Source organism: Veillonella parvula, from assembly GCF_032577575.1.
Lineage (GTDB): Bacteria > Bacillota > Negativicutes > Veillonellales > Veillonellaceae > Veillonella.
Genome location: NZ_JAWFVO010000003.1, coordinates 173,015 through 230,685, shown reverse-complemented (window position 1 = coordinate 230,685; position 57,671 = coordinate 173,015). Strand labels below are relative to the sequence as shown.

The window sequence follows — 57,671 nt, the reverse complement described above, 5'->3', positions numbered from 1 at the left end:
CCAGTCAACAATTTTACCTTTCCCCTCGTCACCCCATTGAGTGCCGATAACCATACTTGTTGCCATATCTATATCCTCCATGTAACAGTCGAAACAATTCATTTTTATTATACAACAATGTTCGGACTCTGTGAAAGTATTTATACAAATTCAATCTTTAGTTTCTTCCCAAAAGCACGGGCTATTTTCTGCAATGTTTTCAAAGATGGATTTCCATTTCCATTTTCAATCTTGCTAATATCGGATTGTGTAATACCGGTTAATTCAGATAATTGCATTTGCGTCATATGTGCTACTAATCGCGCCTCAACTATATTCTGAATAATTTGATACTCATCATCTAACGCATCCCACTCTTTTTTAAACTTCGGATTTTTTAATTGTTTCTCTAAATATTGATTTAACGTTTCCATATTATGTATACCTCTCAATATAGTCATTTTTATATTTAACAGCTAATTCAATTGCACTTTTAGGCGTTTTCATAGACTTCTTTACAAAACCATTAGTTAATACAATTCGTCTACCTACAAAAAAGAAATATAATATCCGAGAAATATTCGATCCTTGCTTTGTTCGTAACTCATAAACACCATCTTCTAAATATTTAGACTGAGGTTCCCTCAAACGATTGCCATATAATTCAAGTATCTTTAGATCTCGTATTGTTTTAGCTCGCTGCTTATCTGAAAGTTCATTTAAGAATACTTTTGCTGGTTTATCTCCACTTAGAGTTTCATAAAAAACAATAGAAAACGTACCCATGTTATTCCTCCTACTGCTAGAAGAAATCTTTACTTAATTATATGTTAAAACATATATCAAGTAAAGATATTGAGATATAGAAAGTCAAAATCTTACTATAATCAATATAAATAACCGGTTTATTAAAGTAAACACATGGGAGGTGACCATTGGTCACCTCCCATGTATTGACATTTTAACGAGTCAAAATATTCTATTTTAGTTCTTTCATACAATTTAGCTACTTACCTACCATTACATCTTTAATATGATTTATTGCAGCGATATTATTTTGGTTCTTTTAGCCAAAAGCTCATCAGTAGCCCCATCAATCCTACAGGCACCAGGGTCATCAATGCTGTTTGTACATCGTAAATATCTGCTAAGTGCCCAATATAAGGTGCCACAAGGCCACCAAGAGTTATCCCTAATCCCAAAGTAACACCCGACGCAAAGCCTGCGTTTTTAGCCAAGTATTTTTGCCCTAAAACGGTAATGGGACCGTATTGTGAGAATACGCCAAAGGCCATCGGTATCATGGCACCGAAGAAGCCCCATATATTTGGTACAAAGATAAATACTAAAACAGATGGCAAAAAGATAAGATTCCCTAATCGCACTGTTTTAAGGAAGCCGAGCTTGTCCGATAGAGCTCCGCCCATATAGGTAAGGACGGCGCCCATAGCAAAATACAGCGTAAGCGCTAAGCTCGATGTACTGGCTTCGCCGTTAATAACGGTAATATACAAGATTGGAATAAAGATTGACAAGACGGAAAATAGAATCGATCGAGAAGCGATGACAAAGAAAAGTTTACCGAAACTCACCCAATCATTCATTCCAGTGGCACTCGATTTAACAGAGCGTTTACTTTCACCAGCATTACTCGTATCAGTTTGACCCGCAAAGGCATACCAATATAGCAACACTCCCAGCAAGGCTATAGCCGTAAAAACCCATAAAAATTGCCCGCCGTAAACGTAAACACCACCAGCGATGAGAGGACCCAAAGCAAAGCCCGCACTGCCGCCGACTGCGAAACGCCCCATAGCATTCCCGATTTCATGGGATTGCGTGCGATTCACAAGAAGAGCCGCCTCAGGATGGAATAATGCTGCCCCTACCCCCGCCAAAAGCGACAGAGCAAGAATCATTTCATAACTCGTAGCCATTGCCATGGCGCTAATGGACACGAGAGTCACCGTAAAGCCAACGGGAATAAACCAGGGCACGCGCCACCGATCCGCCACATAACCCAATATGGGCTGTGCGATGGAGGCCACCACGGTGTTACAGAAGATAATGGTCGCCGATTGATAGTAATTAAGGCCAAAGTTAGCGATAAAAAACGGAATGAGCGCCGCTAAGGAACCTTGGCCAAAATCATTGATGCAATGAAAAATAGGCGGTCCGTACTTTCGTATCATACGTTTCATATAACCTCCTAAAACAAATAGATAATTTCTAATGTAAGACGAGTATATTAAAGCCTGCTAGGAAGCTAATTTATAATTATCTGTTAAAATAATATACTTCTATCTAAAATGGCATATTGCTTTCAAAACAAAAAAGGTAGATATAGCCAACACCTACTGCATGTACCATAGGCTTGTTGGTCTATACCTACCCTAGTCTTTCATATGTTATGTGGGAAGTACCCTACAATTATAGGCCAAAGCGAGCCATGATTGTATCTACATGTCTTAGCAATTTATACGGATCAAAGCATGCATCGATTTCCTCATCAGTCATGTACTTCTTAATGTTTTCATCAGCTTTTAAACCTGTTGCGAAATCTTTGCCTTCAAGCCAGCGTTCCATAGCATGTTTTTGAACCCAACGATATGCTTCGTCACGTACCGCACCTTTGTCTACAAGGTGTGTCAAAATTGTTTGGCTAAATACGAGGCCCCCTGTAAGGTTAAGATTTTTAAGCATAGTTTCAGGGTATACCAACAATTTATCAATGGTTCGGATTGTTAGGTGCAACATATAATTTAACGAGATTGTCGCATCCGGCAAGATAACTCGTTCTACAGAGCTATGAGAAATATCGCGTTCATGCCACAATGCTTGATCTTCGTAAGCAGATTGTGCATAGCCACGAAGTAAGCGAGCCATACCGCAAATTCTTTCACATGTGATAGGGTTGCGTTTATGAGGCATCGCAGAGGAACCCTTTTGTTTAGGGCTAAAATATTCTTCTGCTTCGCGCACCTCTGTACGTTGTAAGTGACGGATTTCTAAAGCGATTTTATCCAATGTGCCGCCTACAACAGCAATAGTGGACAACAATTCAGCGTGACGGTCACGTTGCACCACTTGTGTAGCAATTTTAACAGGTTCAAGACCTAATTTTTCACACACATATTGTTCTACGAATGGATCGATATTGGAGTATGTACCAACAGCGCCAGACAATTTACCAACGGCAACGCTTTTACGCGCATGTTCCATGCGTTCAATATCACGTTCTACCTCTGCCATCCACAACGCCAATTTCAAGCCGAATGTAGTTGGTTCGCCGTGGATACCGTGGGTACGGCCAATCATAGGTGTGTATTTGAACTCAGCTGCACGACGACGCAATACTTCGTGCAAACGCTTTAAATCATCAATTAAGATATCACAGGCTTGTTTCATCATATACCCAAACGCCGTATCTTTCACATCTGTAGAGGTAAGACCAAGATGGATGTATTTAGCCGCTTCAGGACCTACGTATTCGCCCACTGCTGTTACGAAGGAAATGATATCATGATTCGTTTCCTTTTCGATCTCATGAATGCGCTCAACGTCGAAATTGCCCTTTTCCCGAATTGTTTTCGCCGCTTCTTTAGGAATAACGCCCAACTCAGCTTGTGCCTCAGATGCGAGGGTCTCCACCAATAACATTGTGTCGAATTCGTTGCGTTCGCTCCAAATATGGCCCATTTCTTCTCGTGTATAACGTGGTATCATGATATCTCCTTTGCATGATAAAAGCTAGATTTATAGGATTATTGTACCATATGTGAAAGCTCCATTCAACGAACGGAACTAAATTTTCCGAATGATAATTATATTAATTTTACTTATTGTTCGTATTTATTAAATTAATTATCACTTTAACGATTTTCTTTAAGACTTTGCTTGAGATTATATACCTCTATCCCTTCATTGATACGTTGTATTCGCTTAATCATTTTTGGATGAGTAATAAACAAGCGACTGAAAAATCCTGTACTTTCACAATCATATAATTCACCATTCTCTAGAATACCAATTTGTTCAGTAGCAAGTCCTAATGAAACTAGACCATCACGCAGCTCCCGCCCCAAACCAATCGAAACGGCATAGGCATCAGCAGCATACTCTCGACGACGGCTATCAAAATAATAGGTAATCCACTTCGGTAATAGAAGTACATATTTCACGATTGCAATCATAACGATAAGAATTAATTGAATAATACGTACTACGATATTAACAATTGGTATAATAGCCAGTATATTTAAAGCAAAATTTAGATATATTACAAGATTTAAAATTAATTGCCCTAGTCGATCCATAGCATAGGTAATGGTTAAATAGATAGTATCACGATGTCGTAAATGGCCTAATTCATGGGCAAGAACACCTAATAAATGCCGTTTATCTAACGAATACAAGGCTCCTGTATAAATCGTAATGTGATTTAATCCAGATGCAAAGGCATTAATTTCCTCATCTGTACGCATGCGCAATATCAGTGAGTTACGTGCTACACCGCTAAATGCACATAATTCCTCAAACAGCGGTTCAATATATTCAGATTCTTCTGCATTTGGTTTTCTTTCACCTTGCAATACATGGACAATCCAACTAAAAGGTGGCAAAAATAATCCGATGGCCACAATAATAGGCAACGCAAAGGATATAATAATATATACATCGAGCTTATCCACTAAATGTAGCGGTTTTATAAGCCAGTCCCATGAAAACGGATACACATATTGAACTACAGATTCTAAAATAGGAAAAAATACAAATACAATAATAACATTAACAATATAGGTAAGAATAACTTGAATCATAATCTCTCACTTTGATTTCTCATATAGTTATATAGTAATAAATTAATTTATAATATATCATAGCTATACATTGTGATATATAATAAACATACAGACTAAATGTACTGCGAATAATTGCTCAATCTATACACGAGCTTTATACTAATAGTAACAAACATTTCTACTATGGGGGAGGCTTTCATGGCAACTTTAAATCGTAAGGAACGCCGCGCACAGCGCAACGAATCTAATACTATAGGTATTCTATTACGTCTATTCTTTGGGCTCAGCTTTATCGGCTTGGCGGTAGTCCTTTTTGGCGAGTTTGATTATAACTTTATCTTCTCCATCTTTACGGCAGACATCGTAGTATCTTTAATTTACGTAATGACGAATAAATCGCGTATTACTACATCCTTAGCAGTAAACACAAATGTACGCGTTATCATCGCATTTCTCATCATGTTGATTACCATGTTCTTCTATGCTTTTGCATTGTGGCGAGCTGATCAATTCAGCACTCCTATGCAAGTCACATTATTCATCGGCGGCGCCATCGTATATCTAGCCGTCTTCAACTCCACGAAAACAATACTTACCAATCAAAATTAATACAATACATATAATTAATCCTTGAAATATAACTCAACATGACTCAGATAGAACAAGTATTTCATAGTAATACATAGTATCAATCAATACAATCATTTTTTACAACCATAACAAAGAGGCATATCCCATACTAATGTATGTAAGATATGCCTCTTTATTGTCCTAATACAACAGGAACTGCTAGATATACAGGTTCCCCTCTTCGATTGATAATAGAACCACTGCTTTTAACGATGCGCATTGCTTCCTCTTTGACTGGTTGCGGTACATCCTCTGCGATGAGCGGTGTATGTTCTCCTACGATGACATGTCCATTAACGTCAAAGTTAACGCGCACTACAACCTTACCTGTTACAATTGACCCCTTCCCCTGTTCTTGTACAGTTCGTAAATATTCTTGGGGGTTGATATCCGACTTTTGTAAAAGCGCTTGTTGCCCTGGTGTTAGGAGCCCCCACGCAAGATCAGATAGGAAGGATAAATCACTAGCTTCGGCAAAGCCGTTTCCATTCGCATTCGGATCAGATGTTATATCCTTACCTATAGGAGCATTGTCAGGCTTAGAGGATTTCCCGTCTTTGGAATCATTTCCACCCGTAACTACAGCTTGTTCATTATTAGTCGTTTCCGATTCTATGGCCTTGGGAACGGCCCATTCACGACGAGCATTAGATGTAGTCTTATTGGCATTTAAATTGTGAGCACTTTCATCACCTGTATTTTCCGTTACAAGAGGATCTGCCTTAGGCGCAGGCCCTTCTGGAGTCGGAGGTTCAACCGGTGGCTTATCCTTAGGTATAGGCTCAATAGCGGTAGTTTTCGCATCACTTTCACTATCCTCAGGCAGATGAAAGCTAACCTCTGCGGCATCATAAGCCACACCGGTTCCAACGATACCACGCAAGGAAAGCCCCATGCCAGAGATAAGCATGATGGTAATGCCTAAAGATATAATAAAAGGTTTCAGATAATGTGATTCAAACATGGAATCACTTCCGTTCCGTAGCGACGCTAATATATTTAGCACCGTTCACCTTGAGCATGTCCAAAAGCTCGATAACATCGTTATAATATACATCTTTTGAAGCACGAATCACAAAGGCTTGTTGAGGTGCTTGTGTAACGATAGATTTGACCTCTTGCGCCAAGCGATCCGAAGAGATTTCCTGATTATCGATATACAGCGTGTGCGTTGTGGTCAAGGTAATGGTGATAGGTTCGATAGATTTCGCTGTAGACGTCGATGCAGATGGTAAATTAAGCGGAATTTGTTGCTCTGTATTCATGTACAGCGTGCCTACCATGAAAAATACTAATAAAAAGAATACGATATCAATCATGGGAATAATCATGATGGTAGGCTCTTTTTTAACCCCTAACGTGCGTCGTCTCATATATCATGTTCCTCGTTGTACGCATCAAGAATGTTGCCGCACTCATGTTCTAATGTCGCCACAGAATCATTGACCTTTGCCGCACAGTAACTGTGAAAGCCAAGGGCAATAATGGCCACGGTCAAACCTGTAGCCGTTGCCACTAAGGCTTCAGAAACACCACCTGTAATAATGGTCGGAGCCCCAATGTCGCCACCTACCACAGCAAACGCACGAATCATACCGAGGACCGTCCCTAGCAACCCCAATAACGGAGCCATTGTTACAATCATGCTGAGCCAACTAAGGCCGCGTTTTAAACGTTCATCAGCGTACGACACTACATCTTGAAGGCGGTTTTCCAAGCCATTATAATTCTTTGCATTGCGGATAGCACGGGCAAATAAAGAACCAAGTTCCTCTGTATCCCGTTCCAAAACACTTGGTAACATAATCCAAGATTGATTCTTCTCTAAGACCTTATTAAAACGGCGCAAATCCTTTGTAAACTTGCGATATAGAAAGATACGTTCAATGCCAATCATCAAGGTAAACAGTAAAAAAATCACCAGCGGATACATAACAAATCCACCAGCTACAAATAAATGCGCTATACTACTCATACTAACCTCCAAAAGCCACATACTTTTAGGCTCTATCCGGGTTAATTATACCACGTTTTATCCCACCGAAAACAGATATAGAGCGTAAAACCACAACATAAATAGATATAGGATGACTTGCAAGATAAATATAGACTAATTCGCTAGATAGACATAAGCTAGCTAAAGTCCACAGGATAAAATTAGGGTTATAGGGCAAAACCAACACGTTTTGTCCTATAACCCTAAAATTAAAATACAAAAAGGCTGCACTAGAAATGATATACATTCTAGTACAGCCTTTGATACGTTCCTAAATAGATTAGTCTTTTTTAATAAAGCCTACAATGAAGCCACCTACTGACAGTGCAATGCCTAAACCGCTACAGAACATACCAATAGAATACCACAATGTGTAAGATTGGTTATTCTCAGAAATCGCCTTTGCTGCCGCTTGAGCATTTGTAGCATTTCTCGCAATTTCCAAATTAGCCGCCCCTGGATCTGGATTTAATAATAGAATCGCAATACCAATAATTAGAACGACTACACCTACAGGTAATAATAATTTTTTGTTCATTTGAATGCCCCTCTCGTAACATTAAACGATTAATAAATAATATAACTTAATTATACACTGATTTTTGCATTTTAAAAAGATGAACTTATATATTAATCATCTTTTATTAGACAATTAATAGCAAATAATTAGTCGCAATTAGTTATTATGACATAGAAAAAGGCATAGTATGCAACTACTATTGGTCCAAATCCAACAGTGAACATTGATACTATGCCTTTTACAAATACATCTGTAGTTATATCGAAATGCATACGATTGCTAGTGGAGTGCGTATTAAGATAAGTTATGCCGGCTTATCTAATATATATTTAGCAATACGATTATATTTAATAATACAATATGTATTTACCGATCTACTTATTGTAAAGACTTATCGAAAACGCCAATAAGTTCTTCAACGGCTTGAGATTCGCTCATTTCACCGTCTAAGACAGCGGCTTCGACTTCGCCCATGCGACCTTGAATGACTACATTGTTAAAGAATAGGTTGTGCAAGTGTTCGTCAATCATATCGCGTACCCAACGGAGGGATTGTTCTTGACGACGTTTTAAGAAGACCCCATTTTCTTTGCCTTGTTCAGTAAACTCTTGGATAACATCCCACAATTCATCGAGGCCATCCTTTGTAACAGCTGAACATGTATAGGCTTGAGTCTTCCATTTTTCCGTAGCTGGACGGATATAATGTAACATCCGATCGTAATCACTACGAGCAATGAGTGCTCGTTTGAGATTATCTCCATCAGCCTTGTTGACCACAATAGCATCAGCAAGTTCCATAACGCCTTTTTTGATGCCTTGCAATTCATCGCCTGCCCCCGTTAAAACGATGAGCATAAAGAAGTCTACCATGGAACGCACGGTAACTTCGCTTTGCCCAACCCCAACGGTTTCAACGAGAATAATATCGTACCCAGCAGCCTCACAAAGTAGCATAGTTTCTCTACTTTTACGAGCCACACCGCCTAGTGTACCACCAGCTGGCGATGGACGAATATAAGCCTCTGGGTGTTTCGTCAACGTTTCCATCCGCGTTTTATCACCCAAGATACTGCCTTTTGTGACTTGGCTCGTAGGGTCTACAGCCAGTACGGCAACCTTGTAACCCGCTTCAATGAGCATGTTACCGAAGGCTTCAATAAACGTACTTTTACCAGCCCCAGGCACACCAGTAATACCGATGCGCAATGCCTTGCCCGTGCGAGGCAATACGGCTTGCAACACCTGTTGAGCTAGTTTGAAATGGTCCTTATTATTACTTTCTACTAATGTGATAGCCCGTGAAAGTATAACGCGGTCCCCCTGCTCGATACCGCGTACATAATCAGCGACAGTCAATTTCTTTCGCCGCTGTACGGGACGTACCGCTGGAGCCAGATGAGCTGAACTAGATAAGAGGCCGTCATGCATTTCCTTGACGCCTTTCATTACGTGACACGCGTAAGTATCATCTTTCTTCGCTTCTTCTGGCACCCAGTCGGGACGATAGGTACTACCCTCGGTGCTTGCGTTTTTTACACCTAATTCAGGGGCTTTGCCTTCACCAGTGGTGAAAGTTGCGTCCTGTGTATTGCGCAATTCATCCGGAGTAGGCCGTTTGTTATCAGTCATGAGACTCGTCTTGAACGTGACTAGTCAATGTTTCTAGTAATTTTTTCGCCGCTACTGGCAAAACTGTACCAGGGCCAAAGATAGCCACTGCGCCATGTTCGCGTAGGAATTCATAGTCCTGAGCAGGGATTACGCCGCCGATGGCAACTAAAATATCTCCACGGCCCCGCTTGTTGAGTTCCTCTACAAGTTGAGGCAATAATGTCTTATGCCCCGCCGCAAGAGAACTAAATCCGACAATATGAACGTCATTATCCACCGCATCTTGTGCTGTTTCTTCTGGAGTTTGGAACAAAGGTCCGATATCCACGTCAAAGCCCATATCCGCGAAGGATGTAGCGATAACTTTGGCACCACGGTCATGACCGTCTTGGCCCATCTTCGCAATCATGATACGAGGGCGACGACCTTCGAGTTCTTCAAAGTTATCTGCCATTTGGCGTACTTCTTTGATTACATCGTCATCTTCAAATTCGCTGGAGTATACACCGGAAATAGAGCGAATAACCGCTTTATGACGACCGCATACCTTTTCAACAGCAAAGGAAATCTCACCCAAGGATGCACGAGCACGAGCCGCTTCAAGTGCAAGGGCAAGCAAGTTACCTTCACCCGATTCTGTAGCCTTTGTGATCGCTTCAAGACATGATTGAACCTTTTCTTCATCCCGGTTAGCACGCAATTGTTCGAGACGACGAATTTGCGCTTCCCGTACAGCTGTGTTATCTACGTCGAGGATATCCAATGGATCTTCTTTATCTAGACGATATTTATTGATACCGATGATTGCTTCACGACCAGAGTCGATACGAGCTTGGCGACGTGCGGCAGCTTCTTCGATACGCATCTTAGGAAGCCCTGTGTCGATAGCTTTCGCCATACCGCCAAGGGATTCGATTTCTTGGATATGACCCCAAGCGCGACGAATCAATTCATCAGTCAACGCTTCTACATAGTAGGAACCGCCCCATGGGTCGATAACCTTACATACCTTAGTTTCATCTTGGATGTAAAGCTGAGTGTTACGCGCAATACGTGCAGAGAAGTCCGTAGGCAACGCAATGGCTTCGTCAAGCGCATTTGTATGTAGAGATTGCGTATGACCTAACGCGGCACCCATCGCTTCCATACATGTACGAGCCACGTTGTTGAACGGATCTTGTTCTGTAAGAGACCAACCAGATGTTTGGCTATGTGTACGAAGTGCCATGGATTTAGGATTTTCAGAGCCGAAGCTATTGATAATCTTAGCCCACAACATACGAGCCGCACGCATTTTTGCCACTTCCATGAAGTAGTTTTTACCAATTGCCCAGAAGAAGGACAACCGTGGTGCGAACTGGTCAACATGAAGGCCTGCATTAACACCGGTACGGATATATTCGAGACCATCGGCCAATGTGTAACCTAATTCGATATCTGCAGTAGCGCCCGCTTCTTGCATATGGTAGCCAGAAATGGAAATACTGTTGAACTTAGGCATGTACTGGGATGTATACGCAAAGATATCACCGATAATACGCATAGATGTAGCTGGAGGGTAAATATAGGTATTACGTACCATGAACTCTTTCAAAATATCATTTTGAATTGTACCAGCCATAACCTTTTTATCTACGCCTTGTTCTTCACCAGCCAAGATGTAGAACGCCATTACTGGCAATACGGCGCCGTTCATTGTCATGGATACGGACATTTGATCAAGAGGGATACCAGAGAATAGAATTTCCATGTCGAGGATGGAGTCTACCGCAACACCCGCTTTACCAACGTCACCTACTACACGAGGATGATCGGAATCATAACCACGGTGAGTAGCAAGGTCAAAGGCGATAGACAAACCTTTTTGGCCCGCTGCCAAGTTACGACGATAGAACGCATTGGATTCTTCCGCTGTGGAGAAACCAGCGTACTGACGTACTGTCCAAGGACGAGTAACATACATTGTGGAATAAGGTCCACGCAAGAATGGAGGTACACCAGCCATATAGTCAAGGTGTGTCATTCCTTCATAATCCATCTCTGTATAGAGAGGCTTTAGTTGGATTTGCTCCATTGTTGTATTATATAAATCTTCAAAGCTTTTTCCTGTTTCTTTTTGAAGTTCAGCAAGCCATGCATCGCGAGATGTTGCTGTCTGAGATCCCAAGCCAAGAGAGGAGAAGTCTGGATTTTTAAACATGAGCTCACATCCCTTTCTTATCTTGTAACGTATTCAAGATTTCGTAACAATTTGCACGAACAGAAATGAAGTCGTCCACGCCAGCTTCACGGTATACAGGTTCTAAGTCCTTAGGAGGTGCCCCTGCTAAAATAACCGTTACATGTGGCATAGTTTCTTTCAATTCCTTAGCGAGTGGTGGTACCAATTCTGGATAGGTATCATCTGTAGAACAGATAACAACAACATCAGCACCACTTTCACGAGCAGCTTTCGCCGCATCAGCCGTTGTTTCATGACCATCATTTTTGATAACTTCAAAAGCCCCTACTTCGAAGAAGCCTGTGGAGAAGTCCGCACGAGGTTTATGTTGAGGGATTGGCCCCATATTGGCCAAGAATACCTTCACATTATCTTTCGTACGTTGTTTATAATTCTCAGTGCGCATGCGAAGTGCTTCAAACTGTTCAGTCCAGCGATGGGCTGCAATGGATTCAATCGTTTCGGATGCAATATCGCCAGCATCTAAAGCCTTGCGGATTTGACGTATTGTTAATTTTTGTAATGCACCGAGTTCAATAAGGCCAATCAAAGCGCCTGGCTCTGTCGTACCTGCTTCTAGGGTAGCCTGTGCTTTCACAACAGCATCTGGCTCCGCACTCGCCAAGTACTCTTCGATTTGAGCAACCCGTTTTTGACGCAATGTTTCTTGATTTTCTGGTTTTGGATCAAGCAATTCTTCAGTCATATTCGCATACATGTTGTTACCTACAGCCACATCTTTGCGGAATGCAAGGTTTTTGAAGCGTTCATCAAGAACTGCTTTAACTTGAGCTTGTGGATAGCCTTCTTTCAAGGCTGCTATGATACCACCTTTAGACTCAATAGTTTGGAACTCGGCCCAAATTTTTTCGCATAATTCAGCTGCCAATGTTTCCACATACCAAGAACCACCTACAGGGTCCACTGGTTGACGTAACTCGAACTCAGTTTGTAACATCACTTGAATATTACGGGCAATACGGCGAGAGAAATCGTCAGCTTTGCGAATTGGTTGGTCGAATGGGGACACTTCAAGGCTATTCAAACCGCCTACAACGCCAGAGAATGATTGTGTTGTATTGCGCAACAAGTTTACATATGGGTCGTATACAGTTTTTGTGAAAGCCGATGTTCTGCCGTGTACATGAACAGCACGGTCAGCTTCTTCGGCACCGAACGCTTCCATGATGCGCGCCCAAAGCACACGTAATGCACGTAATTTAGCAATTTCCATGAAGAAGTTTGCACCCAAGGAGAATGTAAACATCATGCTGTTAGCAATAGTGTGAATATCGATGTTACGTTGTGCCAATTGACGTACGTAGCAAACCGCTGTCGCCAATGCATACGCAACCTCTTGCACATCGTTCGCGCCACCATTAGCGTATACATCACCAGATACGAGTACAGTTTTAAGCTCTGGAGCTTGCTCTTTAGCCCATACAACAGTATGTGCCATTTCATCAAAGGCTGTATCTAAAGACATATGCAATGTACCATCTTTAGCCCAAACACCAATAGGGTCTGCACCAACGAGACCTTTCAAGTCAGAGGTCTGTTTTTTAGAGCCTTTCACCGTAGCGGCTAACATACCGAGCAAGATAGCTGCAGAAGCACCTGTTTCAATGTATAAAGGGTTTTCCTTCAAATTAAAACGCTCAATCAATTGGCTACAATCATCCATAGTAGACAGAGATGTACCGCCGATACCAACAGCTGCGCCTACTTGCACATCTTGATCATGGCGTGTTGCTTCATCAAGACGAATATTGTGAATGGTGCCACCTTTTACAATTTCGTATAAACTTGCATGGTTAGCATCCTTAGGAAAAGATTCGTCTACATATTGGGATACGCCCCAAGAGTCTTTAATATAACCACTTGCCTTTGTGCCACGTAGGAACTCACCTGCCCCAGGGTATACACCCTTTGGAATTTTTTCTCCATGCAATGCAGGCGTATAAATTGGTTGTAACGTAATTCCCTCATAGGTTTTAGTGAACATCTTCTTATGGAAGTCGCCACCTTTTAACGCTTTTTCAACCTCGGCCTGCCATTGTTCATACGTAGGTTTCTTAAACTCATCAAAGGATACAGGTGCTAATAAATCACGTTCAGCATCCTTTGAAGTCTTTTTGTCAGACATATATGTGCCTCCTTTTCAACTCGAAACCATACCGAGAAACAGCGCACCGTACCTGCGAATTGTTAGATATATGAATCACTCGAGCTTTATCTTATTGGACCACATCAACCTCAAAATGTGTCCATCTGTTTAATATCTATAAAACCTGATTCCTATACTCAACATCCACTCTAAGGGCAATAAAAAACGTGCCACCTAAAGTGACACGTAAGGTTTCTTATTGAAAGGTACACTAAAAAATACTGTAGCCAGCATACCCCAATCCCCTTCCTATCGCTCGTAGGTACATAACGGTGATTATCAAATAGGCAGTTCTCCTGGCTCGGGATCATCACCTCGCTTTCGCCTTCCCAGATTACTCCAGTGACATGTATGAAAGCAGACTCATCCTTACAGTGGCGGGACCGCATCGGCTTATACCGATTTCTCTATTAAGTCTTGCGACACCTATTCTCTATATTCGTTGTTCTAAGTCCAATATAGTGTAACAATATGCACAAAGTCAATGAACATAACATTTAATCATAAGTGCCAAAATCAAAGTTATAACTGAAAATCATATGCAATAACTAAAACGCATGACTTGAGTATTAGTGATATAATAAGTACTATCACGAGGAGGCATTATGGAGCATACAAGTAGAAAAGGGTTAATCACAGCCCTTAGTTGTTATATAATTTGGGGCTTACTCCCTCTATATTGGGCATTATTAAACCATGTTTCACCGTATAATATACTGGCACAGCGTATTATCTGGTCAGGTGTTTGCATGGCTATCGTTGTATTTGGCCTACACTTTAAACAATTCAAAAAGGACTTTCAATTACTAAAAGAACAACGTTCACAACTATTCCTACTTTTAGTTGCGGCAGTCATCATCAGTGTAAACTGGTTCACCTACATTTGGGCCATCGCCAATAATCAAGTTATGAACACGAGCCTTGGCTATTACATCAACCCACTCTTCAATGTAGTATTAGGTGTCATCCTATTTAAAGAGGTTCTATCTATACCGAAAAAGCTGAGTGTCCTTATCGCTACCATCGGCATCGCCTTACTCACCTATCAAGTGGGATCCTTGCCATTAGTATCGATGATCCTCGCCGTTTCCTTCGGTCTCTATGGGGCCGTAAAAAAGAAACTGCTCATCTCTCCCTTTACGAGCATCGCCTTTGAGGCCTGGCTATTAACACCGCTAGCCTTACTATATACGACCATGGTCGATAATACCGTGTGGTCCTATTTCGGCACAGACTGGTATACGACCATGTTGCTCATAGCCTGCGGTCTAACTACATCTGTCCCATTGGTGCTATTCTCCTATGGTGCGCAGCTATTGCCGCTCAACCTACTAGGCTTCTTGCAATATGTATCCCCTACCATTGCCTTGTTGCTAGCCATCTTCTACTTTGGTGAAAGCTTTGGCACACCACAGATAATCGCCTTCGGTTGTATCTGGATAGCCTTAGTATTATTCTCGTTATCAAGCCAAATTACAACGCGCATTAGCCTAAAAAAGTAAGGTATATCCTATATATCAACTAAAAAGCTGTATCAAATGATATTCTCATTTGATACAGCTTTCTTTTATATAGACGTATTAATCTAACTTATTTTAATCTAATTTATTTTAATCTAACTCATTCATATTGGTCGTATTCAGATTAGAAATGTAATGGTTATAGGCCTCAATCATACGATTATAGTCATTATCTTGTTTTGATCCCATATAGGTACGGATTGCACCAATCGTAGAGTTTACAGAGGTCTTAACAGAATCATATTTAGGACTAGTAATACCATTTGATACATCACCAATAGATTGCAACTCTTGATTGATAGCATTTACGTCTAGTTGTTTTTCACTATCGATCTTTTCTAGGACCGCAGTAAATCGCAAATGAACCTCTTGTGCTGCAGCGGCATTTTTCTTGCCTGCATCACGCAATTGTTGCAACCGTTGTTGCAAGCGGTCTGTATTAATTTTATGCATAACATTATCAAAATCAGCATAAATAGGAACAAATTGCTCATACAATTGAACATATTTAGGGCCTAATTGTTGCTCCTTAGCATAATTATCTGTGGTATACCCTTTAGATTTATAATATGCATCGAGCTCTTCCGCTACCGGTGTAATTTCGTTCAATTTTGAAAGTAGCTTATCTAAAGGCTCCTTCATTTCATCATACGGAATACCTGCTTGCTTAGCCTCTTCTAATTCTTTTTGTAGCTGCTTAAAGTTCGGTGCATTAAATACAGTTAAATGCTGCCCCGCTTTTAACTCATTAAGAGTTGGCGTATTCGCATAATCAAACATTACCGCCATGCGATTGTATCGACTTACAGCTTTCACATATTGATTAAATAACTGCACCTGATCCTGCTCAGACCGCTGCGCAATTTCCTTGCGGCTCTGTTCAGTACCCTGCCATAGTTCTGACATACTACAACCGCTCAAAAAAAATGGGGCTGTCAATGTCGCCGCACACAACACAGCCATTGCTACCCTTTTACCAAATGATTTCATGATGAATCCTCTCCTTCCATCAATACACAACCTAATTTATATATATTAATTATATACTAATATGATTTTTATGAATAGGATTAATATATAAAGGTCATTTATCAATTTTGTCAAGTGACTAATAGAATCAGGGGTGACCAATGATCACCCCTATTTTCCTTTATATACTGCTAGACTATAAATAAGAATGTATAACTCCTAATAATTGTTTTGTACGTATACACGTGTTATCATGAAAGGAGAGAATATGAAGGATAAGGATTTACTATTAGGAGGACCTATGAAGTTTATATACCCTGCTATAATCCATGATGATGCCGATGGTTTCTGGGCCGAATTTCCAGATCTCGAATACACTAGTAGCACCGGCTCAACACTAACAGAATTAATAACCAATGCACAAGAGGCTATGGAACTCTATATATTAGGCGCTTTAGAAGATGGACAAACTCTACCTACCCCCACATCTATTCGCAGCTTACCATGTACCGATACAACATATCCTACATTAGTGCAAACAGATATTGATTTAGCTAAAAATAGTAAGTCCGTAAAGAAAACCCTAACGATTCCTGCCTGGTTAAACGATAGAGCATTAGCTAAAGGAATTAACTTTTCTCAACTTTTACAAGAAGCATTAGTAGAGAAAACAATGTAATTTACATCATCAATTGCTCAGCAAAAATAGAGCTTTCACATTAGGATTTAGCTTCTTCCAGTACAGCATAATATACGGCGTTACAAAACAACCTATAAACACCAAATATGTAAGGAATAGGGGTGTTTCTATATTATGTTGGGACATAAACCCTGACCAGGCTACGACCATTAGACCGCCAAGGTATAGAAAAATAAGCCAATATATAAATCCTATCACCTTTATAATAAGGCGAATCATCTGTTTCACATCCATGTCTATAATTCTACCAACGTTTTAAATCGTCCGTTATTGTGAAAGCGTTCAAAATGGTCTTGTTCGGCTGCAACGGATTTTACAGAGGGATCAATTTTTATAGCCTTTTCTAACCAATCAAGGGCCTTAGTATCTTCCCCTTGGTCTGCATAAATGGTAGCAATACCATACACAGACCAGGTGTTACTAGGGTCCTTTTCCAATACCTTTTCAAACCATTGTTTAGAATCGTTTAACTGCCCTTGCAACTTATAGACCATGGCCATGTTATAGTAATTAGCCACATTGTTAGGGTCTAAATCATAAGCCTTTTTAGTATCTATCAAACCTTTAGCCGCATCACCGTTTAATGCTGTTGCAAAGCCACGTACAGAATAGGCTTCTGCATTATTAGCATTATTCTTAATGGACGCTGTAGCTTCCTCTATGGCTTTCGCATACTCACCAGCGGATAAGGCTTGCTTTGCTGTAATTAGATGTCCATCTTGCTTAGTAGTCGCTTGGCTGTTTCCCGCAGCAGATGTAGAGGAACCAGTAGCAGAACTAGTTGCATTTGATTCTGTTTTATTACTATTCGTATTTTGATTCAACCCACATCCCGTAAGGGCTATTATTAAAAGAAAGAAAAGCACAACCTTCTTCATTAGAAATTCTCCAATCATTTATTATATACAAGACTCCATAGCATGATGATATAATATAAAATACCTCCCGAAAGGAGGTGGTATATTGCAGGAGCTGTTTTATGCACTCTGGGGCACCTTGCTTGCCCCTATTATTGTTGCCTTAGTTGTAACTACCTACAGCTACTGGCTTAACAATAAAAACAAAAAATAAGCAAGAAAAAGGACGAGCTGCCACTCGTCCTTTTTTTTTTGGTTATATTGCAGGTAATTTCATACACTCTACTACCTACGTTTAGTATACCACATTTCTTAGAAAAATAAAGAATTAGCAATAAATCTCATAAAACTCCTAAAAACTATTAGTAGTTTTAACATAATTTACGAGCAATATTAAAGCAACATTAACATAAACTACCAGTTACTTTAACCCAACCTACTAGTAACCTTAGTGTAAACTACTAGCAACGTTAACGTAAATAGCAATAGATATACAAGACTTATTTCTTAGCCTTAGAGCAACGGTCCAATAGGAATGCAACACCAATGAATGGGATGCCGCCGTTTTCGCCAAGGCCGATTTCACAGGTAGAGCTGGAGCTTACGCCTAGTGTTGCACCGTATTCAGCGATTTCAGCTGCAAGGTCTTTGGTAGCACATTTGTTGAGTTCTGGTGTGAAGAACCCTTTTTGACCAGCAAAGCCATCACATGCAAAGGATTTAATGTTGAATACATGGTCTGTGCATAGACGAGCTAAATCCTCGATATACTGAGACTTATTCAAGGATTTAATCTTACATTGTTTATGTACGATGACCCGTTCATCGCATTTTTCAATGTCGAGATGAGGCACAACGTATTTGCACAAGAATTCAGAAATATCGTTGATTTCTAAGTCTGGCATATGTTTGAAAGCATGATTAAAGCATGCACTATGGTCAATCACGATTGGGTATTTACCATTTTGAGATGCTTTCATCAACGCATCGTGTAAGTCTTTCACAGCACGCTCATGAACGTCATCGTAGTTTTCAAAGCTCAAGCCACAGCAGAGGTTTTCGATATGTTCAGGGTAGATAATATCGATATGGGCCTTATTACATAAGCTTTCCACTACTTGTTGCAAGCTACGTTCATCGTCATAACCTTGATTAGGTTTGAACGCACGGTTCGCACAGGTACTAAAGTATACAACCTTTTCAAAATTAGTCGGTTTAATGCGGCTTCTCAATCTGTAACGGTTGGCCTTAGGCGTAGTCTTAGGAATGTACGGAGTAATACCAGTTACACCATGTAAGCCTTCTGTAATCTTGGAAATCGCTTTTTGCGTAACGATAGAACCGGCAATACCTTCGAGACTTACGCCGGCACGAGCCATTTGAAGTGTAGTAGGGAAATTATCGTAAATCTTCTTAGCCAATTCTGGTGCTGGAGGATCGATGCGACGCATGGATAATGCAATTTGAGCCGTATCGATGCTGAGTGGGCAAAGACCTTTACACATGGAGCACGCAGCACAGGTATCTACACCAAAGTATTCATAGCCTTTTTTAAGCTCCACAGCCAATGTGAAATTGCCTTCGTTTTCAAGGCGTTTTGTTTCACGCAACAATGCAATACGTTGACGAGGAGTCAATGTTAAATTGCGGCTTGGACAATGTTTTTCACAGAAACCACATTCCATACAGATTGTAAAAGCATCATCGATAACGCATTGAGCTTTAAGATTTTTCTTATACACATCTGGGTCATCAGTAATGATAACATCAGGATTCAAGATACGTTCAGGGTCAAAGATAGCTTTAATACGACGGTTGATCTCGTACGCTTTACGCCCCCATTCCATTTCAATAAACGGTGCCACCATACGGCCTGTACCATGTTCAGCTTTTAAAGAACCACCGAAGCCAGAGACGCGTTCAGACATTTCTTTTACCAAGTCACCGAAGTTCTTAGTATCTTTAGGATCGCTGAAGTCAGGTGTAATGTTAAAGTGAACATTACCAGACAACGCATGGCCAAAGATCACGCCACCGTCTACGAAATCGTATTTATGGAATAATTCGGTAAGCATTTCGATGCCCTTAGTGAAGTCTTCGATTTGGAAACATACGTCTTCTGTAATAACAGTGGTGCCTTTTCTACGTTGACCACCAACGATTGGCAAGATACCTTTACGGATAGCCCACCAAGAATCGTATTCTTTAGGATCTTGGGAGTAAAGACTTGGAATAGCTGTTGGAATATCTTTCAATTTATCTTTAATAAAAGCTAAGTTTGCATCGACAGTTTCTTTGGAGTAGCTTTCAGTTTGGAACAAAATAGCACTTGTACCTTCAGGAACTTCGCGAACGAAGTCAGGCACATTGTCTAGCGCTTGAACGGCCTTAAGGGATTGATAGTCCATCATTTCCGCAGCAACAACCTTGTCACGACCCATATTAGCCAAGGCTACAACAGCAAGAGATGCATCGTTCAATGTTTTAAAGAACATGAGACCGCAGCCTTTATACGGTACGTCCTCAACAGTGTTATATACGATTTCAGACACGAAACCTAATGTACCTTCAGAACCGATGAACAAGTGGTTGATGATATCGATAATATCTTCAAAATCAACAAGGGAGTTCAAGCCGTAACCTGTGGTATTTTTGATTTTGTACTTATGGTGAATCAAGTGTGTCAATTCTTCATCGGCCAAAATATCCTTACGCAATTGTAAGATATCCTCTACCATTTGAGGTTTTTCTTTAAGGAATTGATCAATACTCTTTTGGTCAGACGTATCAAGGATGGAGCCATCTAATAACACAACGCGAATGGACCGAATTGTTTTATAAGAGTTTTGCGCCGTACCACAGCACATACCAGAGGAGTTATTATTCAAGATACCACCTACTAATGCTGTGGCAAGCGTTGCAGGATCTGGACCAATTTTACGATTGTACGGCTTCAATAAATCATTCGCATCGGAACCGATAACACCGCACTCACATTTCAAGGCTTTCCCATCATCAATAACTTCCATTTTCTTGAAGCCATCATTACATACGATGAGCACATCTTCACTGGAGCATTGACCAGACAAGGAGGAGCCGGCCGCACGGAATGTAAATGGTGTCCCACATTGTTGACACAAACGAATAAGCCGTCTTACTTCTCGTTCATCTTCAGCTTTAACAACTACCTTTGGTAAATAGCTATAGCAAGACGCATCAACGCCATATGCATAACGACGTAAATGATCGGTGTATACGCGACCTTTACAAATCTCATTTGCCTCCTTGGCAAAACGTTCATAATCTCTAATAAGTGTACTCACTTCTATTTCCTCCTATCCTTTCTTAAGGAATCTATTACTTTTAGTATACGCCGTTCTCATTCTCCTCACTATAATTATGCATAATTTATATCTCTTCTAATAAAAATCGATATGCATTCCCCTTTTATTCCCTCAGTTGAAAGTACATCTCATTAGCATTATCATGTACCCATTTTTCCTCATATACAATCAAGAATCCTTATTTATTAAGCATGTATAGATATAGTCAGTAATAATATACTAAAACTTCTCTAAATAACGATTCGTACTACCCATAATTCTATAGTAAATACATTACTAACATTATGCATAAAAATAGTATGATTTATATATTTTAAATTTTTCATTCTCATTTATAGTTCTCTATGACTTTTAGTTATACCCTTTTATAAAATGCTGAAAATACAGAAAGCCCTCTAATGGTAACATGCTTACGAATCACCATTAGAGGGCTTGTATTAAGTTATATCATCCCAAGATACCAGATTTAAGAATGAGGCGTACCGCCAATGCAAAGACAGCTATGCTCATGAGGGCGAGGATAGCTTTTGCTTTGAGACGTTTTGCAATACGGGCCCCCGCTTGAGCTCCAAAGATAGCGCCAATACTAGTAGGGATAGCAATGCTAAATACGATGTGACTTTCAATTAAATGTGTAATAACCCCCACCGTTGTTGATACGGCGAGAATAGATTGACTTGTAGCTGTTGCCATATGTGTAGGAAATCCCATGAGATAAATCAAAGCCGGCACATGAATAAGTCCTCCACCGATACCAAAGATACTGGAGATGAAACCTACAAAGAAACTAATGCTAATACCGATAGGTTTGCTATAGCTCAACTGCTCAAGAGTAAGGCTTTCTTCCTTTCTTTCCCCTTTTCTAAAATTTTTAAAACTAATCAATACGGATGCACACAGCATAAAGCATCCAAAGGCAAACATAAAGCCTTTACCAGAGAACCATCCAGACATTTGGGCACCTAAAATAGCCCCCGGAAAGGTAGCAAGACTAAAGATGATAGCAGCGTTAATGTATACCTTTTTTTGCTTAAGATACGCTATAGATCCAGAAATGGCGTTACACATAACAGAAAAAAGCGATGTTCCTACGACCATGGACGGAGACCACTCTGGGAACCAGTACATAAAGAGAGGCACAAAGACAAGTCCTCCACCGGCACCGATGATGGTACCAATCATAGCAGCTAAAAAGCCAACTATGGTAAAAAATATATAGAATACCACTATATTATCAAGCACATTAACCCCTCCCATGCCGTTTGAATTATTGTTTCTCCATATATACAAAAGATAATCCCGTTTCATCCTGTATTTCTCTAACGGCTTTATACCCCATTTTTGTATATAACTTTATATTGATCCAGCTTTTCGTACATGTATATAATACACGCCGGTCTTGACTGCATTGTTCATCTACGAAAACTAATAACTTCCGAGCCAACCCTTGTTGCCGATGGTTTTGATGCACCATCAAGCGACCGACCTCTACCACGCCATCGTCATATTGATAGCGAATACCTCCGATGATTCTTCCCCCATCATCTACTAGTTTATAGGTATGCCATTGGGTGAAAGTAGCTTTAAACTCCTCTTCCGACTCCATCAATGCAGGAACCATTCGACTTCCAATCATCTCCGCTTCGCTTTCAAATGTAAGCAATTGCAAACGGTACAGATCCAATACATCTGACTCAGTAGCTTTCACAATTTTCATAAACTACTCCTAATATATACCACGAATCAACGATTAGCTTTAGATATAATGACTAATTTGATTGGAAAAATTCCTTAGCCGCCTTCAATCGGCCACGTTCACAGGAGACTTGTAATTCATCGCCTGGCTCGAGTTTTACATCGCCTAATGGCACAATGTAGGTACCATTACGGCGAATACTTACGATCAATGTACCATCTGGTAATGCCAAGTCTTGTAGCTGTACATCCGTATAATTTGCCACCACAGGCACCTTCGTTTGAAAGAAGGTTTGCACCGATTCTAGATTGCTTTGACCACTCATGGCTTGCAACAAGGAATCGTAAATCGGCGGTTCTTTTAAAAGCTCCGCCACAAGATAGGCCACGAGCGTAACGATACCGATAGCATAAATATTAGAGAAACTATCCGTCATTTCAAGAACGAGCAAAATCGCCAAAATTGGGGTCCGCATAGCGGCCGCTAACATACCTCCCATGGCACAGATAACGAACTGTGGTACAAAATCAGGAGAAATAAGTCCTAAGGTTGAAAGTAAGCTTTCACAAAAAGCACCTGTTGCAGCACCAATTACGAGCATGGGCAAAAATATGCCCCCTTGAGCACCACTGCCATAGCAGAAGGTGGTAAGTAAAATCTTGCCTAATACGATGCCACCTAAGAGCAATACGCCATGAGATTGAAAGGCAAGCTGACCCACAAGGTCATTGCCCCCACCCAAGAGGAGCTGCGAATCAAAGCCAATGGCTGCCACTGCCACAAAGGTAAGGGCTAATTTCAAGAATCGAGAACATTTGAGCCAGTCAAAGAACCTCTTGAAAGCAAAAATCATACGGCAAAATAACACGCCACATAGCCCCATGATAACACCAACCATGAGCAGTATCGGGAAATATTCAAGAGGAACCCCTGAGGTCACCGTAAAGCCCAACGCTGGTGTAAGTCCAAAGATACTAACTGTAATATAGTTAGAAATCAAAGTTGCCACGAAGGTTGGTACAACGAGATACGGATAAAAGCTTTTATGTACCTCTTCAAAGACGAACATCGCTCCCGATACGGGCGCACTAAAGGCAGCTGTTAAGCCTGCCCCAGCACCTGCGGATGTCAAAATACGCTGTTCTCGTAGCCCCGAATTCATCCAGTAAGACACGATTTTGCCGGCAGAACCACCAATCTGTACGGCTGGCCCTTCACGACCTACGGAAAATCCTGCAAAGCCGGTCAGTACGCCACCAATCATTTTAGATACTAGTGTCCGATAGGGCTTCATATCAAAGAGTCCAAGCATTTCCCCTTCAATTTGCGGGATACCAGAACCACCAGACAATGGGGCCCATGCGAGCAATCGATCTACAATAAACGCAAAAATGACCATTACCACAAGCCAACCTATGGCCCATTCCATAGTAATATCATCCATCAAATGCCACCTGATATGCTCCGATTCAAGTATCAAATAGCGGTATGATGCCCCCAAAAAACCTGCAATCACCCCAACAAGAGCACCCTTTGCAATGAGCTCCGTTAAGAGCACTCGATTCATGGACATATCTGCCAAGGTAGAACTACGCTTATTAAATTTCCATAATTTCATAACATCCTCCTTAGCAGTGACCAAAACCAACCGTTCCTCTGCCGACATAGGTCTACACGAACTATGCATTCATATCCTTAGTATACTTATGTAAACCACCATTTTCAAGAAAGGATTACGTATAAAAATAGCTTTCTCACGGAACACGAGATCAAAGGTCCGAATCACAAAACAATAGATAGCGCTTTAAACACAAAGCTAGCCACCTCTAAAAAGAGATGGCTAGTTTTGTTAAGCAAGTGTGTAAATGTATTTTCTTTACACATTCGGAGGTATTTGAAATATGTAAAGACGCTAATTAGAATATGGATTCATAGATGCCGATTATTTCTTCTAAAGAGGCATCCCGTGGGTTACCAGGTGTACATGCATCGTTGAAAGCAGATTCAGCGAGGAATGGAATATCTTCCCGTTTTACGCCTGCTTCGCTAAGAGATTTAGGAATACCTACGTCATCAGCTAATTTCTGAATTACGTCGATAGCCGCTTGACGATAGGTTGCTTCATCCATAGCATCTACATTAGGAACGCCCATAACGCGAGCGATTTCACGATATTTTTCACCTGTAGCAGGGGCATTGAATTTCAATACTGCTGTTAACAGCATCGCACAAGCCTTACCATGAGGGATATCGTACACAGCACTCAATGGATGAGCCATGGAGTGAACAATGCCGAGACCTACGTTGGAGAAGCCCATACCCGCAATGTATTGACCTAAAGACATAGCTTCACGGCCTGCATAATCGCCAGCCACAGCGCTACGCAAGGAACGACCAATGATTTCGATAGCTTTCAAATGGAGCATATCAGTTAGCTCCCACGCACCTTTTGTGATATAACCTTCTACGGCGTGTACGAGGGCATCCATACCTGTGGCCGCGCAAAGACCTGTCGGCATAGACGCGGACATATCAGGATCTACGATGGCAACGATCGGGATGTCATGCGGGTCAACGCAAACAAATTTGCGGTTCTTTTCAACGTCTGTAATAACGTAGTTGATAGTAACCTCTGTAGCCGTACCAGATGTTGTTGTAACAGCGATGATTGGCAAGCATGGATTTTTAGTAGGCGCTAAACCTTCAAGGCTGCGTACATCGGCGAACTCAGGGTTCGTAATAATAGTAGCAATCGCCTTGCTTGTATCGATCGGGCTACCGCCACCAACAGCAACGATAACATCGGCGCCAGCCGCTTTACAAGCCTCAACACCAGCCGTTACGTTTTCGATGGTAGGATTTGGTTTGATACCGTCGTAGACTTCATAAGCAATACCTGCCGCATCAAGCAAATCCGTAACCTTTGTAGCCACTTTAAATTCAAATAAATCTGGCGTAGATGTAACGAGGGCTTTTTTGAAATGGCGATTCTTAATTTCGTTCACAATCTCCTGAATCGCGCCTTGCCCAAAATAAGACGTGCCGTTCAACATTATTCTGCGAGCCATATACTTCACTCCTAACAAAACAAACTATACAATAAAAAAATAAACCGACAGAGAATCACTTTACTTATTAATTCTCTATCGGTTTAATAAAATCCTTGATAGCACGTTATGTATACACTATATATTTTTCTATTGTAACGATTCTAAAGTTTGTCTCCATTAAGTGTCAACTCAGATTCGCCGTCCATGAATAGTATTTCCACTGTCTATATTCGTGATATACTCTTAAAATTCCTTCCTTAAAATAAGAAATTCTAAGAAATTTTATTCATTTTCATGAGCAAGATTCGTTTCACCGATTCGTCGAGTCGTTCTTTCGAGATACGACCGTCTTTCACGGCTTTCATAAGGCCGTTATACGCCTCTTGCATGTGTTCGTATTCGTGACACACGAGCAAGATATCACTGCCGGCGAGGATGGATTGCACCGCCATATCGCCAAAAGTATAGTGATTTGCAAGGGCCCCCATGTCCATATCGTCCGTTACCACAACGCCATTATAGCCTATGTTCTTGCGCAACCAATCGGTAATAATTGCTTTCGATAAACTAGCAGGATGATCTGGATCGATTTGTGGGTACATCGCATGAGACACCATGATTGTATAGGTATTCGGTTTGGACTGTTTGATGAGGTCTACGAATACCTTTGTATCCTCTGAAAGCAATGTTTCTTTAGAGACAGGAACGATACTTGTGTCAGCGTGCAAGTCTACATCGGTCTTACCAATGCCCGGAAAGTGCTTATAGGAATACCACAAGCCCGCTTCATCGTAAGCCTTGCCAACGGCGCCTGCATAGCGAACGGCCTCATCAGGGCTCGTACTATAAGAGCGACCATAGGTTAATCCTAAGTCCGCCACAGGAGCAAAGTTAATGTTAAAGCCCAAGTCTTTCAACTCAATGCCTACCTCTTTTGCCAAGGATGAAGCTTGCTCAACGGGCATTTTGCCTACCTCCTCAGCGGGAGGAACCTTGATGAGCTTATCATCCATGCGCGCTACTGCACCGCCCTCTTGGTCGATGCCGAGGAACAGTGGCGTTAAACCGGCGCTTTTACCAGCCTTATTAATATCTGCAATGAGCGTTTTAACTTGATCCTTGGACTCCATATTTCGATCAAACAAAATGATGCCTCCCACGCGGTACTCGTTGAGCATGAATTTAGCATCATCATTCAACGTCTTGCCGTGAATGCCAATCATCAACAATTGCCCCACCTTGTCTGCATCGGACATATTAGCCACTAACTTGTCCACCTTTTGCTCTGGTGAAAGCTCGCTTTGTGCCACGGACTCATAGGTCACAGGCTCTGCCTTTGAAGTAAATGGATTATGTAAACCGCAGCCCGTTGTGAGTGCTAATGCACCAATCATAGTGGCTGCTACGAAACGTCGAAACATGCATACCTCCCTTAAATCTCAAAAAAGTATTATGTATAGTATATCAAAAAATATAAACGAGCCCAACATAATCAATACACGACAAGCAGCAGTATAGTACATGCATCTTACAAAACAAAAAGATTGTTACTCGAAAACCCAACGGGTATATCCATTGAGAGAATCAAATAACAATCTTTATATGTTTCATTTTTGTTGTATAAACATTATAGTTTACATTTTGGAGTGTAAACTATGTATCTTACATTTTAGATGTATAAAATGTGTATATTACATTTCGCAAATCAGATTTTGCCTTGCTCTTTCATTTCCGCTAAGAGCTTTACGATACGAGGCCCACAGCCTTTGCCACCGCAAGCGCCCGTGCCAGCACGAGTTGCTTCTTTTACTTGTGGAAATGTATGAGCACCATCTAAAATGGCTTCCTTAATCGTTTTGCGCGTAATACTACGGCATGTGCACACCTTTGTAAGCTTGTCCAGAATCGCCTCTGGCACTTGATTTTCTTCAAAATTCATATGTAATTCCTCTTGTATTCACTTGAATATCTATATACTGTATCGATTTAATATATCGATTTACGTGTCAATTTAGTGTATTGATTTACATATCGATGTAGCAGATCAATTTACTCTATCGATAGTATCTAATAATACACTGTAATATTAATATATCGAAAATTTACGATTTCTGTATTTATTATAACACAATTGAGGAACTACATCGATAGTTTTTAATATAAAATCCAAAGAACAGTCAAAAGTAAAATTGTTACTATAAAAACGGAAAAAATTTACAAATACATTATATGTAAAGATAAGCTAAATCTATCTATAAACTATAAAAAACTACCATAAAGATATTATCTTTATGGTAGAAACTTTCACAAAATATAATTATAGTATGAGCCCAATAATGACAAAGTAGATTTTAAATATCGTTTGTTGTAATGGACGAATAACCATGGAAATAATGGGTGTATTAATAAGGATGATAAAGAATAATAAATTAAGCATCCCTAATTGGTAATATCTCATCTGCCACTCTGTAGGCAACCACGGTAAGATAATATTAAAACCAGGCAATGGTGGGAACGGAATCAAACAGAAGATTGATAAGCCAATACTATATAAAATAATATATTGCATAACCATGGCAAGACCTTGGGACTCCATGAGGCCTAATTTTCCAAGAAGCATATATATAAAGGTGAATATGAAGCCTGCTATAAGACCTGCCACAGGACCTGCAAAAGCAAGCAAGCTTATATCACGTCGTGGATCTTTAAAGTAAGATGGATTAATTGACATAGGTTTTGCCCAACCGAAGCCAACAAGAATAATACAGATGGTACCAATTAGATCAAGGTGCGCCATTGGTGACAATGTGAGGCGTCCCGCCAGACGCGGCGTTGGATCACCAAACCAAGTTGCTACCTTCGCCTCTGCATATCCAAAGATAGAAAAAACGATCATAATAGCAGGAATACTTGCTAATATCTGAACTGGATTTAAATCAAACATAGAACTCCTTTATTGTTTAGCTTCCCATGCGGTGTAACCTTCTTGAATGCAACGAAGGGCATTCAAGGTACGAGGATAGCCGATATACGGCACGCATTGGGATGCGATGTTAATCAAATATTGTTTGCTGTTCCCTACGTTCAAATTACCCTCTACATGAGCCTTGAGTTGAGCTTCACAGCCACCTTGAGCCGCAAGGAAGCAGAAAGTAATCATTTCACGATGAGCCACGCTAAGGCCTTTACGCGTATAGTAATCGCCGAACATATTGGCAAGCCATTTGTTGATGTGACGAATATCTTCTGGCCCTTCTTGGTAAGAATTACGCATAGGCTCGCCAAAGATTTCCACTTGCTTTTCTACGCCTTTTTCAAGACGAGACTCGCCAGTAATCGTGCTACGAGATGGATCAACAATAGCTTCTCCTCGATAGTCAAAAATCTTATTGGTCACCTTAAAGAATGGGCGCACACGTCCGATGCCAAGATAGGGTACCGCTTGATAAATGAGCTCTACCACTTCATCAGGAATAAGACCAAAGTTTAATGCTGCCGGTAGCATTAATGCATATTCATCAACAGCAGAGGCGCCTACTAATGTTGCAAGAATGGCTAAGAAGCGATCTTTTGCCGGTACATTACGGCCTTCTTCGGTGATGACTTCATCAAAGGCAAAATTATCAAACAATACTTCAAACTCTGGATCAATATAACCTGCTGGGGCTGCAATATCAGGGAACATACGCTCAGTGTAGGCTTGAGCAAATTCAGATTTAGACATAAAAAACCTCCATAAACAACACTGGTGAAAGCCCAAAAGGAGCTTTCACCAGCAATAGTTATGTAATTATTACGATACGGGCCATCAAATTATAACGCTGGGAATTCGAAAGTTGTGCCGTATACTTCTTTCCAAGCAGCCATGAACATATTGAACTCATTTGTTCCAGGTTGAATTTGGTAAACTTGACCATCTGGAGCGTAACGATATACAGTATGTAAGCTTGGATTAACAAGATATTTGAACAATGTAGCTTCCCCGTATTGGTTATTATGCATGTTAATTACATTAACACCAAATACGTTGTTACGGCTGCTATCGATACCTTTAAACTCAGATGCTTTATCAAAGAAATACGTTTCTGTACCATTTGCACTATTTGGAACCTCTGGGTAGTTAGCTAACCCATTCCAGTTTGCTGCGTTTGCAACACCACCTACTAATAATGTACCGGCTAATACAAATGCACCTAATAAATTTTTATTCATAATGATCTCCTTTGTGCCACGAGGGCAAATCATGAATCAGTCATACTCTCACATGACTTGAATACAATACGCTATATGTATAGTATATCACATTTTTAATAAAATTTTTAGATTTCCAAGGTTACAGAATATATGCATATGAGGTTGTATCAAATTAGCCCTTCATGTTCTCTGCTGTTTTTGCGTTTGCATTATCGATTGCTTCTAGTAATTTATTGAGCAACATACGCAATTGACGTGTCTCTTCTACATCAAAAATTGGACCTGACGCTTCAGCCAAGCGGCGTGGTATATGAACAGCTACATCACGTAATTCTTTGCCCGTATCAGTAAGGGTTACCATAACTACGCGTTCATCTTGACGACTGCGTTTGCGTTTCAAGAATGCTTTAGCTTCTAATTTCTTTAAAAGCGGTGTTAATGTACCGGAATCTAGGCGCAATACTTGGCCCAATTCCTTAACAGATAAATCACCATATTGCCACAATGCCATCATTACGATGTATTGAGTATATGTCAAATTTAAAGGATCTAAGTGATTACGATATGCATTAACAATTTCCTTCGCCACTACATAAAGTGGGAAGCTCAATTGGTTTTCCAATCTTAAATATTCTGAATCAGGAACATCTTCTTTATGTTTGTACCCTTCAAGTACACCAATTTCTGCCATATTCTACCTCCATATGCACACAATTATCTACTAATTAATTGTACACAATTTTACGGTAAACAGTCAACGCAAAAAGCCTACTTTGAACAGATATTTTTAAATTTGTCAATTAATTAATATTTATTTTCTTATTCGTTAAGAATTAGGCACTTCTATAGAATTTATGGGTAAAAATCATACCATAAAATTGTTACTTTATTTATAAATTATTTTAATATTAAATTAGAAAGTTATAACTTCTGTTTTCAATGAAATCTTTTTTCGTTGCAGGACCGTCTCCTAATAGATGACTTAGTAAAAATACGCCCCCTACTAGGTCCTTCCTTGTAGTATAATAAAAGAAATTCTATATCAAAGCTAACTTATAATAGGAGGCCTATATGAACACCTTAGAGTGCATCAAAACTCGTCATAGTACGCGTAAATTTAAAGCAGATCAAGTATCTCGAGAACTTATTGACCAAGTACTCGACGCTGGTCGACGCGCTCCATCCGGCGGTAATACACAATTAACACATTTCATGGTCATTACAAACCAAGATGTGCTTCAAGAACTAGTAACACTCATTCAAGAAGAATACGGCAAAATGCCGATTACAGAAAATACTTTACCTTACATGGTGAATATCATTAAGATGTCCTCCGAAGGCAAATTTGTATTCCACTATAATGCACCTGTGCTCATCGTATTAGCTAGTAAAGCAAACTATGCTAATAACTTTGCTGATGTATCTTGTGCTATGCAAAATATGATGCTTGCTTGCAATGAACTCGACCTTGGCAGTTGCTGGGTTAACCAAATCCGTCATCTTCAAGATAATGAACGCATCCAAGCCAAAATGCGTGAACTAGGTCTTAGCGAAGACGAAAAAGTCTACGCTAGCCTCGCTATCGGCTACCCAGATCTACCAAATGACCTTAACCGCCGCGAAATCGAGCCAAAAGGCTATCCTGTAACATACATTGATTAATCGAGACTAGAAACCATCGATTTCATACTATAAATGAAACAAAAGCGCTATCTATCCTACAACTCTATTTGAGTTTCGTTAGGAATAGATAGCGCTTTTTATTGACTATATTATTTTTTAACGCTCACCGATTTAGTAATCAAATCGATGCACACTCCATACTTATATTTATAATGAACTACTATTAAGCCTCAAACACGCGTTTACGTGCTGCTTTCACAAGAACGGAATGATCATCATCTACTACATGGTTAGATTTGTAAGCCCAGCGCAACAATAGTGCAGAGTTTGCAACTACGAGAAGGCTCCCTCCGTTATGAACAAGGGCCCCCCACACTGGAGATAAAGTACCAACCATTGCCAAGATGATAGCTACGAAATTCAAAAGCAAGGAGAAAGAAAGATTAATTTTAATAGTAGTCATCATGCGTTTAGATAATGCTACTAAGTGAGGAATTTCCTTTACATTATCGCTGCCGGCGTTGCCAATACGAGAGCACAAGGACAGAACACAACGAGGATGGTTACGGCACGAATGATTTCTCCAGTTACCACATAGGTGCCAACCGCGGCCAATAACGCAATCACTACAATCCATGTGGCCCAACGGTCAGCCAAGCTAACGATTTTCGCATTACCTTGTGTCAATAACAAAATATGTACAATTATTCATATACACTCAAAAGTACAGGAAAAATGCGAATTCAATAAGATTATATTATTCATGCATAGCCTCATTACGCAAATACATGAACAGCCATTCATATATATATTTGCAAATTGATAATATTTACATAGAAGATATTTTGATATTTTCAACCTATTCAATACTATTTCACCCTAATCAATGTTATCCATAATTCAATTTTCTAATAACTATTTATTATAATAGAAAATTAAGTATAGTCGACTACATACCCTACATGGTATTATTACAAATGACATGTTGTAGAAAGGATGTGTAACGATGTCGATTTTCTCTCCTGCTCCTCATATTGAACGTTTACCTGAGGCGCAAATCGATTCCACCTACAAACGTCTTCGTCGCGAAGTCTTTGCAGGTACATTTATTGGTTATGCTACATTCTATTTGATCCGTCAAAACTTTAGTTTAGCTGTTCCGTACATGATTGCTGAGTACGGCTACACCAAAGCGGATCTTGGTATAGTTATGACCATCTTATCCGTAGCTTACGGCGTAAGTAAATTTGTTATGGGTAATGCGTCTGACCGCTCTAACCCAAAATACTTTTCCACAGTAGGTCTATTGCTTAGTGCTTTAGTTATGTTATTATTCGGCACCTTACCAGGTGTTATGAGCAGTATTCCTATCATGTGTGTTCTTGCCTTATTAAACGGTTGGTTCCAAGGTATGGGCTACCCTCCATATGCGAAAAACATGGTAACTTGGTTCTCCCGTTCCGAACGCGGTGCTTGGTGGTCTTGGTGGAACGTGTCCCACAACCTAGGTGGCGGCATTATCGCTCCTCTTGCTACGCTTGGCATCTACCTATTCGGTACATGGCATAGTATCTTTTTCTTCCCTGCCCTTATCTCTATCGTGTTAGCGATTATTACCTTTGTATTGTTGAAAGATACGCCTCAATCTTGTGGCTTACCGCCTATCGAAGAATACAAACATGAAGTAGTTCATACACATACAGCAAATGAAGAAAAAAGTACTTTCAAAGAAATCTTCTACAAATATATTTTGCATAATAAATACTTATGGTATCTTGCGATTGCAAACATTTTTGTATACTTCATCCGTTACGGCGTAGTTAGCTGGGCACCGACCTATTTAACCGCTGTGAAAGGCTTCACAAAAGAAGGTTCCCGTTGGGCTTACTTCTTATACGAATGGGCTGGTATTCCAGGCATGCTCGTAAGTGGTTACTTGAGTGACCGCGTATTCCGCGGCCGTCGTGCTCCAGCTACAATTTGCTTCATGCTATTCGTTATCTTGGCGATTCTCGTGTACTGGTTTAACCCTGCAGGCAATATTCTCATCGATAACTTAGCACTCATCGCTATCGGCTTCCTCATCTACGGTCCTGTTATGATGATTGGCCTTCAAGCAGCAGATATGGTGCCACGCGTAGCAACAGGTGGAGCTACTGGCCTTACAGGCCTTCTTGGTTACCTCATCGGTTCTGCCGGTGCTGGTGCTTTCATGGGTCTCATGGTTGACCTCTACGGTTGGGATGGTGGTTTCATTGCCCTCGTTGGTGCATGTATCCTATCCATCGTATTCCTACTCCTCACCCTTGGAGACAAAGGACAACAATAGAATACGTACTGTATAATACGTAATGTATAAATACGTACTGTACAACTCACTGTTGTATATACAAAACTCCCCTAGTAATACTTATGATTACTAGGGGAGTTTAATTATTTATGCGACGCACAAGGAACCGTTTAATACTTTCAAATTATACACGAGACCAAGTCGAGCCAAGCCATGTAATGCAGCAGCTGTTACTGGATTGATAGATCCTAACACACCAGCACCGATGATGGCAACGTGGAACAAAATAGACACGATAAGTAGGCCCAAATGGCATTGTTTTGCCTCTTTTGAAAGCCCCGCTGTTGGAGAGTTTTCATCTACGAGAGAACCCATCATGAGTGCCACAAGAACGAGTTCCAAAGAGCATGGGCAAAGGATAACTAGCAATGTAATGGTATGCATAAAGTTCTGCGTCAATGCATAGGAACCCATGGAAAGCAACATAACAGCCACAACAATAACAGATGAATAATTGTTAATGCCCTGACGCAAGGCTACAAGCTGTGTAGGCATGGTCGGCAACATATCATCATCCAATGTATAATGTACGTCACCCGTAATAAGCTGCTCTAAGAAAAAGCCACCATGTACGATGATTCCTACATAAGCCGCCGTATGGTAATCTCCAATCGCAATAAGCGCCACCATGGCTATCACGATGAGAAAATTAGCATGAATCTCTAAATGATCCAAAATACTTTGCACGCTGTTAATGAGCAATGGCAAGCCACAAATGATGACCGTTACCCACGCCAAATCAATAGCTGGGTTCATAGGCTCCGTAAGCGCATCTAATATAATAAATAACAAGCCGAGTGCCAAAATAGCCCCCTGCGTACGCAGAGAAACCTGCGCTGATAAAGACTGTAAAAACTTCATATAGACCTCTCTATAAATGAGATACCGGCCTTACTTAATCCGGAAATAAAATACAAAACAATTTATTAAATAGTAAGGTACACCCATGCAATATGACACTAATCTTGTGTTAATATCGTACTAATATTAACCTAATAGTAATCAACTACCGATCTGAAGTACCTTTTGTTTCTATTCTAAATTTTTATAGTACCCATAGGGGTATATCTATTGTGTAAATATTATACAAAATATATAAGTTATATACAAATCAAAATTTTTGATAAATGAAAAATATCTTAACTGTAAAAGAGATCCTAGTCGTGAGCTCTAATTTCTTTATTAAAACGTAGAAAGAACAGGTCCCTAAAAACGACTTAGCTCACTTTGGAGCTCATTTTAATAGGCACTAGTTGAAGATCCTAATTTCATATAAAAGGAAAAGCCCCTATCTCTAAAAATGACTTAGCTCGCTATGGAGGCTTTTAGAGATAGGGGCTTTGACCAAGGTTATGAAATTAGAGCTTCAACGCCTCAATCCATTCTGCTTCTTTAAATCCAACAAGTACTTTGTCTTCAAGAACCAAGATAGGACGTTTTACAAGCATGCCATTAGATGCTAATAATGCTAGTTTTTCTTCTTCACTAAGGTTCGGCAATTTATCCTTTAATTGTTGTTCACGGTAAATCATACCAGAAGTATTAAAGAATGCTTTCAAATCCTTGCCAGATTGTGGATACCAAGCAGCAATTTCCTCTGCTGTAGGGTTTTCGGACTTGATGTCACGATCTGTGTACTTAATGTTGTGATCATCTAAGAATTTCTTTGCTTTTTTGCATGTTGTGCATTTAGGATATTCAACGAATAACATAGGTTCTCCTTATATCAATATTCAATGTTGTAATGACTTACTAATTTAAGATAATTGTACCAAATACATCGAAAATTATCAATCTCTTATTGACAGTCTACGGGTTCTAATGAAGCACAATGTGTAATAGAGGATAATACTTCATCCATCCCCTCACTAAGTTTTGCTGTACGCAAATCAACATCCATCTGTAAACGCAAGAAATACCCTTCCGAAACACCAAAGTATTTCGCTAAACGCAACGATGTATCTGCTGAAATAGACCGTGTACCATTCAATATTTCTTGAATACGTGAAACAGGCACATGTATATCCTTAGCTAATCGATATGCAGATAGTCCTAATGGATCCATAAACTCTTCCTTTAATATTTCACTAATGGTAGGTGTAGGAATAAACTTTTCCATATTAATTTCCTCTCTATTAATGATAATCTACAAATCCGATAATCATAGAATCTCTCTTTCAATTATACCTGTTAAACAGGTATAATTCAATAACATATACTTGAAGAATAACTATACATAGAATTGAAATTATTCTACAAACAATTTTGGTAAAAGAATTCTATAAAACATCATTTAAATCCTACACTTGCGATGACTCTATTGGTCACCTATTTCGGAATGTAATAAATTTACCTTATTGTCATAATTGAATTTAAACTATCATTAATTCGCACATCTATTAAATTGATTTTAAAAAGTAAAAAGACCTACATCCTCGACCGTATCATGTACAAAGTACACATCAAAGGTTCAGAGAATATAGGTCTCTTATAAAAATCTATATATCATTGTAATGCTAATTATAGCAAAAATGTAAGCCCCATTGCCATGAAAATGGCTGGCAAGAGGTTGGCAATACGTATTTTACCAGGCCAGATGAGGTCGATACCAACACAGAAAATCAGAATAGATCCGACGTAGGATAGGTTATCGATGGCACTAGGTGTCATCAGAGGCGCTGCAATATGTGCCATTGCCGTGATGAGCCATTGCGTAATACCTACAGGAATAAAGGAGAACAGCGCCCCTTTTCCCATAGAGGATACCATAACCATAACGATAATACCATCGAGGATGCCTTTCAATAATAGCGTTTGATAATTTCCAGTAAGGCCGTCTTGAATAGAACCCAGTACCCCCATAGCACCTACAGTAAACGTCAAAGATGCAGTAATAAAAGCATGTGTAAACTTTGGATCACCAGCATTGCCAGTACGAGCTTTCACCCAATCACCAAACACGGTAATCCAATGATTAAGATCGATAATTTCGCCAATCACGGCGCCTACGACCATGCTAATAATCATCAATAGCGGCCCCGTTGTTTGTAGAGATCCGTTGACAATGACGAGCATATACTTCATAGCCCCGCTCATACCGAGGAGGAGCACGATAATACCGCTCACAATCATGAGCGTCTGCTTTAAATTTTCTTTCATAAAGCGACCAAACGCGAGGCCACATAGGCTACCAGCTATAATGAGACCAATGTTAATGGCCGTTCCCAAACCAATCATATATTTCCCTTCTTTAATTGTGAAAGTAACACTATCAATTTACTTCAGTATAACAACTACATCGAAAGAAATCAATTTATATGGTATAAAATATATACTATGAAATTGGATTAATTAAAGATTCTTTAAAACCATACATATAGCTTGTTTAATGCTGTTATAGGGCTCCCTAATACAGTATTGCTCCTCTTATAACATTATATACAGCAAAAAGCCTCTACCCAATAAGGTAGAGGCTCTGTATAGTTTATAGCGTTGAGAGAGAACTAATGATAGACCCGCTTAGGAGAGAGAGAGTATATGTGTTTATATATAAAGCGGGCCGACATGAGATGAGTCGCTATCGCCTCATCGACTTTAGTGTACACCCAATTCCACATAACAACAAATTCAATTATGTAAACACAAGTATGCATAAAAACTATTGTTAACTAATTTATACTTATCACCCTTACGCTTCATCGTCTACAGGTAACCGTACGATATCTGCTGTTTTATTAATCTCCTCAAAGCAAGGGCAGTCTTTACCGTGATCATTGATAAGGCCACTAGCTTGTAGATGCGAATAAATTGTAACAGGACCTACAAACTTAAAGCCCCTCTTCTTTAAGTCTTTACTGATCCGTGTAGATAAACCATTCTTTGTAGGAAAATGACCTTCTGGATGGTTTTCATAAATAATCGTTTTATGATTGGTAAATCCCCAAATATAGTTGCAGAACGAACCAAATTCAGATTGAATACGTTTAAAAGCAGTAGCATTATTGATAATAGCTTCAATTTTAGGACGATGCTTAAGCATCCCCTCCGTCTGCATGATGCGTTCAATGTCACTTTCACCATAAACAGTCACCGCATCAATATCAAAATGATCAAAGCATTCTCGAATGATATTTCGTTTATTCAAAATCGTAAGCCAACTGAGGCCACATTGGAGGCTTTCAAGACAAATATGTTCAAATTGATGTTGATCATCATGAATTGGTCGTCCCCACTCGTAATCGTGATAATCCTGATATAAAGGCGTCGTCGGCCATTCACAAGTCGTCATCACACACCTCCATGCGCCCATACGAGAACGTCATACATGAGCGCTACTACGAGACCCATTACGAGATGACCACCCACGTAAAATGGCACCAAATAATAAATGAATAAAAGTAGGGAATGCAAGGCTTTACGAAGCCATACAATCGGCGTAGATGTGTCGCCACCTACCTTACTATCAAGCCAATTATGGACAGCGTAAATAGGCGTTCCTAAGCGACGAATCCAGTCTGGAACACGTACCCCAGGATTCAAACCAGGACAATAGAAGATCACTAAGGGCAACGCCACCACATCAATGACGAGCAATAGGGTTAACATAAAAGCAAACCAATCTAATTCGCCTTCCCACGTGAAGGGTTGTGCCATGAAACGGGCACCCCACAAATAGGCTTTGTATACGATATACGGTTCTAATAGCCATAATAAGGGCTTCACTACACTCATGGGACTACCTACACCAAACAAAAAATAATAAAAACTACGCATTTGCGTAGTCATTTCATATATACAACATTCCGATTATATCGACTGAATACCAAGGATATAGCGATTTTCTAGGCTAGAAAATCACTTCATACACACCATTTTTTAGTCCTTACATACATCGATTTTCATATTAATATTATATCAGATTTTGCAGTTTTTGTGGGATTATATTTTATAAAAATTTTATCAATTTACACTATTTATAGTACTGATCAACAAAAGAAGTCACTATATAAGCCATTCATTACACTTAGCTTTTGTATACTTATTTTTCATCGATTTTATGATATATTTTGATGAATACTTGAATCAATATAGCCATTTAGTTATATAATTATACTTAATAACATAACCTATGGATTACTACAATACCAATAAATACGAAAATGTAAGCGGGAGATACCACCATGACTAAACTACCACTATTAGCGTGTGCTTTCATCATGAGCACTATATTATCACCAATAGGAGCCATCGATGTTAATATTCCTGGTGCAGATTCTAAGTTTTCCAAGGATGCCTACATAAATTACCAAACCACGAACCCTGATATTGAAAAGGATGTAGCAAACTATGTGAAAACATTAAAGTTAACGGACAAGGCTAACGGTATTAATAAAAACGAAATTGAGTATACTAAAGCAGCCTCTATATATCGCGGTCAACATTACCATAATACAGTCATCTCCATTCATGATCAATACAACCAAATTCGGCTTTCATTCCCCGTTGCAGGCATAAAAAGTAATTATAATATAAGACGTTACAAAAATCCAAGTCGAACCATTGAGGACTATCGAGTATTAACCGATAACGGAAGTCTCAATTTAGAAATTGACTATGCTGATTACAAAGACTATGACTGGCGTAACACCAAAACAGCTTATGAAAAGCTAACAGACAAAGACGTCCGTAATTTCTTGCAAGACAATGCAAAACGAAAGTCCTCAAAACAGATTTCTGATATAAAGGGTACTGTATTTTCATATCCTACTGTTACCTACAGCACTTGGGATAGCATGAAGATGCCACACTTTGAAAACGGTAAAAAAGCAACGCTCACCATCGACACGATTAATTTTAAATTTAAGGGCTATAACATGCGTCATCCCTTATATCACGCAGGGTTTGTCTATTATGATAACAACCCCGTTCTGAACAAGGTTCCTACAGATAAATTATTGGCTAATTATGTGCTTCCCTCTGTACAAAACCTAAATGAATTAAATCAATATTCACGCATAGAAAGCTTAAACGGTGTACAATACCGCGTACCAAAAGACGCCATATACGAAGGTGAAAGTAAGGGCTCTGAACACCAAGATATTAGATACTACAAAAAAGGAGATATAACATTCTTTGTTTCTACTGACAATGTTCCTAGAAACCCATATGCGCACGAACTTGTTATAAACGGTCATTACAATTTTAAAACTGATTTAAATACGTTCTGGGATATTTACCGTTACCATCCATCAGCATCAGACTATATCAATTACTCAGTTGTATGGAACAATAACATCCCTGGTCTATCCATACACAGCTATGAACCTAATAAGGATGATCACATCCTAACCTTTAACTCCTATGATGGGACCTATAGCTTTACCTATATCATCTTTTATCCAAGTTTTTTACATGCTGAAGAGGTTCAAAAATTACGAAATATGATTGAGTTCTTTGACTCTACCAATAATCCTAGTTTTAAAATGCAAGAACACGTTCTATTTCCAGAAGCATAGACGATTTATATCAACACCATTATAAAATAGCTTTCATAAGCATTATATTATACAAATATATAAATTAACTAACAAAAGTCGAGCAACTAAACGATAGAAGCTCGACTTTTTTAGTACTAGAAAACTAAAATATACTTAGTTAAGATGCAGCATTCACGGTATCCCAAAGAATTGTATGTATGTCTTCATTTGTTATGTGGACAGACTAGTCCTCTATGGCGTCAACTACTTCGCCAATGTACATATAATGTGGTTCCCAACGATCATGCCCAGCTTGTGTATATACAGCAGGATTAGATGCGTAATAATCTTTTACCTTTTCTGCCAAATAGGCTTCATCGAATTGGTGTTCATATAGCTTTTTACATACAAAAGTTAACTCTGCTTCTTTGAAAGTTACCCCATCGCCTGCCACAACTGGTGTTAGGCCAGAATTTGCCACCTTATTTTCGTCGCGGCCAGAATGAGAACCTAAATAACCAAGAGCCTTGTGATAGCTTTCAGGGAAGAAACTAACTGTAAAAGTATCATATTTAGCCATAAACTCTTGAGTGTAACGCGCTGGATGGATGTACACCGTCACAGTGGATATATCGCCACCATTAGGGCCCCATATGTTGCCCATACTGCCCCAACTAACCGTACATGTATTAAAATCATCAAGCATTCCAGCCGTAACAAGAGCCCAACGATTCTCAAACATGGTAAAAGCTTTATAATCCTTTGTTTCAAATGCTTTCATAAGAACCTCCAGTTTATCTCAATTTGACGATATAAATCTTTACCCCTATAATATAGGTAGATAGTCAGACGAGTCATACCGTCAGGCTCATCTCTGAAAACAAAAAAGCTTGAGAAATGGCCTTTCAGTTATCGAATCATCTAAGATAACGAAGGGCTATTTGTCTTTTGTGAGACAAATAAGCGCTATTAAAGCTCCAAAAGCAATAACCACAGTTATCACCTGTAATAAGAGCATGATTATTTCATAATCACTCATAGGCTTATCCCTCCCTTCGATGACGAAGAGAGGCCCAACCTCGTCTAACTATCCTATGCTTATTATATAGCGAACTAATATGCGATACAATAAGCATTATATTATACAAATATATGAATACAGTAATAAAAGCCGAGCTAATTCTATGAATTAAAAGCTGGCGGTAATCGCTTACACCATAAAAACTTTAAAACTACATTTCTTATTGAGTTAATATATTAATCCATTCCATATACCACGGTATAAATACTGGGCTCTCTTCAAGTTTCTCCTTATAAGACCCTTCTTCTCGCCATTGTGGCTCTTTTCGTAATCTTGCCGCATCATCAAAGCCCACATATTCGATCATATCTCTCAGTTGTTTATGTGTATAAGATGTTTTACTTTCATCATAATTAATACGATAACTGTAAACGTATACAGAATCTCTCACAACATGACGAAGATAGGATTCACTATTAGGCTTATAGGAATCAACTAAAGAGCCTGCAATCCCATTGTTCCATACTACTGCATACTGTGTAGGTGTGTCTAAATCATTATATTTATGTAAAAAATATAATGTTGGGATCTTAATAATCGTTACATCTGGCTTTTCTTTCTTGATTAAGCTACGTATTACCCGCATTTTAAATCCTGTATCCTCATAGGTTCTTACATCATATGTCTCGTCTTCCACAGTTTCACTGATGAGCTTAGCCGTTTTAGGAATACGATAGTTAAAATTACCCCAATGCTCAATATTAGTATAAGCATCTAATCCAGATAATGATTCGATAGATGGAATAATATAATTACTCATCACCACTTCAGGCGCTTTATCTTGATATGGATCCTCTGTATTTACCCAACCGCCATAGGTAATGCCATAAGATGTATTTGTATCATTTGGTGTAAATTCCGTATACATTACATGGGCATTATTTGACATGAGCTTCCAAGATGTGTTCCGTAATCCTGGATACATATATTTTCCTTTACTTTCAGAATATTTATTAAGCTCTTTAGCATGCGGTGGACCGACAACTAAAAACGCACTAAGGCTTCGAACAGCAAACAAGGGCCCTTGTTTTCCGGATGGAGACTCTACAACATCACCCCGTAAGCTAACATTTGGTACGGATAATCTGATATTCTTATCCCCTTCATGAAGCAACACAACTGTAGACTGCGAATAATCTGCAAGCTCCGAAGCCTTAACAAAACCAGACCGTTCTCGATATAACTTATCCAGTTTCGATGCCGGATTTACAGACTTCGATTCTACAAATTGAATATATGACTCTACCTCTTGCTCCGCCACCTTATTAATATGTCGATAATTTTCATACGCATTAGCAGGAATACTCGCATCCGCCCCAGGCACAGGTGGCTGTCCGGCTGGCACTTCGATCTGTACAGCACTTACATTTATGGTGAAAGCAGTTGCTAGTGCCATCATAATTACACTTTTACGTAACATAGTACCCTCTCTCAATTTTTATAAAATAAATAAGCACAGACTTATTAGCATAAGTATACTATGCAAATAAGTCTGTGCCTATGATTAATAATTTTATAATTTAGTATATAAGATTTACCTATATTGATATTTATAAGGTTTATCTCAATTTGACGATATAAATCTTTATCCCTATAATATAGGTAGATAGTCAGACGAGTAGTGCCGTCAGGCTCATCTCTAAATCAGTAAAACATTAGGAAATGGCCTTTCAGTTATCTAGTTACACTAGGCAACGGAGGGCTATTTGCTTCTTGTAAGGCAAATAAGTGCTATTAAAGCCCCAAAAGCAATAACAATAGCCATTACTTGTAACAGGAGCATGATTATTTCATAATCGCTCATAGACTTATCCCTCCCTTCGAAAACGAAGAGAGTCCCAACCTCGTCTAACTATCCTAAATCTATTATAGAGCGAACTAATATACGATACAATAAGCATCATATTATATAAATATATAAATTAACAAATAAAGCCGAGCTACTAAAACAAGGTAGCTCGGCTTTTTATATCGTTTCACAAATTTATAATCTACTAAATTCTAATTACATTACTCTCAAACCAACTCTTTAAAGAAGGATCTAATTTGCTCGTTTTAAAGGTTTACAGAATTACACTACTCTCAAACCCTTACCATTGAGGAATGAATTCTTCTACAATTTTAGAGATTTACAGAATTACACTACTCTCAAACGTATCGGTAAATCAATGGGTAGACGATGGCGTTTTAGAGGTTTACAGAATTACACTACTCTCAAACTAATTGACTATTGCTATTTACCGCCGCAGCGTTTTAGAGGTTTACAGAATTACACTACTCTCAAACTGGCTTAAAGCCATTTTTTTGAGCAATGGAGTTTTAGAGGTTTACAGAATTACACTACTCTCAAACTCTAACTCTTTCTCTATCTCTAACTCTTTCGTTTTAGAGGTTTATAGAATTACACTACTCTCAAACTTGTAGTAGATCGTGTGATAAACAATAAGAGTTTTAGAGGTTTATAGAATTACACTACTCTCAAACACTTGCAAGGGTAGTATTAAGCTTCACAAAGTTTTAGAGGTTTATAGAATTACACTACTCTCAAACTGTCCATGAAACGTGCCAACGGTACTGGCAGTTTTAGAGGTTTATAGAATTACACTACTCTCAAACTAGCCAGTCAAAATCCATATCATAATACCGGTTTTAGAGGTTTATAGAATTACACTACTCTCAAACAACTGATTTAATGCCGCCTCAACAATACGGGTTTTAGAGGTTTACAGAATTACACTACTCTCAAACACTAATGTTGCGCGTCACTATGTCCGCGCTGTTTTAGAGGTTTACAGAATTACACTACTCTCAAACTTAGGAGAACATCCATACAATAAAGGTAATGTTTTAGAGGTTTACAGAATTACACTACTCTCAAACGCAACTCGACAAGCCTGAAGTAGTGGTCAAGTTTTAGAGGTTTACAGAATTACACTACTCTCAAACTACATGAGGACCAGTGAATACCATATAATTGTTTTAGAGGTTTACAGAATTACACTACTCTCAAACAACGCTCTTTACTGTATAGCCTGTGGTAATGTTTTAGAGGTTTACAGAATTACACTACTCTCAAACCCCAAATTAAATTTGAGGCTCAAGAGTAACTCGGGCTACCACCAGGTGTAATTCTGTATCCACTTTAAATAACACAGAAATCATCATCTAAAATATACCCATTTATAAGGCTTTTATCAAGATTTTCTTTATCAAAAGATCCTGTCGTTAAACAAACTAATCGTAATTGTCTACTCAACATGTTTTGATAAAATGCATTAATCTCATCATCATTTAAAACTAAATCTAGATTTACCATAATATATAACATGGGAGATAATAATGTATCCACCACTTCTATATAAGACATGAGATCCATGATATCCCCTGTACGATTAAACTCAAAGTTAAAGCTACCTAGCTTAATAAGTTCAGCAGTACCAATTTCAAGTTTATGTTGGATTGATAAAGGATATCCAAATTCTAAAGAATAATAAAAAGCATAAAGACGATTTACAATATCTGCCACCTCTTCTGTCATCAACAAGGCTTCTTTAGATAATTGATTTTGTAATTTGGTTAATAAGGCTTTACTATTTATATCTACATATAATGGATTATATTATATGTCCATATTTATCTAAATTGAACGCCTTATTATTATCATTTAAAATCCAGGGGCCGTCCCCTCCATCGCATTGTATATCAAGCTCTGTGACCATACGTCGAAATACTTTACAATTCTCAAATGATATAACAGTTGCCTTATCACTAGATACTTCAAAGTCTAACGTAGAATCTTGATACATCAATTTCATATCATAAGCACCCTCTCCGTTGAGTCTATAACCTCACTTTGCTTATCGCCCACTACAATCTCCATTCTTGAAAACTGTTTTTCTGTAACAGTTAACATAAACAAGCTACCATTAGGTGGCTTATTTTTACGTACATGGTCCATTATAATGTTGGCACTAGTTGTATTAAGAACTAATTTTGAGTACACAGATTCTTGTAACATGAGGAATCCTGATACAATTAAATACTTCCTAAAATTCCTATATTCTTTTCTATCTTCCGAAGTCAACGTCGGTAGATCAAACATCACTAGTATTCTCATAAATCTATAGCTCATATTCTATAAACCTAATCTCTGAAGCATCTTGATTCCGCAATGCATCAAATACACTTTTACAGTAAACGCGAATAGCGGCACTAAATGTCTGAATAGTATCATTAATTTTTACATCTTCAGATAGTAATTCTATAAGTGACAATTTAACATCTCGATTGAATTCTGTAGGTATCGACTTGATAACAACCGCATCAACAAAGCCTCTCAACGGTTCCATCAAATCAGAACCTAAATTATACGGATTAAATTAATTACAGTGATTAAGACCTAGCTGAGTAATATAACCTAACGATAAAATCTCTCGATTTACCGCAGAAAACAATATCGCATATCCATAATTCAGTGCTGCATTAATAGCATTATCCTGTTCGCGAGAAAATGATTTTCCAAACAAAGCATTAAAATATACTTTTGCAGCATGCCCCTCACGTTGAGTTTCATCATTTAGAGTCAGCTCATCAAGATATTGGTATAGTAAATCTGCTTCAACTAACTCCTGATGCTGTAATAGCTCTGCTTGATTCATAATCTTACGTCGTACAATTTCTGTCCATATAGAAGCTTGCAACTCTTTAGACCATTCAGCCTGTTCACGACATCGTTTACTACTATTGTGACTACCATATAATGGAAGAACCTCACTGGCTGGATTCCGTTTCTCATCACAAAACACAATAGCCACTTTTTTCTTAATCAACTCGTTTAGTAGTACGGCGGTGAGGCTCACCGCCGTAGATTCAACAATCAGCATATATATTTCATCAATATACACCTTAGTCGTCTCAAAGTCTTTGCGAATAATCATGTAATTCATTTTAAAATCTAACTTAGAACGACTACTTATGACTACCATACGCCAACTCATAATAACCCCTAATACTAACACACTCGTTTTAAACTATAGTTACTTCATTAGAATATAATCCTGTAATGGATTCATTGATAACTTTAAATTCATCTTGATTACTTATTTTACTCCCCACAGTTGATCTAGATGCTGTTATTCCTAAAGGCTTAACTTCAAAAGTAGTTTTTTGATTTGTTAATAAGTTTAAAAGCTCTATCAAATGAATACTCTGTTCTTCTAAAGACATTTTTTTAAATAAACCATATCCCTTTTCTGATAGTTCAGCTGCTTTATTCCCTTTCATCTTTTGATATATAGGCATTTTAAGTTTACTTACCAAGTAATCAAAGAACTCTATATTTTTCTCTTCTACGATTCTAACCTCTATCGTATGCTTATTATCAAGAGCTCTTGTTGATACAACATTTGCCTTCAAATCCTTATTATCTTTTCTCATATTATAAAACTTCTCAAGCACTTTGAGGTATGGAATCCATTCATTTGAAACAATGACTTGAATCGCATTATCAATACAGAAGTTACTATTAGTTTTCCCACCCAAATAGTAATAGAATCCATTAACCTTAACTAATTGATTAATGCACAGTTTTCCATAAATGATAGAAATATCTTTTGCTTGTGGAGTAATAGATGCTACATAGTTAATTAAATCTTGATCAGTTGTATTTCGATTTGTTAAATAGATTGGTAATGGCACGATTTCCTTAATCACTTCACCTTTTTTACCTGTATATTGAACAATAATAGAATAGGCATTCTTAATTTTTGTCATGCCACCATACTTAGAAACATCTGCAAACACACTAGACTTAGTTTTCATCCCTATATAAGCACCATCTTTAGCTTTCCCTGCAACAGTAGCTTTATATATAGTTGCATCAGCTAATGCACCGGTTTGTTCTAATAAACGTTTCGTCACTCGAACATCGTTGCTGGCCATCATTTTCTTAACAGTATCCATGCTTGTTTTTACATCCCAAGCTTTTCCATCTTTAGCATTTGTGCAATTTACATCATAATTGAACATCTTCGCTAAGTTATATGTACGATTAGCTCCATTCTTTTTAAAGAATGCACGGAAGTTACGAGTAAATCTTTCATGATATACATTACCAACAACAATATTTAAATAAGCATCTTTAGCATGATGGTGATGATTCAATGAGCGAACTTTGATAAAGTTATTATCATGACGGAAGTCTGTTACATTCTCTGCTTTTACAAAGACAACATCAACATCTGGGTAAAGACGGCGCAACAATGTTGTAGCAGCCTTAACAGATTGATTAGTTTCTACTAACTGACGAGCAATAAAGCCACTTAAATCATCTTCTGTAAGTGGTGTAATGCGAGTAAGGCGCTCATATTTCCGTTCACTAATAAGGCCTTGATGTTTCAAGAATGACCAGAATACCTTTTGGTTAGTTTGAATCGTATTGTCTATTGGATACATATCCGACTTTTTAGCATTCGCAGTACGCTCACATAATACTAAATTATCAAAGCTATCATCTTTTGTAAGACTGCGAGGATAAATATGATCAATATCATAGTTATCTGTATTTAATAAATTTAAATCTATAATATTCCCTGTGTAAGCACAACGCCCCATTTGTGTGTAATACAAATAGAGTTTTTTACTTCTTAACGCCGCATCATCACATCCTGACAAGTCAGATTTTAATGTATTAAATTTTTGTCCATTAAGAGCTTCTACCAAGGAGTCATCATGTTTTATAGCCGCATATAAATCAGATAATCGTTTTTGACGGGAGTCCTTTTTCTTTTTCTCTGCTTTATTTGACCGTGTTACTTCTACAAAGATACGAGCCGGTAACGCTTTTTTAATATGTGCAACCTCATCAACGATGCGCAATGCTTGCCATACCGCACGCTTAACAGCTGGTGAAAGTGCCAGTTCATCGATAATATCATGAGGATCTACTACTTGGCCTGCTGTTAATTTATCATTTATCTCTTGAATACGTTCCATAAATGAGAATTTATCGCCTAATAGTTCCATCAAGTTATAGCTAAAATCATGCATTGCTTCAATAATGGTTACAGAAGTACCGTCTCCAGCCTTATCACAGCCATCAATACCATTTAGTAATTTCTTAGAAAGACGGCCCCAATCTCGATATCGTAATTTGGCAAACTTTTTGATAACCTCATCATCAAGGCGAGAAGAAAATTTATTACGTAACGTTTCACGTAACATTTTCTTACTTTCACCAAAGATAGTAATATCCGTAATAATCTCTTCAGCCATAGATGTATCAAAACCATCGCCAAGGATACGAACCATATCACGATAAGATGTTAGATCATTTTTAATTTCCCCATCTAGACCTGTAATCTCAGGTTTATGAGGGTTTGAGATATAACCATTATCTTTTAAAAACTGCTCTATCCGATTTTTGGTCAATTTCTTATGGTCTTGCTTAAACACGGCCTCAATAAGATGAGCTTTTACCTTTGTCTCTAATGGCTTCCCATCAATACGCACACTATTTAGTTCGTTGAGCAACATGAACTCACTATATAAAAGAGATGATTTAGGCAGCACATCTTCACCTAACAAATAAGTGCATTTATTCGTAAGGTTTTTGATGAAAGCTGCTGCTGATTTTTCTCTATCAATTTTATCTTCAAAATTCCATGGTGTAACCTGACCAGAGGCTTTACGAACAGCCCAAGCGAACCCGCCATTATTCACATTATGATGTGTATTTAAAGGCCCTACATAGTATGGAATACGGAATTCAAGCAGTTTAATAAGTTTCTCTGCTACAGAATATCCATCAGCCACTTCATTTAGGAATGGGAATTTGGATTTACATTTATCAAGAATAGTCTTGAGTTCCTCCAAATGTAATTGATAAGGAATAACGCCATTGTCTTTAATCCGTTGTAATGGTAATAATGTTTGTAGCTCAATTTGACTAAGAATATACTCTTTATCCTTAGAATCAGATAATCCCTCTACTATTTTCTTAGTGTATTTATAAAAATCTTCACGGGTACAACTAGTTTCCTCTGTACGGCCTTGTTTAATATAATGCACATAGTTATGTAGACCTTTTTCATCAGCCTTAAACATCGCATTATAGAGCTTTCTATCAGCCTTTAATAAAGATTTAAGCAGAACTAAATCATCTTTGTGTTTGTTGTAAGCTTGTACCTTAGACTCAGAAATAGTAAGGCCAGGTTCTTTAATAGACATGAGGATAATAGCATCATATACAGATTTACAATCATCAATACTATGAATCTCCTCTCCCCAAGCTTTAGCTAGGTCGTCACGTCTCTCATCATATGTATCCCCTATAATTTGTAACTTTTTAAGATCTTCATCTAAATCCTCTACAGAGCCGAATAAGTCAGTAAGGCTCGCAGATAAACCTAACACCAAATTAACAAATGATTTAAGTCTTTTTTTATCCTCCTTGACCTGTTCTTTTTGAGTTTTACCAGAAGTATCCACTTCATCAGTAATTATATATGTATCAACAAGACGTTCTATGGCCTTTGCTTTGTCAGATTTTGTTTTACCTGGCTCCATAAGGATTTGACCGATAGAACCAATTGCAGCAGTAGAATCAAAACAATTGAAGATGATATTTTTTAAGGCTTGTTTAAGAACATCATCAAGCGTTGAAGCATTTGAATCAAATGAAGCCCCTTCATAGAGGAAGTTACCACGGTACTTTAAAATATGGTGTACTGCCAAGAATAACTTACGAATATCATCAGTACCATCTTTCATTAACTCTGCACGTAAATGATATATAGTAGGATACGCTTTGAAATAATCTTGATCAGTATAGTCCTCGTTAATAAATAGAATATGTTTTGAGCTATGACCTGTCGTTTTATCTTCATAGTGGTATTTACTTTCACGAAGGCGCATAAAGAATGTAGGATCCACCTGTGCCATAGCATCAGCAAACAATTCTTCTAATAGTTTTAAGCGTAATTTACGACGTTCCAAACGACGACGCATGGACCGGAATCCACGACGTACTACAGCGGATTCTCCCTCATCAAATAAACGACTTCCCCACATTTTATGAGATCGAAATTTCAGCAACTCATAGGCCTTATTGGTTACTGCCCAGCCCACTGAGCTTGTACCAATATCTAACCCCACAAAATAATCTTTAATTGGATATCCTTTCAAATGACTTGAAATAAGTTGGTTCGATGCTTGCGTTTCCATAAGTCCTCTCCTTTGGAAATTAATAATTGACATTCATCAAATGCTTAACTATACTATAATTAATCCAACTAGTTTTGGAGGTTTACAGAATTACATTACGAGTTCAAATACAAATTAATTTACAATGCCTTCGGGCTGCCCGACGTAGGGCACCTACTCTCAATTCTTCGGAATTGAGTTTTTTATTGCCAAAATTTACTATTTAAACGTGATATATAATCTATAAGTCGCCAAACACCGTATAATTAACTTCATTTTAGCATAAAACAATAAATTAATTCATATATTTTTCATAAATCTTATAATTATACTCATAATCGAGTACATAAAAGTTAATAAATAGTTATGTTTATAAGTAAAGCCAAGCTACTCAAAATTTAACGTAGCTCGGCTTTTTCGTCTCTTTTATTCTAATATAATTATCTATAAATCATAATTTTACTTACTTTATCGCCTTTTTGTTCAAATTGTATGCCATGCATCATATCCGTACGATAGCGATATTTCCCATAAAACCATCGATTATTAGAGTCTACTAAATCAGGTCTACCGTATACATTAAGGACTTTTCGCATGGAGTCGCCTACGGCAATGCCTCTATGTGTTGTGGCATCACGATTCTCGATCATCATATAGGTAACAACTGACTCTACACCATCCATTTTAAAACTCCCAAAGGTAACACCACCATAGGTGAGTCCTCTACTAGTTTCTTCAGTAGGCTGCCCCAAACTTGCTTTCACACTATCAAAGGTATTACCTAATGAAACACCAAGAACCATCATATCCTCGTCTGGTAAGTTAGCACCTACAAGTTGTCCTCCCGCATAATGAGTATACTGCTCAGCTTTCGGCCAATCGTAAGACTGTTTCGCTGCATTTGTTTCAAGGCGATCCCACGTTTTGCTCAACCAACTTGCATCTGTCACATAACTATAACCACTTACCAATTGCAGGCCGATAACAAGCCCCGTAATCATGTATTTTCTTTTCATGTTCTCTCTCCTGAACGATTTTATAAACAACTGAATTACATTTTATCTTTACTTTGCATACGGATTACTTTATTCCGCAGTGTCTCAACATTTGCAAAATCAGAATATTCTACCGTATTACGCAGCTGAATATGAGAATATGGCGTAGCCCCATCAATATAAACTAAGCTCATTATATATACATTCTTGTCATCACGTAAGAATCGATGCATTAAAGACGTTTTTCCTGGTTGATAGTTATCTACTAAAAGACTAGGAACGCCATTATTCCAAACAGATGCTGATTGAATAGGTACATCACCTATGATTTGACTTTCTGGCTTTATTTCCGAAATCTCGTCAATAAATGAATAGATATATTTATCATCTACTTTTACAGGTTTCTTAGCTACAATAAGTCGGATACCTGATCCACGATAGTCTCTCATTTCGGCAGAGTCCTTTAACGATTTCTGTGCTATTAGTTTGAGCCCTTTAGGAATACGATATGTGAAATTATCCCATTGAATACTTTCACTATAATGATCCATGTCATCTAACGATCGAATCGACGGAATTACATAATTACTCATAACGTGCTCGAGCTTGCCGGTAACAGGCTGATTTTTGTAGCTAAGACCTACCATATATTCTTGATTCGGTTGATTAAATAAACCAACTACAGCAACCATAGCAGGCGTATTCTCACCGAAAGACTCAGTTTCAATAGCCCATTTACCATGTGTGATACCCGGATATGTAAACTCCCCTTTTCGCTCTGATTTTAATTTGCCTAATGCATCATCATAATTCTGTTTTGTACCAATCGCAAAAAATATGGAATTCTCTCTTACAATAGATAAACGTTCACCATCACTGCGTTTTGGGTAATACTTACTTGCTAATAGTAGTCCAGGAACAGATGCCCGAATGTTATTACGCTCATCATGCAACAACACAACTGCAGACTCATTAACAAGTAAGTCCATCAACTTCTCCGAATCGCTTGCTATCTGATTGACTTCATCTCGTGTTAGTCCCCAGTCAGTTACATACATGTCCATGCGTTTTTTAGATTCAGAATGTAATTTTATAACATCACTAGCTCCTACATTGCTCAAGCTACCGGCCCGATAGTTTTCATAGGCATTGGCAGGGATATTCGCATCTGCCCCTGGTATAGGTGGCTGTCCTGCTGGCACTTCTATCTGTACAGCGCTTACATTCATGGTGAAAGCAGCTAGTACAGCCATGATAATCAAACTTTTACGTAACATAAAACCCTCTCTTTTTTCTCTCACATTACAACATAAATAAGCACAACCTTATTAGCATAAGTATACTATGTAAACAAGGCTGTGCCTATTATTAATAATTTTATAATTTAGTATATGTATGATATATCTATAATTGGTATATATAAGGTTTATCTCCATTTGACGATATATCCCTTTATCCCTATAATATAAGTAGATAGTCAGACGAGTAGTGACGTCAGGCTCATCTCACAAACAAATAACATGTAGAAATGGCCTTTTCGTTTTATCTAATTTCCGAAGAAACGAAGGGCTATTTTGCTATTTCTAAACAAATAAGCGCCACAAGTGCTCCACTAATAAAAGCCAAGCTATTTTTAAATATGAATAGCTTGGCTTTTGCATTGTGTAAATAAGTTAAGAATATATCAGAAATCCAATATGAGTGTTTAGGAGCTTTTAAGAGCTAATGAAGAATCAGTCCAGTAATGATCAGAACCGGAGCCAAGTAAGAGATACAAAAATAACAATAGCTAAAACAATAATAGTGCCATACATTAATATCCCTAGCTTTATAACAAAATCTATACTATAAAAGATAAATGTCCCCACTAAAGATTGGTCTTTCAAAGAAAAGTACCAAGCTTTCACTCTATAATAAATTTTTGGTTTATCAAACGCTGGATATAGTTTCTCATGCCACAAAATAAGCCACGGTAAAACCCAAATATTCCCAAAGGTAAATATCAATACTGGCAAATAATCCCTTAATGGATATGCTTCTAATACATATCGATCATAGAGCAATGTATAGAAAGCCCAAATAGAGATTCCCCAAATAAGTAAAAGCACAAGCTTTATTAGGAGTCCAAAAACAAGTTTTATCTTTAATCTATGTTTATTCACTGTTTTAACCACTCTAGTGCCATACATAAATATTACAACTCATCATCATAAGATAGTCCAAAGATCTTTTTATAGATCAAATTAGGCAATTTATATTTTTCATCACCAAATTCAGCAGGTAGAATCATAGCTTTTAGATTTTCTGCATATATACGTTGTTGGCGAATTTGTCCATTATTGTAATAGGTACCGCCATCATTAACGGTCCCTGTAATTCCTGAACTTCCTTGCTTTGCACGCCAAATAGAGATATATGGGGTCTTATCACCTTGTTTTAAACTTCTATCATGATCATTAATCAAATGGCGCAAAGAACGATCCATTTGGTAATCGTATTGTACTGAAAGTCCTTGAATCATATTCGCAGCAGGCATGGAAACATAAATGACGGCTTCAATACGACGATGGCCATTCGGCGCCGTTACAGACTTAACAGATGAAAGATCCAAATATTTTCCATCTCCTCTTCCAGAGTCAGCACTCGAATCGATGTGTTCAAATCGTTCTGCGTTTAATAAGTCAGCTTGTGATACGGCTTGGATTTGCATTGGCAACACGAGGCAGCTTAGTAACCATAGTGAAAGTAAATATATGCGTTTCATCATCCACCTCATTGGGCCACAATATCATCAAAATGCTGCTGATATACAGATACAAACATAGCATCCGCTATATCATATATAATAGTATTATTACGGTTAAGTGGGACCTTACGCGTATCGTTTACATAATGCATTGGCTTTGTCGCCCCATCAAATGTATATCTCGCTACATCTACCCCTGTCATAGCTAAACCAGACTTACTTTCACTAGCCTCAATCAAAGCCAGCATAGACGGGCTCGGATTCATGATACGAGACGAATGAATAAGTGTCGCTAACGAATAGTTAGTATCATAATCCACGGTGAGCTGTCTCTCATTGATGATAGATTGATAAGACGTATCCATCACAATATAGTAAGTCCCGCGCAAGGAATACTGTGGCGGTGCATAGCGTAGGGCCTCAATCGAATAAGTGTTTAAATAGATATACAAGCCACCACTCTCTATGGGCCCATTCATCGACTGAGAATAAACAAGCTTAAACTGTGGCGACGTTTTCAATTCCTGATAAGTAATTGCCTCTGTAGGCATGGTGAAAGCCAGCAACACAAGAGCTAGTATCAAAATACGTTGAATCATAAAAACCTCTCTCAAAAAATGAATCTTGTCTCTCAATAAAATAAGCACAGTCTTATTAGCATAAGTATACTATGTAAATAAGGCTGTGCCTATGATTAATAATTTTATAATTTAGTTCCTAATATATATACATTCTCCAACGTTCCAAGAAACTCCTCTTTGTATTTTCCCCAGTTTTTATGGATAATTAAACTATACTTGATATATGCACCGCAAGTAGTAAGGGTGATTTAGTATGAATCTCTAGATAGTGTAAATTTTTGGAGGTGTCATATGGATTCTCTGACTATTATTTGGTTTATTGTTTGCGCCTATTTATTACTAAATTTATTAGTCGGCGTGTATTGTCATATTCGTGTAAAAGATAGTACTGACTATCTACTCGCAGGTCGTCGTATTGGGGTTCTTATGACGGCAGGCACATTAGCAGCTACGGAAATCGGTGGTGGGAGCACCGTAGGTGTAGCAGCGAAAGCGTATGGTTCTTGGGGTTTGTCTGCAGGTTGGTACGTAGTATCTGCAGGGATTGGTGTTATTCTCGTTGCTTTCATCGCACCACTCTTGCGGCGTGCTATGGCAACAACCGTACCGGAGATCATCGGCCGTCGTTTCGGCGCGTCTAGCCATCTCATTACTTCCATTCTGTCCATGCTGGCAACAATTACACTAGCAGGCGTACAGATTACAGCAACTGCAACCATTATTAGCGTTCTCACCGGACTTTCAACAGAGCTCGCCATCCTCATCTGTGGCGCGGTACTCGTAATTTACACCATGTCCGGCGGCATGTGGAGCGTAACGATGACGGACGTAATCCACTTCTTCGTTCTCGTTGGGGGCTTCTCCCTCGCGGTACCGTTCGTCTTACACAATGTGGGCGGCTGGGAGTCGGTAGTGACAAAATTGCCACCTGAACAGCTAGGCTTTACAAAGGTGGGTTGGAAAACCATCATCGGCCTTGTCATCATGTATTTCATGACCTTCTCCACTGGGCAAGAGTCAGTTCAACGGTACTTCGCAGCGAAAAATGAAAGAACGGCCGTTCTCGGTTCTATCATTTGCGGGATTATTATGGCTCTATTCGCCTTTGTTCCTGCCGTATTAGGCCTCGTAGCATTGGCTGAATTCCCGAACATCGAAGCGAACAATGCGGTGGCAACGGTAGCGCTTAACCTCATGCCTCCTATAATGGCAGGCTTCGTTATGGCCGCGGTCGTGTCGGCTACGCTTTCATCAGGCGCAGGCGACCTCTTAGGCGCCGCAACTGTATTTACCAAGGATATTGTGGAACATCATTTTGGTAAAAGCCTCACCGATGCACAGCTCACTAGATATAGCCGTCTATGCGTGCTATTCCTCGGTATCATCGCCATTATCATCTCCCTCGTAAGCAAAGCCATCATTCCGATGCTCGTATTTGCTTTCACAATGAGATCCGCTGGCCCATTCGCCGCATTCCTATTGGGCCTCACGTGGAAAAATGCAACAGCTGGCGCTGGCATTTGGTCCATCATGCTCGGCTCCATCGCAGGCGTATACTGGGAATTCGTTGGCAACCCATATGGCATTATGTCCATCATCTTCGGTTCCATCGTCAGCCTCATCGTCTTTGTCGCTGTGGTATTTATTGAAAGATCCATGGGTAAACCACCGGCTCCACCGGCTATACCTGATGATGTAAAAGAAGTATAATCAATTTGTTATAATCTGTCACTTAATAATAGACTTAAAAGTGCTATAAAATTACAATTATAAAACCAAAAACTCCTATCGGTGAAAGCCAATAGGAGTTTTCTCATTTTACAATACCATCATCAAACTGTATGCCATACACGTGTTCATCATAATTTGACGATATATAATAACCTTACTATAATATAAGAAGATAGTCAGACGAGTCGTAACGTCAGGCGCATCTCGAAATTGAAAAAAGATTAGGAAATGGCCTTTCAGTTATCTAGTTACACTAGGCAACGGAGGGCTATTTGTCTTTTGTGAGACAAATAAGCGCTATTAATGCCCCAAAGGCAATAACAACCGTTATTACCTGTAATAAGAGCATGATTATTTCATAATCACTCATAGGCTTATCCCTCCCTTCGATGACGAAGAGAGGCCCAACCTCATCTGACTATCCTAAGTTTATTATATAGCGAACTAATATACGATACAATAAGGAACGAATAATAGAAATATACAGATAAATATATAAGGAAAGCCCATCTTAGGACGGGCTTTTTAGTATTCATAGGATAGTGATTTATTTATATTTTTGTAGTACTCGATCTGCAAATTGAACGGCTAGACCAAGGTAGTTATGAGGGTCCAACATATAGTCGAT

Annotated in this window: 56 protein-coding genes, 1 CRISPR repeat array and 1 riboswitch (2 of these 58 running past the window's edge); of the genes, 8 read left to right on the top strand and 48 right to left on the bottom strand. The window is 38.9% G+C overall.

Annotated elements, in window-relative coordinates:
• The 6 genes from E7K77_RS06855 to E7K77_RS06830 form a co-directional block, all read right to left on the bottom strand.
• Window positions 1-66 carry the beginning of an adenylosuccinate synthase gene (locus E7K77_RS06855; RefSeq protein ID WP_004694568.1) on the bottom strand. Its footprint begins 1,218 nt before the window's first position, so the window shows 66 of its 1,284 coding nt (coding positions 1-66); the start codon lies at window positions 64-66; its stop codon lies beyond the left edge, outside the window.
• A gap of 74 nt (window positions 67-140) precedes the next feature.
• Window positions 141-413, bottom strand: a complete 273-nt coding sequence (locus E7K77_RS06850) for a helix-turn-helix domain-containing protein (protein ID WP_325306191.1) — start codon at window positions 411-413, stop codon at window positions 141-143.
• A 1-nt stretch (window position 414) separates the two neighbouring features.
• Window positions 415-765, bottom strand: coding sequence for a type II toxin-antitoxin system RelE/ParE family toxin (locus tag E7K77_RS06845; RefSeq protein ID WP_155085800.1), 351 nt, complete (start codon window positions 763-765; stop codon window positions 415-417).
• Between the two features lie 266 nt (window positions 766-1,031).
• On the bottom strand, window positions 1,032-2,180 hold the full coding sequence (locus E7K77_RS06840) for an MFS transporter (RefSeq protein ID WP_155085799.1): 1,149 nt from the start codon (window positions 2,178-2,180) through the stop codon (window positions 1,032-1,034).
• A 229-nt stretch (window positions 2,181-2,409) separates the two neighbouring features.
• Window positions 2,410-3,705, bottom strand: a complete 1,296-nt coding sequence (purB, locus tag E7K77_RS06835; protein ID WP_325306192.1) for an adenylosuccinate lyase — start codon at window positions 3,703-3,705, stop codon at window positions 2,410-2,412.
• Window positions 3,706-3,851: 146 nt separating this feature from the next.
• Window positions 3,852-4,799 carry a zinc metalloprotease HtpX gene (locus E7K77_RS06830; protein ID WP_004698199.1) on the bottom strand — a complete coding sequence of 316 codons (948 nt, stop codon included), beginning with the start codon at window positions 4,797-4,799 and terminating at the stop codon, window positions 3,852-3,854.
• 180 nt (window positions 4,800-4,979) lie between these two features.
• Between E7K77_RS06830 and E7K77_RS06825 the strand changes: the two genes are divergently transcribed.
• Window positions 4,980-5,390, top strand: coding sequence for a hypothetical protein (locus tag E7K77_RS06825; protein ID WP_004698294.1), 411 nt, complete (start codon window positions 4,980-4,982; stop codon window positions 5,388-5,390).
• Window positions 5,391-5,544: 154 nt separating this feature from the next.
• On the opposite strand, the gene E7K77_RS06820 is transcribed toward E7K77_RS06825, so the two are convergent.
• The 7 genes from E7K77_RS06820 to E7K77_RS06790 form a co-directional block, all read right to left on the bottom strand.
• A complete protein-coding gene (locus tag E7K77_RS06820; protein ID WP_058948289.1) occupies window positions 5,545-6,375 on the bottom strand; it encodes a hypothetical protein in 831 nt (276 codons plus the stop codon).
• Between the two features lie 4 nt (window positions 6,376-6,379).
• Window positions 6,380-6,784, bottom strand: coding sequence for an ExbD/TolR family protein (locus tag E7K77_RS06815; protein ID WP_004694558.1), 405 nt, complete (start codon window positions 6,782-6,784; stop codon window positions 6,380-6,382).
• On the bottom strand, window positions 6,781-7,386 hold the full coding sequence (locus E7K77_RS06810; protein ID WP_038125655.1) for a MotA/TolQ/ExbB proton channel family protein: 606 nt from the start codon (window positions 7,384-7,386) through the stop codon (window positions 6,781-6,783). Before E7K77_RS06810 ends, E7K77_RS06815 begins: the two co-directional genes overlap by 4 nt.
• A 301-nt stretch (window positions 7,387-7,687) precedes the next feature.
• A complete protein-coding gene (locus E7K77_RS06805) occupies window positions 7,688-7,945 on the bottom strand; it encodes a hypothetical protein (protein WP_004698152.1) in 258 nt (85 codons plus the stop codon).
• 360 nt (window positions 7,946-8,305) lie between these two features.
• Complete coding sequence (meaB, locus tag E7K77_RS06800) at window positions 8,306-9,559, bottom strand: methylmalonyl Co-A mutase-associated GTPase MeaB (RefSeq protein WP_004694551.1); 1,254 nt, start codon at window positions 9,557-9,559, stop codon at window positions 8,306-8,308.
• Window positions 9,552-11,741: a methylmalonyl-CoA mutase gene (scpA, locus tag E7K77_RS06795; protein ID WP_004694550.1), complete on the bottom strand. Its 2,190-nt coding sequence runs from the start codon at window positions 11,739-11,741 to the stop codon at window positions 9,552-9,554. Before scpA ends, meaB begins: the two co-directional genes overlap by 8 nt.
• 4 nt (window positions 11,742-11,745) lie before the next feature.
• The gene (locus E7K77_RS06790) at window positions 11,746-13,908 is read right to left on the bottom strand and encodes a methylmalonyl-CoA mutase family protein (protein WP_325306195.1); all 2,163 of its coding nucleotides are present in this window, start codon (window positions 13,906-13,908) and stop codon (window positions 11,746-11,748) included.
• Window positions 13,909-14,198: 290 nt separating this feature from the next.
• A riboswitch (cobalamin riboswitch) is annotated at window positions 14,199-14,374 on the bottom strand.
• A 160-nt stretch (window positions 14,375-14,534) separates the two neighbouring features.
• On the opposite strand from E7K77_RS06790, the gene rarD reads away from it, so the two are divergent.
• A complete protein-coding gene (rarD, locus tag E7K77_RS06785; protein ID WP_195213366.1) occupies window positions 14,535-15,431 on the top strand; it encodes an EamA family transporter RarD in 897 nt (298 codons plus the stop codon).
• A gap of 108 nt (window positions 15,432-15,539) precedes the next feature.
• On the opposite strand, the gene E7K77_RS06780 is transcribed toward rarD, so the two are convergent.
• A complete protein-coding gene (locus tag E7K77_RS06780) occupies window positions 15,540-16,439 on the bottom strand; it encodes a DUF3829 domain-containing protein (RefSeq protein ID WP_325306196.1) in 900 nt (299 codons plus the stop codon).
• A gap of 280 nt (window positions 16,440-16,719) precedes the next feature.
• Between E7K77_RS06780 and E7K77_RS06775 the strand changes: the two genes are divergently transcribed.
• Entirely contained in the window at window positions 16,720-17,097 is a 378-nt protein-coding gene (locus E7K77_RS06775) for a type II toxin-antitoxin system HicB family antitoxin (RefSeq protein ID WP_008714666.1), read from the top strand.
• Window positions 17,098-17,354: 257 nt separating this feature from the next.
• Here E7K77_RS06775 and E7K77_RS06770 read toward each other — a convergent pair whose 3' ends face one another.
• Window positions 17,355-17,996: a tetratricopeptide repeat protein gene (locus E7K77_RS06770; protein ID WP_325306197.1), complete on the bottom strand. Its 642-nt coding sequence runs from the start codon at window positions 17,994-17,996 to the stop codon at window positions 17,355-17,357.
• An 85-nt stretch (window positions 17,997-18,081) separates the two neighbouring features.
• Here E7K77_RS06770 and E7K77_RS06765 point away from each other — a divergent pair, with 85 nt between their 5' ends.
• A complete protein-coding gene (locus E7K77_RS06765; protein ID WP_227037232.1) occupies window positions 18,082-18,189 on the top strand; it encodes a type I toxin-antitoxin system Fst family toxin in 108 nt (35 codons plus the stop codon).
• 286 nt (window positions 18,190-18,475) lie between these two features.
• On the opposite strand, the gene E7K77_RS06760 is transcribed toward E7K77_RS06765, so the two are convergent.
• From E7K77_RS06760 to E7K77_RS06710, 11 genes are all read right to left on the bottom strand, one after another.
• Window positions 18,476-21,298, bottom strand: a complete 2,823-nt coding sequence (locus tag E7K77_RS06760) for an FAD-binding and (Fe-S)-binding domain-containing protein (RefSeq protein ID WP_325306198.1) — start codon at window positions 21,296-21,298, stop codon at window positions 18,476-18,478.
• A gap of 468 nt (window positions 21,299-21,766) precedes the next feature.
• The gene (locus E7K77_RS06755; RefSeq protein ID WP_325306200.1) at window positions 21,767-22,561 is read right to left on the bottom strand and encodes a sulfite exporter TauE/SafE family protein; all 795 of its coding nucleotides are present in this window, start codon (window positions 22,559-22,561) and stop codon (window positions 21,767-21,769) included.
• 25 nt (window positions 22,562-22,586) lie between these two features.
• Complete coding sequence (locus tag E7K77_RS06750; RefSeq protein WP_325306201.1) at window positions 22,587-23,036, bottom strand: GNAT family N-acetyltransferase; 450 nt, start codon at window positions 23,034-23,036, stop codon at window positions 22,587-22,589.
• Window positions 23,037-23,088: 52 nt separating this feature from the next.
• Window positions 23,089-24,633, bottom strand: coding sequence for a ClC family H(+)/Cl(-) exchange transporter (locus tag E7K77_RS06745; protein ID WP_325306202.1), 1,545 nt, complete (start codon window positions 24,631-24,633; stop codon window positions 23,089-23,091).
• Window positions 24,634-24,931: 298 nt separating this feature from the next.
• Entirely contained in the window at window positions 24,932-26,083 is a 1,152-nt protein-coding gene (gene fucO / locus E7K77_RS06740) for a lactaldehyde reductase (RefSeq protein WP_325306203.1), read from the bottom strand.
• A gap of 254 nt (window positions 26,084-26,337) precedes the next feature.
• Window positions 26,338-27,486, bottom strand: coding sequence for a glycoside hydrolase family 3 N-terminal domain-containing protein (locus E7K77_RS06735; RefSeq protein ID WP_325306204.1), 1,149 nt, complete (start codon window positions 27,484-27,486; stop codon window positions 26,338-26,340).
• A 284-nt stretch (window positions 27,487-27,770) separates the two neighbouring features.
• Entirely contained in the window at window positions 27,771-28,004 is a 234-nt protein-coding gene (locus E7K77_RS06730; RefSeq protein ID WP_004694527.1) for a (2Fe-2S)-binding protein, read from the bottom strand.
• A 378-nt stretch (window positions 28,005-28,382) separates the two neighbouring features.
• Window positions 28,383-29,009: a site-2 protease family protein gene (locus E7K77_RS06725; RefSeq protein ID WP_325306205.1), complete on the bottom strand. Its 627-nt coding sequence runs from the start codon at window positions 29,007-29,009 to the stop codon at window positions 28,383-28,385.
• Window positions 29,010-29,018: 9 nt separating this feature from the next.
• The gene (locus E7K77_RS06720) at window positions 29,019-29,789 is read right to left on the bottom strand and encodes a carboxymuconolactone decarboxylase family protein (protein WP_008714656.1); all 771 of its coding nucleotides are present in this window, start codon (window positions 29,787-29,789) and stop codon (window positions 29,019-29,021) included.
• Between the two features lie 89 nt (window positions 29,790-29,878).
• Complete coding sequence (locus tag E7K77_RS06715; protein WP_038125650.1) at window positions 29,879-30,277, bottom strand: hypothetical protein; 399 nt, start codon at window positions 30,275-30,277, stop codon at window positions 29,879-29,881.
• Window positions 30,278-30,431: 154 nt separating this feature from the next.
• On the bottom strand, window positions 30,432-30,950 hold the full coding sequence (locus E7K77_RS06710; protein ID WP_008714655.1) for a MarR family winged helix-turn-helix transcriptional regulator: 519 nt from the start codon (window positions 30,948-30,950) through the stop codon (window positions 30,432-30,434).
• Window positions 30,951-31,330: 380 nt separating this feature from the next.
• Here E7K77_RS06710 and E7K77_RS06705 point away from each other — a divergent pair, with 380 nt between their 5' ends.
• On the top strand, window positions 31,331-31,921 hold the full coding sequence (locus E7K77_RS06705; RefSeq protein ID WP_008714653.1) for a nitroreductase: 591 nt from the start codon (window positions 31,331-31,333) through the stop codon (window positions 31,919-31,921).
• 184 nt (window positions 31,922-32,105) lie between these two features.
• On the opposite strand, the gene E7K77_RS06700 is transcribed toward E7K77_RS06705, so the two are convergent.
• Window positions 32,106-32,423 (bottom strand): hypothetical protein, encoded by a 318-nt coding sequence (locus E7K77_RS06700; protein WP_229039613.1) that lies wholly within the window; start codon window positions 32,421-32,423, stop codon window positions 32,106-32,108.
• Window positions 32,384-32,575, bottom strand: coding sequence for a P-type ATPase (locus E7K77_RS06695; protein WP_021148763.1), 192 nt, complete (start codon window positions 32,573-32,575; stop codon window positions 32,384-32,386). The genes E7K77_RS06700 and E7K77_RS06695 overlap by 40 nt, the downstream gene beginning before the upstream one ends.
• A gap of 313 nt (window positions 32,576-32,888) precedes the next feature.
• Here E7K77_RS06695 and pgtP point away from each other — a divergent pair, with 313 nt between their 5' ends.
• The gene (gene pgtP, locus E7K77_RS06690; RefSeq protein ID WP_012864979.1) at window positions 32,889-34,211 is read left to right on the top strand and encodes a phosphoglycerate transporter protein PgtP; all 1,323 of its coding nucleotides are present in this window, start codon (window positions 32,889-32,891) and stop codon (window positions 34,209-34,211) included.
• Between the two features lie 108 nt (window positions 34,212-34,319).
• Here the strand turns inward: pgtP and E7K77_RS06685 are convergent, their stop codons facing one another.
• From E7K77_RS06685 to E7K77_RS06660, 6 genes are all read right to left on the bottom strand, one after another.
• On the bottom strand, window positions 34,320-35,093 hold the full coding sequence (locus E7K77_RS06685; protein WP_195213373.1) for a hypothetical protein: 774 nt from the start codon (window positions 35,091-35,093) through the stop codon (window positions 34,320-34,322).
• 497 nt (window positions 35,094-35,590) lie between these two features.
• Window positions 35,591-35,944 (bottom strand): Spx/MgsR family RNA polymerase-binding regulatory protein, encoded by a 354-nt coding sequence (locus tag E7K77_RS06680; RefSeq protein WP_005384960.1) that lies wholly within the window; start codon window positions 35,942-35,944, stop codon window positions 35,591-35,593.
• An 86-nt stretch (window positions 35,945-36,030) separates the two neighbouring features.
• The gene (locus E7K77_RS06675; RefSeq protein ID WP_004694508.1) at window positions 36,031-36,351 is read right to left on the bottom strand and encodes a HigA family addiction module antitoxin; all 321 of its coding nucleotides are present in this window, start codon (window positions 36,349-36,351) and stop codon (window positions 36,031-36,033) included.
• 401 nt (window positions 36,352-36,752) lie between these two features.
• A complete protein-coding gene (locus tag E7K77_RS06670) occupies window positions 36,753-37,469 on the bottom strand; it encodes a DUF554 domain-containing protein (protein WP_287518759.1) in 717 nt (238 codons plus the stop codon).
• 451 nt (window positions 37,470-37,920) lie between these two features.
• A complete protein-coding gene (locus E7K77_RS06665) occupies window positions 37,921-38,520 on the bottom strand; it encodes a DNA-3-methyladenine glycosylase I (protein WP_325306208.1) in 600 nt (199 codons plus the stop codon).
• Window positions 38,520-38,963 (bottom strand): hypothetical protein, encoded by a 444-nt coding sequence (locus E7K77_RS06660; protein ID WP_165851643.1) that lies wholly within the window; start codon window positions 38,961-38,963, stop codon window positions 38,520-38,522. The genes E7K77_RS06665 and E7K77_RS06660 overlap by 1 nt, the downstream gene beginning before the upstream one ends.
• Before the next feature lie 449 nt (window positions 38,964-39,412).
• Here E7K77_RS06660 and E7K77_RS06655 point away from each other — a divergent pair, with 449 nt between their 5' ends.
• Window positions 39,413-40,747: a hypothetical protein gene (locus E7K77_RS06655; RefSeq protein WP_325306210.1), complete on the top strand. Its 1,335-nt coding sequence runs from the start codon at window positions 39,413-39,415 to the stop codon at window positions 40,745-40,747.
• Between the two features lie 205 nt (window positions 40,748-40,952).
• Here E7K77_RS06655 and E7K77_RS06650 read toward each other — a convergent pair whose 3' ends face one another.
• From E7K77_RS06650 to E7K77_RS06590, 13 genes are all read right to left on the bottom strand, one after another.
• The gene (locus tag E7K77_RS06650; RefSeq protein ID WP_024061238.1) at window positions 40,953-41,489 is read right to left on the bottom strand and encodes a flavin reductase; all 537 of its coding nucleotides are present in this window, start codon (window positions 41,487-41,489) and stop codon (window positions 40,953-40,955) included.
• Between the two features lie 460 nt (window positions 41,490-41,949).
• The gene (locus E7K77_RS06645) at window positions 41,950-43,209 is read right to left on the bottom strand and encodes a hypothetical protein (protein ID WP_302131897.1); all 1,260 of its coding nucleotides are present in this window, start codon (window positions 43,207-43,209) and stop codon (window positions 41,950-41,952) included.
• Between the two features lie 632 nt (window positions 43,210-43,841).
• A CRISPR array of direct repeats spans window positions 43,842-44,867; the repeat unit is 36 nt; unit sequence GTTTTAGAGGTTTACAGAATTACACTACTCTCAAAC.
• A gap of 64 nt (window positions 44,868-44,931) precedes the next feature.
• Window positions 44,932-45,387: a type II-A CRISPR-associated protein Csn2 gene (gene csn2, locus E7K77_RS06640; protein ID WP_325306284.1), complete on the bottom strand. Its 456-nt coding sequence runs from the start codon at window positions 45,385-45,387 to the stop codon at window positions 44,932-44,934.
• Between the two features lie 16 nt (window positions 45,388-45,403).
• A complete protein-coding gene (locus E7K77_RS06635; RefSeq protein WP_325321182.1) occupies window positions 45,404-45,604 on the bottom strand; it encodes a hypothetical protein in 201 nt (66 codons plus the stop codon).
• Complete coding sequence (cas2, locus tag E7K77_RS06630; RefSeq protein ID WP_325321181.1) at window positions 45,601-45,906, bottom strand: CRISPR-associated endonuclease Cas2; 306 nt, start codon at window positions 45,904-45,906, stop codon at window positions 45,601-45,603. Before cas2 ends, E7K77_RS06635 begins: the two co-directional genes overlap by 4 nt.
• Before the next feature lie 4 nt (window positions 45,907-45,910).
• Window positions 45,911-46,138, bottom strand: a complete 228-nt coding sequence (locus tag E7K77_RS06625) for a hypothetical protein (protein ID WP_325306212.1) — start codon at window positions 46,136-46,138, stop codon at window positions 45,911-45,913.
• Window positions 46,139-46,168: 30 nt separating this feature from the next.
• Window positions 46,169-46,786, bottom strand: a complete 618-nt coding sequence (gene cas1 / locus E7K77_RS06620) for a type II CRISPR-associated endonuclease Cas1 (RefSeq protein ID WP_325306213.1) — start codon at window positions 46,784-46,786, stop codon at window positions 46,169-46,171.
• Window positions 46,787-46,814: 28 nt separating this feature from the next.
• Window positions 46,815-51,011, bottom strand: coding sequence for a type II CRISPR RNA-guided endonuclease Cas9 (gene cas9, locus E7K77_RS06615; protein ID WP_325306215.1), 4,197 nt, complete (start codon window positions 51,009-51,011; stop codon window positions 46,815-46,817).
• 419 nt (window positions 51,012-51,430) lie between these two features.
• On the bottom strand, window positions 51,431-52,006 hold the full coding sequence (locus E7K77_RS06610) for a TonB-dependent receptor (protein WP_325306216.1): 576 nt from the start codon (window positions 52,004-52,006) through the stop codon (window positions 51,431-51,433).
• 35 nt (window positions 52,007-52,041) lie between these two features.
• Window positions 52,042-53,262 carry a hypothetical protein gene (locus E7K77_RS06605; protein ID WP_205112610.1) on the bottom strand — a complete coding sequence of 407 codons (1,221 nt, stop codon included), beginning with the start codon at window positions 53,260-53,262 and terminating at the stop codon, window positions 52,042-52,044.
• A 471-nt stretch (window positions 53,263-53,733) separates the two neighbouring features.
• Window positions 53,734-54,147: a hypothetical protein gene (locus E7K77_RS06600; protein ID WP_288566146.1), complete on the bottom strand. Its 414-nt coding sequence runs from the start codon at window positions 54,145-54,147 to the stop codon at window positions 53,734-53,736.
• A 32-nt stretch (window positions 54,148-54,179) separates the two neighbouring features.
• A complete protein-coding gene (locus tag E7K77_RS06595) occupies window positions 54,180-54,749 on the bottom strand; it encodes a hypothetical protein (RefSeq protein ID WP_004698206.1) in 570 nt (189 codons plus the stop codon).
• A gap of 8 nt (window positions 54,750-54,757) precedes the next feature.
• Window positions 54,758-55,330 (bottom strand): hypothetical protein, encoded by a 573-nt coding sequence (locus tag E7K77_RS06590; RefSeq protein ID WP_316591494.1) that lies wholly within the window; start codon window positions 55,328-55,330, stop codon window positions 54,758-54,760.
• Between the two features lie 273 nt (window positions 55,331-55,603).
• Between E7K77_RS06590 and E7K77_RS06585 the strand changes: the two genes are divergently transcribed.
• On the top strand, window positions 55,604-57,022 hold the full coding sequence (locus E7K77_RS06585) for a sodium:solute symporter family protein (protein ID WP_325306218.1): 1,419 nt from the start codon (window positions 55,604-55,606) through the stop codon (window positions 57,020-57,022).
• Window positions 57,023-57,590: 568 nt separating this feature from the next.
• On the opposite strand, the gene E7K77_RS06580 is transcribed toward E7K77_RS06585, so the two are convergent.
• Window positions 57,591-57,671, bottom strand: the 3' end of a protein-coding gene (locus E7K77_RS06580; RefSeq protein ID WP_325306219.1) for a hypothetical protein. It continues 165 nt past the right edge of the window; the window shows 81 of its 246 coding nt (coding positions 166-246); its start codon lies beyond the right edge, outside the window; it ends in the stop codon at window positions 57,591-57,593.

Excerpts from the sequence above, each read along its gene's own strand:
- E7K77_RS06850 (WP_325306191.1), bottom strand. The coding sequence starts at position 413 with ATGGAAACGTTAAATCAATATTTAGAGAAACAATTAAAAAATCCGAAG.
- E7K77_RS06845 (WP_155085800.1), bottom strand. The coding sequence starts at position 765 with ATGGGTACGTTTTCTATTGTTTTTTATGAAACTCTAAGTGGAGATAAA.
- E7K77_RS06840 (WP_155085799.1), bottom strand. The coding sequence starts at position 2,180 with ATGAAACGTATGATACGAAAGTACGGACCGCCTATTTTTCATTGCATC.
- purB (WP_325306192.1), bottom strand. The coding sequence starts at position 3,705 with ATGATACCACGTTATACACGAGAAGAAATGGGCCATATTTGGAGCGAA.
- E7K77_RS06830 (WP_004698199.1), bottom strand. The coding sequence starts at position 4,799 with ATGATTCAAGTTATTCTTACCTATATTGTTAATGTTATTATTGTATTT.
- E7K77_RS06825 (WP_004698294.1), top strand. The coding sequence starts at position 4,980 with ATGGCAACTTTAAATCGTAAGGAACGCCGCGCACAGCGCAACGAATCT.
- E7K77_RS06820 (WP_058948289.1), bottom strand. The coding sequence starts at position 6,375 with ATGTTTGAATCACATTATCTGAAACCTTTTATTATATCTTTAGGCATT.
- E7K77_RS06815 (WP_004694558.1), bottom strand. The coding sequence starts at position 6,784 with ATGAGACGACGCACGTTAGGGGTTAAAAAAGAGCCTACCATCATGATT.
- E7K77_RS06810 (WP_038125655.1), bottom strand. The coding sequence starts at position 7,386 with ATGAGTAGTATAGCGCATTTATTTGTAGCTGGTGGATTTGTTATGTAT.
- E7K77_RS06805 (WP_004698152.1), bottom strand. The coding sequence starts at position 7,945 with ATGAACAAAAAATTATTATTACCTGTAGGTGTAGTCGTTCTAATTATT.
- meaB (WP_004694551.1), bottom strand. The coding sequence starts at position 9,559 with ATGACTGATAACAAACGGCCTACTCCGGATGAATTGCGCAATACACAG.
- scpA (WP_004694550.1), bottom strand. The coding sequence starts at position 11,741 with ATGTTTAAAAATCCAGACTTCTCCTCTCTTGGCTTGGGATCTCAGACA.
- E7K77_RS06790 (WP_325306195.1), bottom strand. The coding sequence starts at position 13,908 with ATGTCTGACAAAAAGACTTCAAAGGATGCTGAACGTGATTTATTAGCA.
- rarD (WP_195213366.1), top strand. The coding sequence starts at position 14,535 with ATGGAGCATACAAGTAGAAAAGGGTTAATCACAGCCCTTAGTTGTTAT.
- E7K77_RS06780 (WP_325306196.1), bottom strand. The coding sequence starts at position 16,439 with ATGAAATCATTTGGTAAAAGGGTAGCAATGGCTGTGTTGTGTGCGGCG.
- E7K77_RS06775 (WP_008714666.1), top strand. The coding sequence starts at position 16,720 with ATGAAGTTTATATACCCTGCTATAATCCATGATGATGCCGATGGTTTC.
- E7K77_RS06770 (WP_325306197.1), bottom strand. The coding sequence starts at position 17,996 with ATGAAGAAGGTTGTGCTTTTCTTTCTTTTAATAATAGCCCTTACGGGA.
- E7K77_RS06750 (WP_325306201.1), bottom strand. The coding sequence starts at position 23,036 with ATGAAAATTGTGAAAGCTACTGAGTCAGATGTATTGGATCTGTACCGT.
- E7K77_RS06745 (WP_325306202.1), bottom strand. The coding sequence starts at position 24,633 with ATGAAATTATGGAAATTTAATAAGCGTAGTTCTACCTTGGCAGATATG.
- fucO (WP_325306203.1), bottom strand. The coding sequence starts at position 26,083 with ATGGCTCGCAGAATAATGTTGAACGGCACGTCTTATTTTGGGCAAGGC.
- E7K77_RS06735 (WP_325306204.1), bottom strand. The coding sequence starts at position 27,486 with ATGTTTCGACGTTTCGTAGCAGCCACTATGATTGGTGCATTAGCACTC.
- E7K77_RS06730 (WP_004694527.1), bottom strand. The coding sequence starts at position 28,004 with ATGAATTTTGAAGAAAATCAAGTGCCAGAGGCGATTCTGGACAAGCTT.
- E7K77_RS06725 (WP_325306205.1), bottom strand. The coding sequence starts at position 29,009 with ATGTTTGATTTAAATCCAGTTCAGATATTAGCAAGTATTCCTGCTATT.
- E7K77_RS06720 (WP_008714656.1), bottom strand. The coding sequence starts at position 29,789 with ATGTCTAAATCTGAATTTGCTCAAGCCTACACTGAGCGTATGTTCCCT.
- E7K77_RS06715 (WP_038125650.1), bottom strand. The coding sequence starts at position 30,277 with ATGAATAAAAATTTATTAGGTGCATTTGTATTAGCCGGTACATTATTA.
- E7K77_RS06710 (WP_008714655.1), bottom strand. The coding sequence starts at position 30,950 with ATGGCAGAAATTGGTGTACTTGAAGGGTACAAACATAAAGAAGATGTT.
- E7K77_RS06705 (WP_008714653.1), top strand. The coding sequence starts at position 31,331 with ATGAACACCTTAGAGTGCATCAAAACTCGTCATAGTACGCGTAAATTT.
- pgtP (WP_012864979.1), top strand. The coding sequence starts at position 32,889 with ATGTCGATTTTCTCTCCTGCTCCTCATATTGAACGTTTACCTGAGGCG.
- E7K77_RS06685 (WP_195213373.1), bottom strand. The coding sequence starts at position 35,093 with ATGAAGTTTTTACAGTCTTTATCAGCGCAGGTTTCTCTGCGTACGCAG.
- E7K77_RS06680 (WP_005384960.1), bottom strand. The coding sequence starts at position 35,944 with ATGTTATTCGTTGAATATCCTAAATGCACAACATGCAAAAAAGCAAAG.
- E7K77_RS06675 (WP_004694508.1), bottom strand. The coding sequence starts at position 36,351 with ATGGAAAAGTTTATTCCTACACCTACCATTAGTGAAATATTAAAGGAA.
- E7K77_RS06670 (WP_287518759.1), bottom strand. The coding sequence starts at position 37,469 with ATGATTGGTTTGGGAACGGCCATTAACATTGGTCTCATTATAGCTGGT.
- E7K77_RS06665 (WP_325306208.1), bottom strand. The coding sequence starts at position 38,520 with ATGACGACTTGTGAATGGCCGACGACGCCTTTATATCAGGATTATCAC.
- E7K77_RS06660 (WP_165851643.1), bottom strand. The coding sequence starts at position 38,963 with ATGAGTGTAGTGAAGCCCTTATTATGGCTATTAGAACCGTATATCGTA.
- E7K77_RS06655 (WP_325306210.1), top strand. The coding sequence starts at position 39,413 with ATGACTAAACTACCACTATTAGCGTGTGCTTTCATCATGAGCACTATA.
- E7K77_RS06650 (WP_024061238.1), bottom strand. The coding sequence starts at position 41,489 with ATGAAAGCATTTGAAACAAAGGATTATAAAGCTTTTACCATGTTTGAG.
- E7K77_RS06645 (WP_302131897.1), bottom strand. The coding sequence starts at position 43,209 with ATGTTACGTAAAAGTGTAATTATGATGGCACTAGCAACTGCTTTCACC.
- E7K77_RS06635 (WP_325321182.1), bottom strand. The coding sequence starts at position 45,604 with ATGAAATTGATGTATCAAGATTCTACGTTAGACTTTGAAGTATCTAGT.
- cas2 (WP_325321181.1), bottom strand. The coding sequence starts at position 45,906 with ATGAGAATACTAGTGATGTTTGATCTACCGACGTTGACTTCGGAAGAT.
- E7K77_RS06625 (WP_325306212.1), bottom strand. The coding sequence starts at position 46,138 with ATGGAACCGTTGAGAGGCTTTGTTGATGCGGTTGTTATCAAGTCGATA.
- cas1 (WP_325306213.1), bottom strand. The coding sequence starts at position 46,786 with ATGAGTTGGCGTATGGTAGTCATAAGTAGTCGTTCTAAGTTAGATTTT.
- cas9 (WP_325306215.1), bottom strand. The coding sequence starts at position 51,011 with ATGGAAACGCAAGCATCGAACCAACTTATTTCAAGTCATTTGAAAGGA.
- E7K77_RS06610 (WP_325306216.1), bottom strand. The coding sequence starts at position 52,006 with ATGAAAAGAAAATACATGATTACGGGGCTTGTTATCGGCCTGCAATTG.
- E7K77_RS06605 (WP_205112610.1), bottom strand. The coding sequence starts at position 53,262 with ATGTTACGTAAAAGTTTGATTATCATGGCTGTACTAGCTGCTTTCACC.
- E7K77_RS06595 (WP_004698206.1), bottom strand. The coding sequence starts at position 54,749 with ATGAAACGCATATATTTACTTTCACTATGGTTACTAAGCTGCCTCGTG.
- E7K77_RS06590 (WP_316591494.1), bottom strand. The coding sequence starts at position 55,330 with ATGATTCAACGTATTTTGATACTAGCTCTTGTGTTGCTGGCTTTCACC.
- E7K77_RS06585 (WP_325306218.1), top strand. The coding sequence starts at position 55,604 with ATGGATTCTCTGACTATTATTTGGTTTATTGTTTGCGCCTATTTATTA.